48 protein-coding genes, 1 tRNA gene and 1 pseudogene (2 of these 50 cut by a window edge) are annotated in these 57,671 nt (G+C 30.8%); 31 read left to right on the forward strand and 19 right to left on the reverse strand.

The window, feature by feature from the left end:
- From polA to AC1XJX_RS03290, 16 genes and pseudogenes are all read left to right on the forward strand, one after another.
- Positions 1-1,731 carry the 3' portion of a DNA polymerase I gene (gene polA, locus AC1XJX_RS03215; RefSeq protein ID WP_482002519.1) on the forward strand. 1,119 nt of this gene lie to the left of the window's left edge, so 1,731 of the gene's 2,850 nt are visible here — the last part of the coding sequence; its start codon lies off the left edge, out of view; its stop codon occupies positions 1,729-1,731.
- Between the two features lie 28 nt (positions 1,732-1,759).
- Positions 1,760-2,121, forward strand: a pseudogene (locus tag AC1XJX_RS03220) (DUF2200 domain-containing protein).
- A 26-nt stretch (positions 2,122-2,147) separates the two neighbouring features.
- Positions 2,148-3,032 carry a hypothetical protein gene (locus tag AC1XJX_RS03225; protein WP_482002520.1) on the forward strand — a complete coding sequence of 295 codons (885 nt, stop codon included), beginning with the start codon at positions 2,148-2,150 and terminating at the stop codon, positions 3,030-3,032.
- A gap of 4 nt (positions 3,033-3,036) precedes the next feature.
- Entirely contained in the window at positions 3,037-4,047 is a 1,011-nt protein-coding gene (locus AC1XJX_RS03230) for an MBL fold metallo-hydrolase (protein ID WP_482002521.1), read from the forward strand.
- Between the two features lie 57 nt (positions 4,048-4,104).
- Positions 4,105-5,067 carry an L-threonylcarbamoyladenylate synthase gene (locus AC1XJX_RS03235; protein ID WP_482002522.1) on the forward strand — a complete coding sequence of 321 codons (963 nt, stop codon included), beginning with the start codon at positions 4,105-4,107 and terminating at the stop codon, positions 5,065-5,067.
- Positions 5,068-5,197: 130 nt separating this feature from the next.
- A complete protein-coding gene (gene rplM, locus AC1XJX_RS03240; RefSeq protein ID WP_482002523.1) occupies positions 5,198-5,653 on the forward strand; it encodes a 50S ribosomal protein L13 in 456 nt (151 codons plus the stop codon).
- Positions 5,653-6,039 (forward strand): 30S ribosomal protein S9, encoded by a 387-nt coding sequence (gene rpsI / locus AC1XJX_RS03245; RefSeq protein ID WP_482002524.1) that lies wholly within the window; start codon positions 5,653-5,655, stop codon positions 6,037-6,039. Before rplM ends, rpsI begins: the two co-directional genes overlap by 1 nt.
- A 140-nt stretch (positions 6,040-6,179) precedes the next feature.
- A complete protein-coding gene (rpsB, locus tag AC1XJX_RS03250; RefSeq protein WP_482002525.1) occupies positions 6,180-6,950 on the forward strand; it encodes a 30S ribosomal protein S2 in 771 nt (256 codons plus the stop codon).
- Positions 6,951-7,035: 85 nt separating this feature from the next.
- Complete coding sequence (gene tsf, locus AC1XJX_RS03255) at positions 7,036-8,010, forward strand: translation elongation factor Ts (protein WP_482002526.1); 975 nt, start codon at positions 7,036-7,038, stop codon at positions 8,008-8,010.
- A 142-nt stretch (positions 8,011-8,152) separates the two neighbouring features.
- Complete coding sequence (gene pyrH, locus AC1XJX_RS03260) at positions 8,153-8,860, forward strand: UMP kinase (RefSeq protein WP_482002527.1); 708 nt, start codon at positions 8,153-8,155, stop codon at positions 8,858-8,860.
- A 49-nt stretch (positions 8,861-8,909) separates the two neighbouring features.
- Positions 8,910-9,467, forward strand: coding sequence for a ribosome recycling factor (frr, locus tag AC1XJX_RS03265; protein WP_482002528.1), 558 nt, complete (start codon positions 8,910-8,912; stop codon positions 9,465-9,467).
- A gap of 50 nt (positions 9,468-9,517) precedes the next feature.
- A complete protein-coding gene (locus tag AC1XJX_RS03270; protein ID WP_482002529.1) occupies positions 9,518-10,786 on the forward strand; it encodes a hypothetical protein in 1,269 nt (422 codons plus the stop codon).
- Positions 10,787-10,833: 47 nt separating this feature from the next.
- Positions 10,834-13,221 carry an efflux RND transporter permease subunit gene (locus tag AC1XJX_RS03275; RefSeq protein WP_482002530.1) on the forward strand — a complete coding sequence of 796 codons (2,388 nt, stop codon included), beginning with the start codon at positions 10,834-10,836 and terminating at the stop codon, positions 13,219-13,221.
- A gap of 64 nt (positions 13,222-13,285) precedes the next feature.
- Positions 13,286-14,719, forward strand: a complete 1,434-nt coding sequence (asnS, locus tag AC1XJX_RS03280; protein ID WP_482002531.1) for an asparagine--tRNA ligase — start codon at positions 13,286-13,288, stop codon at positions 14,717-14,719.
- Between the two features lie 59 nt (positions 14,720-14,778).
- Positions 14,779-16,239: an RNA polymerase factor sigma-54 gene (rpoN, locus tag AC1XJX_RS03285; RefSeq protein WP_482002532.1), complete on the forward strand. Its 1,461-nt coding sequence runs from the start codon at positions 14,779-14,781 to the stop codon at positions 16,237-16,239.
- Positions 16,239-16,844, forward strand: coding sequence for a hypothetical protein (locus AC1XJX_RS03290; protein ID WP_482002533.1), 606 nt, complete (start codon positions 16,239-16,241; stop codon positions 16,842-16,844). Before rpoN ends, AC1XJX_RS03290 begins: the two co-directional genes overlap by 1 nt.
- Here AC1XJX_RS03290 and AC1XJX_RS03295 read toward each other — a convergent pair.
- From AC1XJX_RS03295 to AC1XJX_RS03330, 8 genes are all read right to left on the reverse strand, one after another.
- A complete protein-coding gene (locus AC1XJX_RS03295; protein WP_482002534.1) occupies positions 16,839-17,531 on the reverse strand; it encodes a porin family protein in 693 nt (230 codons plus the stop codon). The two genes, AC1XJX_RS03290 and AC1XJX_RS03295, sit on opposite strands and share 6 nt — an antisense overlap.
- 120 nt (positions 17,532-17,651) lie before the next feature.
- Positions 17,652-18,128 carry an ExbD/TolR family protein gene (locus AC1XJX_RS03300; RefSeq protein ID WP_482002535.1) on the reverse strand — a complete coding sequence of 159 codons (477 nt, stop codon included), beginning with the start codon at positions 18,126-18,128 and terminating at the stop codon, positions 17,652-17,654.
- A 23-nt stretch (positions 18,129-18,151) separates the two neighbouring features.
- Positions 18,152-18,739, reverse strand: coding sequence for an ExbD/TolR family protein (locus tag AC1XJX_RS03305; RefSeq protein ID WP_482002536.1), 588 nt, complete (start codon positions 18,737-18,739; stop codon positions 18,152-18,154).
- A gap of 3 nt (positions 18,740-18,742) precedes the next feature.
- The gene (locus AC1XJX_RS03310; RefSeq protein ID WP_482002537.1) at positions 18,743-19,174 is read right to left on the reverse strand and encodes a hypothetical protein; all 432 of its coding nucleotides are present in this window, start codon (positions 19,172-19,174) and stop codon (positions 18,743-18,745) included.
- Between the two features lie 24 nt (positions 19,175-19,198).
- Positions 19,199-19,966, reverse strand: a complete 768-nt coding sequence (locus AC1XJX_RS03315; protein WP_482002538.1) for a MotA/TolQ/ExbB proton channel family protein — start codon at positions 19,964-19,966, stop codon at positions 19,199-19,201.
- Between the two features lie 74 nt (positions 19,967-20,040).
- Positions 20,041-20,128: transfer RNA gene (locus AC1XJX_RS03320), tRNA-Ser, on the reverse strand.
- 75 nt (positions 20,129-20,203) lie between these two features.
- Positions 20,204-21,235 (reverse strand): asparaginase, encoded by a 1,032-nt coding sequence (locus AC1XJX_RS03325; protein WP_482002539.1) that lies wholly within the window; start codon positions 21,233-21,235, stop codon positions 20,204-20,206.
- A gap of 5 nt (positions 21,236-21,240) precedes the next feature.
- The gene (locus AC1XJX_RS03330; protein ID WP_482002540.1) at positions 21,241-22,008 is read right to left on the reverse strand and encodes a TatD family hydrolase; all 768 of its coding nucleotides are present in this window, start codon (positions 22,006-22,008) and stop codon (positions 21,241-21,243) included.
- A gap of 56 nt (positions 22,009-22,064) precedes the next feature.
- On the opposite strand from AC1XJX_RS03330, the gene AC1XJX_RS03335 reads away from it, so the two are divergent.
- Entirely contained in the window at positions 22,065-22,499 is a 435-nt protein-coding gene (locus AC1XJX_RS03335; protein ID WP_482002541.1) for a retropepsin-like aspartic protease family protein, read from the forward strand.
- Positions 22,500-22,528: 29 nt separating this feature from the next.
- Positions 22,529-23,161: a response regulator gene (locus tag AC1XJX_RS03340; protein WP_482002542.1), complete on the forward strand. Its 633-nt coding sequence runs from the start codon at positions 22,529-22,531 to the stop codon at positions 23,159-23,161.
- A 478-nt stretch (positions 23,162-23,639) separates the two neighbouring features.
- On the opposite strand, the gene odhB is transcribed toward AC1XJX_RS03340, so the two are convergent.
- The 4 genes from odhB to AC1XJX_RS03360 all read right to left on the reverse strand — a co-directional run bounded on the left by odhB (position 23,640) and on the right by AC1XJX_RS03360 (position 29,454).
- Positions 23,640-24,851 carry a 2-oxoglutarate dehydrogenase complex dihydrolipoyllysine-residue succinyltransferase gene (odhB, locus tag AC1XJX_RS03345; protein WP_482002543.1) on the reverse strand — a complete coding sequence of 404 codons (1,212 nt, stop codon included), beginning with the start codon at positions 24,849-24,851 and terminating at the stop codon, positions 23,640-23,642.
- A 30-nt stretch (positions 24,852-24,881) separates the two neighbouring features.
- Positions 24,882-27,623, reverse strand: coding sequence for a 2-oxoglutarate dehydrogenase E1 component (locus tag AC1XJX_RS03350; RefSeq protein WP_482002544.1), 2,742 nt, complete (start codon positions 27,621-27,623; stop codon positions 24,882-24,884).
- A 506-nt stretch (positions 27,624-28,129) separates the two neighbouring features.
- The gene (locus AC1XJX_RS03355; protein ID WP_482002545.1) at positions 28,130-28,480 is read right to left on the reverse strand and encodes a hypothetical protein; all 351 of its coding nucleotides are present in this window, start codon (positions 28,478-28,480) and stop codon (positions 28,130-28,132) included.
- On the reverse strand, positions 28,480-29,454 hold the full coding sequence (locus tag AC1XJX_RS03360) for a polyprenyl synthetase family protein (RefSeq protein WP_482002546.1): 975 nt from the start codon (positions 29,452-29,454) through the stop codon (positions 28,480-28,482). Before AC1XJX_RS03360 ends, AC1XJX_RS03355 begins: the two co-directional genes overlap by 1 nt.
- Before the next feature lie 124 nt (positions 29,455-29,578).
- Between AC1XJX_RS03360 and AC1XJX_RS03365 the strand changes: the two genes are divergently transcribed.
- Genes AC1XJX_RS03365 through AC1XJX_RS03380 form a run of 4 tightly spaced genes read left to right on the forward strand, consistent with a single transcriptional unit; the run spans position 29,579 to position 36,215 of the window.
- A complete protein-coding gene (locus AC1XJX_RS03365; protein ID WP_482002547.1) occupies positions 29,579-30,184 on the forward strand; it encodes a TetR/AcrR family transcriptional regulator in 606 nt (201 codons plus the stop codon).
- 2 nt (positions 30,185-30,186) lie between these two features.
- A complete protein-coding gene (locus AC1XJX_RS03370; protein WP_482002548.1) occupies positions 30,187-31,512 on the forward strand; it encodes a TolC family protein in 1,326 nt (441 codons plus the stop codon).
- Positions 31,513-31,517: 5 nt separating this feature from the next.
- Positions 31,518-32,693 (forward strand): efflux RND transporter periplasmic adaptor subunit, encoded by a 1,176-nt coding sequence (locus tag AC1XJX_RS03375; protein ID WP_482002549.1) that lies wholly within the window; start codon positions 31,518-31,520, stop codon positions 32,691-32,693.
- Positions 32,694-32,711: 18 nt separating this feature from the next.
- The gene (locus AC1XJX_RS03380) at positions 32,712-36,215 is read left to right on the forward strand and encodes an efflux RND transporter permease subunit (RefSeq protein ID WP_482002550.1); all 3,504 of its coding nucleotides are present in this window, start codon (positions 32,712-32,714) and stop codon (positions 36,213-36,215) included.
- A 74-nt stretch (positions 36,216-36,289) separates the two neighbouring features.
- On the opposite strand, the gene AC1XJX_RS03385 is transcribed toward AC1XJX_RS03380, so the two are convergent.
- From AC1XJX_RS03385 to AC1XJX_RS03395, 3 genes are all read right to left on the reverse strand, one after another.
- Entirely contained in the window at positions 36,290-38,677 is a 2,388-nt protein-coding gene (locus AC1XJX_RS03385) for a DUF2309 domain-containing protein (protein WP_482002551.1), read from the reverse strand.
- A gap of 2 nt (positions 38,678-38,679) precedes the next feature.
- On the reverse strand, positions 38,680-39,819 hold the full coding sequence (locus AC1XJX_RS03390) for a proton-conducting transporter transmembrane domain-containing protein (RefSeq protein WP_482002552.1): 1,140 nt from the start codon (positions 39,817-39,819) through the stop codon (positions 38,680-38,682).
- Between the two features lie 507 nt (positions 39,820-40,326).
- Positions 40,327-40,644, reverse strand: a complete 318-nt coding sequence (locus tag AC1XJX_RS03395) for a hypothetical protein (RefSeq protein WP_482002553.1) — start codon at positions 40,642-40,644, stop codon at positions 40,327-40,329.
- A gap of 327 nt (positions 40,645-40,971) precedes the next feature.
- Between AC1XJX_RS03395 and aspS the strand changes: the two genes are divergently transcribed.
- Genes aspS through AC1XJX_RS03410 form a run of 3 tightly spaced genes read left to right on the forward strand, consistent with a single transcriptional unit; the run spans position 40,972 to position 44,814 of the window.
- Positions 40,972-42,726, forward strand: coding sequence for an aspartate--tRNA ligase (aspS, locus tag AC1XJX_RS03400; protein WP_482002554.1), 1,755 nt, complete (start codon positions 40,972-40,974; stop codon positions 42,724-42,726).
- Between the two features lie 45 nt (positions 42,727-42,771).
- Positions 42,772-44,559: a chloride channel protein gene (locus AC1XJX_RS03405; protein WP_482002555.1), complete on the forward strand. Its 1,788-nt coding sequence runs from the start codon at positions 42,772-42,774 to the stop codon at positions 44,557-44,559.
- Positions 44,560-44,577: 18 nt separating this feature from the next.
- The gene (locus AC1XJX_RS03410) at positions 44,578-44,814 is read left to right on the forward strand and encodes a hypothetical protein (protein WP_482002556.1); all 237 of its coding nucleotides are present in this window, start codon (positions 44,578-44,580) and stop codon (positions 44,812-44,814) included.
- A 26-nt stretch (positions 44,815-44,840) separates the two neighbouring features.
- Here AC1XJX_RS03410 and AC1XJX_RS03415 read toward each other — a convergent pair whose 3' ends face one another.
- Positions 44,841-45,308, reverse strand: coding sequence for a protease complex subunit PrcB family protein (locus AC1XJX_RS03415; protein ID WP_482002557.1), 468 nt, complete (start codon positions 45,306-45,308; stop codon positions 44,841-44,843).
- 62 nt (positions 45,309-45,370) lie between these two features.
- Positions 45,371-45,820: a nucleoside deaminase gene (locus tag AC1XJX_RS03420; RefSeq protein ID WP_482002558.1), complete on the reverse strand. Its 450-nt coding sequence runs from the start codon at positions 45,818-45,820 to the stop codon at positions 45,371-45,373.
- A gap of 39 nt (positions 45,821-45,859) precedes the next feature.
- Between AC1XJX_RS03420 and dxs the strand changes: the two genes are divergently transcribed.
- Positions 45,860-47,617: a 1-deoxy-D-xylulose-5-phosphate synthase gene (dxs, locus tag AC1XJX_RS03425; protein ID WP_482002559.1), complete on the forward strand. Its 1,758-nt coding sequence runs from the start codon at positions 45,860-45,862 to the stop codon at positions 47,615-47,617.
- Between the two features lie 100 nt (positions 47,618-47,717).
- A complete protein-coding gene (locus AC1XJX_RS03430; protein WP_482002560.1) occupies positions 47,718-49,172 on the forward strand; it encodes a sensor histidine kinase in 1,455 nt (484 codons plus the stop codon).
- A 21-nt stretch (positions 49,173-49,193) separates the two neighbouring features.
- On the opposite strand, the gene dgt is transcribed toward AC1XJX_RS03430, so the two are convergent.
- Positions 49,194-50,534, reverse strand: a complete 1,341-nt coding sequence (gene dgt, locus AC1XJX_RS03435; protein ID WP_482002561.1) for a dGTP triphosphohydrolase — start codon at positions 50,532-50,534, stop codon at positions 49,194-49,196.
- Between the two features lie 160 nt (positions 50,535-50,694).
- Between dgt and AC1XJX_RS03440 the strand changes: the two genes are divergently transcribed.
- The 3 genes from AC1XJX_RS03440 (at position 50,695) to AC1XJX_RS03450 (ending at position 55,420) form a co-directional block, all read left to right on the forward strand.
- A complete protein-coding gene (locus AC1XJX_RS03440; protein ID WP_482002562.1) occupies positions 50,695-51,081 on the forward strand; it encodes a carboxypeptidase-like regulatory domain-containing protein in 387 nt (128 codons plus the stop codon).
- Positions 51,082-51,323: 242 nt separating this feature from the next.
- Complete coding sequence (locus AC1XJX_RS03445) at positions 51,324-54,134, forward strand: TonB-dependent receptor (RefSeq protein ID WP_482002563.1); 2,811 nt, start codon at positions 51,324-51,326, stop codon at positions 54,132-54,134.
- A 47-nt stretch (positions 54,135-54,181) separates the two neighbouring features.
- Positions 54,182-55,420 (forward strand): multidrug transporter, encoded by a 1,239-nt coding sequence (locus AC1XJX_RS03450; RefSeq protein WP_482002564.1) that lies wholly within the window; start codon positions 54,182-54,184, stop codon positions 55,418-55,420.
- 72 nt (positions 55,421-55,492) lie between these two features.
- Here the strand turns inward: AC1XJX_RS03450 and AC1XJX_RS03455 are convergent, their stop codons facing one another.
- Positions 55,493-55,807, reverse strand: coding sequence for a toxin-antitoxin system YwqK family antitoxin (locus tag AC1XJX_RS03455; protein WP_482002565.1), 315 nt, complete (start codon positions 55,805-55,807; stop codon positions 55,493-55,495).
- Between the two features lie 288 nt (positions 55,808-56,095).
- On the opposite strand from AC1XJX_RS03455, the gene AC1XJX_RS03460 reads away from it, so the two are divergent.
- Positions 56,096-57,671, forward strand: the 5' portion of a protein-coding gene (locus AC1XJX_RS03460) for an inorganic phosphate transporter (protein WP_482002566.1). It continues 710 nt past the right edge of the window; only the first 1,576 of its 2,286 coding nucleotides appear in the window; the start codon lies at positions 56,096-56,098; its stop codon lies beyond the right edge, outside the window.

Raw genomic sequence — 57,671 nt, forward strand, 5'->3', positions numbered from 1 at the left:
AAGCAAACTAGTGTGTGTTTTGATACGGAAACAACTGGCCTTGACCCTTTAACCGCGGAATTAGTTGGTATATCATTTTCATGGGAAGCTGGCAAAGGGTTTTACTTACCGTTTCCTGAAAACAGAGAAGAAGCTCAAGAATTGATTCAGCAATTACACCCATTTTTTGAAGCCGAAAATATTCAAAAAGTTGGACAGAATTTAAAATACGATATTAAAGTACTTAGAAAATATAATGTTAAGGTTAAAGGTGAATTGTTCGATACCATGTTGGCACATTATCTAATCAATCCAGATATGCGTCATAATATGGATATTTTAGCTGAAACTTATTTAAACTACACACCTATTTCAATAACAGAATTAATCGGGAAAAAAGGAAAAAACCAACTTTCAATGCGCGATGTTCCAATTGAAAAACAAACCGAATACGCTGTTGAAGATGCTGATATTACATTACAACTTAAAGAACATTTTGAAAAAGAATTAGGAGAGGCAAACACTCAAAAATTATTTGATGAAATCGAAATTCCTTTACTACGTGTATTAGCAGATATGGAATTGGAAGGGATTAATTTAAATGAGGATTTTTTAATGTCACTTTCTGAGCAATTAAACAACGATATCTCTTCACTTGAAGAATCAATTTTTGAAGCTGCTGGCGAGGAATTTAATATCGCATCTCCAAAACAACTTGGAGATATTTTATTTGACAAATTAAAACTAGTTGATAAACCAAAAAAAACCAAAACAGGACAGTATGCCACTTCTGAAGACATCCTAAGTTATTTGGCGAAAGATCACAACATAATCAAAAATATTTTAGAGTATAGAACACTTGCAAAACTTAAAAGCACTTATGTAGATGCTTTACCACTCCAAGTTGAACCTTCTACAGGTAGAGTGCATACAGATTATATGCAAACGGTTGCAGCAACAGGTCGTTTAAGTAGTAATAACCCAAATCTTCAAAATATCCCTATTAGAACAGAACGTGGAAAACAAGTTCGTAAAGCTTTTATTCCTAGAGATAAAAACTACACCTTATTAGCAGCGGATTACTCTCAAATAGAACTTCGTATTATTGCAGCTTTAAGCGAAGAAGAAACAATGATTGAAGCTTTTAAAAATGGTGAAGATATCCATGCTTCAACCGCTTCAAAAGTGTTTAATGTATCTTTAAATGAAGTTTCAAGAGAGCAACGTAGTAATGCCAAAACGGTAAACTTTGGTATTATTTACGGGGTTTCCGCTTTCGGATTAAGCAATCAAACAGATTTATCAAGAAGCGAAGCTAAAGAATTGATAGATACTTATTATGAAACCTATCCAAAACTTAAAAATTATATTAGCACTCAGGTAGATTTTGCTAGAGATCATGGTTATGTCCAAACTGTTTTGGGCCGTCGTCGTTATTTAAAAGATATCAATTCTCGAAATGCAGTTGTTAGAGGTGCCGCAGAACGTAACGCTGTAAATGCACCTATACAAGGTAGTGCTGCTGATATTATAAAAATTGCTATGATTAACATTCATAAAAAGTTAGAAAACAACCAATACAAAACAAAAATGCTGTTACAAGTACATGACGAATTGGTGTTTGATGTTTATAAACCTGAGCTGGAAACTATTAAAACTTTAGTGAAAACCGAAATGGAAAACGCTTATAAACTATCGGTTCCATTGGATGTAGATTTAGGTGTTGGTAATAATTGGCTAGAAGCACATTAATAATTTTTATGTTTTAGATTGATTATAAATGGCAACAACACCTAAACATGATTCTCGAATTGCTGAAATGAAATTCTCCTCTGTATATCCTCATTATGTTTCAAAAGTTGAAAAAAAGGAAGAACAAAAGAGGAATTACACCAAGTAATAGAATGGTTAACTGGATTTAACGAAATCATGCTACAAAAGTTGATTGATGAAAAAGTAACCTTTAAAACCTTTTTTGAAAAAGCCAAACTTAACCCAAAAGCTAGTCTAATACAAGGGTTAATTTGTGGTTATAGAATTGAAGATATTGAAACGCCTTTAACCAAGTAAGCAAGATATTTAGACAAACTAATAGATGAATTAGCTAAAGGAAGAAAAATGAATAAAATATTGAGAGATTAATAAAATATCAGAATCCAAAAGTAAATATGCCATATATTCTAAAAAATAATAATCTCGAAATTGAAATTGATTATCCTAATGAAAACTATAATTTTTCAAGATTTGACTGGACTGGGAAAATTACAAAAGTAAAATTTCAAGATTTACCTGTTTCAACTTTTGAAACTACCAATTGTGAAAATGAACATATTTATGGGAAAGGGTTTTATAATGAATTTGGGATTGATACTGCATTAGGCTTTGAAGATACAGACGTAGGTGGATGGTTTCATAAAATTGGTGTTGGATTGTTAAGAAAAGATGATAATGAATATCAATTTTCAAAAAAATATGATATTAAACCAGCTAAATTCGAAATTACTAACGACTCAAACAAAACAATAATGCTTTGCAACTCTGAATCTGTAAATGGTTATTCTTATTTTTTGAAAAAGGAAATCGAAATACATGAGAACAGTTTTTCAATTAAATATTTCCTTAAAAATACAGGTCAAAAAGATATTATAACTGATGAATATACTCACAATTTTATAGCATTAAATAATGATATGATTGGAACAAATTATATTTTAAAATTTCCATTTGATTTAAAAACTAAGCTTTTTAATGAAACTGTCAACACTGAACAAAAAGTTAATATCTGCAAAAATGAGTTTAGCTTTAATGATTCACCAAATGATCCATTCTTTTTTAGTAACCTTTCTGGCAATGAAAATGTAGATTCAAAATGGGAATTACTAAATATTCAAAACAACATAGGCATCAGTGAAATAGGTGATTTTAAAACAAATAAAATTAATCTTTGGGGTTGGAAACATGTTATAAGCCCTGAACTGTTTTTCAATATATTTCTCAAACGAAATCAATCAACAGAATGGACAAGAACTTACAATGTTTACAAAATAAAATAAGAAAGTGAAAACAACAGAATCTTTAGTAACAACAAAACTACCAATATACATAATTGTTTTTTTTCAATTCTTTTTTATCATTTCCTGTTCTCAAAAAAAATCTTCTGAAAATAATAATACGGTAAACTCTCCTCCCGAAATCAAAATAAAAAACACTTCTATTATAATTTTAGGAACTATACAAGATGCTGGTTCTCCTCAAATTACTTGTAGCAAAGACTGCTGTAAGCATCTATTTGAAAACCCAGATAACACCAGAAAAATTACATCATTAGGCCTTATTGATGCACAAGAAAATAAAACGTATTTGTTTGAGGCTACTCCAGATATTACATCTCAAATAAAAATGCTTACTAAATATAATAATCAACATACAAAAGAAATCGTTGATGGCATATTTTTAACCCATGCACATATTGGACATTACACTGGTTTGATGTATTTAGGCAAAGAAGCCATGGATGCTAAAAACACTCCGGTTTACGTAATGCCTAATATGAAAAATTTCTTATGTAATAATGGTCCTTGGAACCAATTAATAGAAAGAAAAAATGTGAATCTTTTTGAAATTGAACAAGAAAAACCTGTTCAATTATCTCAAAACATTAAAGTAACACCCATTTTAGTTCCACACAGAGACGAATATTCTGAAACTGTAGGCTACAAAATTACAGGACCAAACAAAAGCGCCCTTTTTATACCTGATATAGACAAATGGGATAAGTGGGCCAACAATATAATTGATGAAATAAAAAAAGTTGATTATGCTTTTTTAGATGCTACTTTTTATAGTAGCCAGGAAATAAATAATAGAGATATTAGCCAAATTCCACACCCTTTTATTATTGAAAGTTTTGAGAAGTTTAAAGGTTTAAATAATCAAGAAAAAAGTAAAATTATCTTTATCCATTTTAACCATACTAATCCTGTAATAAATATTGAAAGCAAAGAAAGCCAAGTTGTAATAGATAAAGGTTTTAAAATTGGCAAAATTAAAGACGTCTTTGAATTATAAACCATTGTAACCTTTAAATATATATTAATTAATTAATTTTGCATTCATTTTAAAATTATGAGTATTATTTCATCAGATATATCTAAAGCCGTTAACATTTTAAATAATGAAGAATTGGTTGCTATACCAACTGAAACTGTTTATGGATTAGCAGGAAATATATTTAGTGAAAAAGCTATAAATGCGATTTTTGAAACCAAAAAGAGACCATTTTTTAATCCATTAATAGTACATATATCATCCGTAAATTATTTAGAAAATATTGTTATTGATATTCCAGAAAAAGCTAAACAACTAGCCACTGCCTTTTGGCCTGGGTCTTTAACTTTAGTTTTAAAAAAACAACCTAATATTCCTGATTCAATTACTTCTGGAAAAGACACTGTGGCCGTTAGAGTGCCTAATCATACTGTAACTCTCAAGTTATTAGAATCTTTAAATTTTCCTCTAGCTGCTCCTAGCGCCAATCCATTTGGAAGTATTAGCCCTACTACCGCTAAACATGTAGAAGGCTATTTTAAAGATAACATTAAAATGATTTTGGAAGGTGGCTCATGTAAAAACGGTATTGAATCTACAATTATTGGCTTTGAAAACGAAACTCCAATTGTATATCGCTTGGGATCTATTTCTATTGAAGCTATTGAAGCTGTCGTTGGAAAAATTTCAATAAAAAACAAAAAAGAAATTCAACCAGATGCTCCAGGAATGTTAGCGCGACATTACGCTCCAAGTACCAAAACCATCTTAACTGAAAACATTAATAAAGCCATTAAAACGTATTCAGGAAAAAAAATTGGACTTATTTTATTTAATACTTCCATAGAAAATGACTCTATAAAACACATAATCGCCTTATCTAAAAACAGCGATTTAAGTGAAGCCGCTTCAAATTTATATAATGCTTTACATGAATTAGATGACCAAAATTTAGATATTATTATAGCTGAAAAGTTACCCGATTATGGCTTAGGAAAATCAATAAACGATCGTTTAAAACGTGCTACTTTTAGCAACTAGTTTTTTTTACTTCTAGCGAGCTGATTTTCAACAATAAAAAAACTTATTCTAGATTTGGTAATCCGATAGTTTATCGTAAATTTGCAAACTCTTTTTGAGAGAGGAATGTTTAATTAGAAAAAATAATAACGTGGACACATTAAGCTACAAAACCATTTCAGCAAATAAAGCTACTGTAGATAAGCAGTGGGTTTTAGTTGATGCTGATGGTCAATCATTGGGTCGTTTAGCTTCTAAAGTTGCAAAACTTTTAAGAGGAAAACACAAGCCTAGCTTCACACCACATGTTGATTGCGGCGATAACGTAATTGTTATCAATTCAGAAAAAATCAACTTAACTGGAAACAAGTGGAATGACAAAACATACATTCGTCACACAGGTTATCCAGGTGGTCAAAGAAGTTTAACTGCTACAGAATTGTTTGGGAAAGACCCATCAAGAGTAGTTGAAAAATCAGTAAAAGGAATGTTACCTAAAAACAAATTAGGTGCAGATTTATTCCGTAACCTAACAGTTGTTGTTGGTTCAGAGCATGCACATGCTGCACAAAAACCAAAAGCAATTAACTTAAACGAATTCAAATAATGGATGTAATTCACAAAATCGGCCGTAGAAAGACGGCTGTTGCTCGTGCTTATGTTTCTCCAGGAAAAGGAAACATTACAATTAATAAAAAAGACATAGCTAATTATTTTACTACAGCTACTTTACAGTACAAAGTAAAACAACCTTTGGTTATGACTAACAATGACGGCAACTTTGATATTACAGTTAATGTATATGGAGGTGGTATTACTGGTCAAGCAGAAGCTGTTCGTTTAGCCTTATCTCGTGCAATGTGCGAAGTAGATGCTGAAAACAGATTAACACTAAAACCAGAAGGTTTATTAACAAGAGATCCAAGAATGGTAGAGCGTAAGAAATTCGGACAGAAGAAAGCGCGTAAGAAATTCCAGTTCTCTAAACGTTAATACCAAATTAAAAAATAAACTAGTTATTGTTGTCCTAGTCCAAAAGACAGGATTTAGTTTAGCATCTAAATGGTTAAGGCGAATTTTTTTAACGACCACTTAATCATTGCTAATTCAACAGAACGTAAACTATTACAAAAATGGCAGTAGAAGTAAAAGAATTACTTGAAGCAGGTGTACATTTTGGACACCTTACACGTAAGTGGGACCCAAACATGGCTCCTTACGTATATATGGAGCGTAATGGCATTCATATTATAAACCTATACAAAACAGCAGTCAAAATTGAAGAAGCTGGAGCGGCACTTGCCAAAATTGCAGCATCTGGTAGAAAAATTTTATTTGTTGCAACAAAAAAACAAGCAAAAGATATTGTGGCTGAGAAAGCCGGTGCTATCAACATGCCTTACATTACTGAGCGTTGGCCAGGTGGTATGTTAACTAACTTTGTTACTATTAGAAAAGCGGTTAAAAAAATGGCTTCTATCGATAGAATGAAGAAAGATGGTACTTTCATGACACTTTCTAAAAAAGAACGTTTACAAGTTGATCGTTTAAGAGCTAAGTTAGAAAAAAACTTGGGTTCAATTAGTGACATGACACGTTTGCCTGGTGCATTATTTGTTGTTGATATTAAACGTGAGCATATCGCGATTAAAGAAGCTCAAAAATTAAACATTCCAATTTTTGCTATGGTTGATACCAACTCAGACCCACGTCAAGTTGATTATGTTATACCAGCAAATGATGACGCTTCTAAATCTATTGATAAAATTTTATCTCACGTAACTGCAGCTATCTCTGAAGGTTTATCTGAACGTAAGAATGAAAAAGAACTATCAGAAGAAAATGAAGCTCCAAAAGCTAAAAAAGCAGCTAAAAAAGTTGTTTCATCTGAAGAAGAAGAATAAAAAACATTAACAAAACATTAAAAGTCGTTTAGTTCTTTTCTCAATTGAAAATAAATTAAACGACTTTTTTTAAATTATAACAATTATGAGTACTACAGTAAATATTACAGCAGCTGAAGTAAATAAATTAAGACAAGCTACTGGCGCAGGAATGATGGACTGCAAAAAAGCTTTAGTAGAAGCTGAAGGCGATTTTGATAAAGCAATTGATGTTCTTAGAAAAAAAGGACAAAAAGTAGCAGAAAAAAGAGCTGATAGAGAATCTTCAGAAGGCGCAGCAATTTCTAAAATTAATGCAGATCAAACTGAGGGTGTAGCTATCGTTTTAGGTTGTGAAACTGATTTTGTTGGTAAAAACGAAAATTTTGTTGCTTTAGCAAACGATTTAGCAGAATTAGCCTTAAACTACAACAGTAAAGAAGAATTCTTAGCTGCTGATTTTGGAGGTATGACTGTTACGGATAAATTAGTTGAGCAAACTGGTGTAATTGGTGAGAAGCTTGATATAACTGGTTTTGAAAAACTACAAGCACCTTATGTTGGAACTTACGTACACATCAATAAAATTGCTGCTTTAGTTGGTTTATCTTCTAAATTTAATAATGCTGAAACTCTAGTTAAAGATGTAGCTATGCAAGTAGCTTCAATGGGAGCGTCTACATTATCATACAAAGATTTTGATCCAGCTTTTATTGCATCAGAAACTGAAGCAAGAATTGCTGTAATTGAAAAAGATAACGAAGAATTAGGGCGTTTAGGTAAAACTCTAAAAAATGTACCAACTTACATTTCAATGGCTCAATTAACTCCAGAAATAATTGCTAAAGCCGAGGAAGCCGCAAAAGCGGAATTAAAAGCAGAAGGTAAACCAGAGCAAATCTGGGATAGAATTTTACCCGGAAAAATGGAGCGTTTTATTTCTGATAACACTACATTAGACCAAGAAAAATGTTTATTAGACCAAAACTTCATTAAAGATGATAAAATTAACGTTGCTAAATACGTTTCATCTTATGGAGATGTTCGAATTACAGGTTTTAAACGTGTTTCTGTTGGATAACAAATAACTAGTTCCTTCTTTAGGAAAATTAAAATCATAAAACCACTACTTCTAAAAATAGAAATAGTGGTTTTTTTATGTGAGAAATCAGCGTAGGCAAATTAAGATATTGTTTATATTTGCTAAACTTTCAAATTTAACCATGAAATACAAAAGAATACTCCTTAAACTATCTGGCGAGGCTCTAATGGGCGAACGTCAATACGGTATTGACCCTGAGCGTTTAGCAGAATATGCCAAAGATGTAAAATCAATTACTGATAAAGGCGTTGAAGTAGCCATCGTTATTGGTGGCGGCAATATATTTAGAGGAGTAGCTGGTGCTAGTAAAGGTATGGACAGAGTACAAGGAGATCATATGGGTATGTTAGCTACTGTTATAAATGGGTTAGCGCTTCAGGGAGCTCTTGAAGATGCTGGAATACCAACCAGATTACAATCTGCAATAAAAATTAATGAAGTTGCAGAGCCTTTTATAAGAAGAAGAGCCATGAGACATTTAGAAAAAGGTCGCGTTGTGATTTTTGGAGGCGGTACTGGAAATCCTTATTTTACTACAGATTCTGCAGCAGTTTTAAGAGCAATTGAGATTGAAGCAGATGTTATTTTGAAAGGTACACGTGTTGATGGTATTTATAATACAGATCCAGAAAAAGATGATAAAGCCATTAAGTTTAATTTTATTTCTTTTGATGAAGTTTTAAGTAAAGGGTTAAAAGTAATGGACACCACAGCTTTTACTTTAAGTCAAGAAAACGAACTACCAATAATTGTTTTTGACATGAACAAAAAAGGAAATTTACTTAAAGTTGTTTCAGGTGAAAAGGTAGGAACAGAAGTTAATATTTAAATTTTGGCGTAATTTTTGAAAACTTTGATTCAATTAAAAAGCTTAAATAATGAACGAAGACATACAATTTATATTAGACTCTACTAAAGAGGCAATGGATAATGCAATTAAGCATTTAGAAAAACAGTTTGTAAATATTAGAGCTGGAAAAGCAAGTCCAGCTATGCTAGGGAGTGTTATGGTAGACTATTATGGCTCTCAAACACCGATTGGGCAAGTTGCTAATGTTAACACACCAGATGGTAGGACAATTACTGTACAACCTTGGGAAAAAAATATGCTTCAAGAAATTGAAAGAGGTATCGCTTATGCGAATCTCGGTTTTAATCCTATGAATAATGGAGAGGTTATTATCATTAATGTGCCTCCTTTAACTGAAGAGCGCAGAAGGGATTTGGCAAAACAAGCTAAGGCGGAAGCTGAAGAGGCTAAAATAAGCATTAGAGCTGCTCGAAAAGATGCAAATAACGATATTAAGAAAAACGATGACGTATCGGAAGATTTAAAAAAGAATGCAGAAATTGATGTACAACAAATAACAGATAAATACGTTAAAAAAGTTGATGAGCTTTTTGAAAGTAAAGAAAAAGAAATCATGACCGTATAACTTTAAAGCGACAGTTTTGTCGCTTTTTTTTAATATTAAATTTGGTTAATTTGAAACTAAAACATGTTGCCTCATTTCTTTTATTTATAAGTTCAATATATACCCATGGACAATCTTTATCAGAGAATCCTCATGAGGAACAACAAGATACTATAAAAAAAAGTGAAATTTTAAAACAACTTGGAAATGGTTTTTTCCCAACCAAATACTTCAATTTTGATTTACGTTATTTATTAAAATTTAATCAATATGAAGGAGTCAGAACAGGAGTAGGACTTGAAACTAATGATGCTTTTTCAAAAAAATATCGCATAAATAGTTATGGTGTTTATGGTTTTAGAGACCACCGTTTTAAATACAGTATTGGAGGTGGTTTTAGGATAAATGAAAGAACCAATACCTGGTTGAATTTATCTTACACTGATGATTTACAAGAAACTGGAAGTACTAAATTTTTAACTGATAAACCCTTTTTTCAATTTTTTGAGCCCCGTTTATTAAACATTGATTTGTTTCATAAACACATTACTAAATCAATTAATTTACAACATGAATTTTCTTCAAATTTATTAACTGAAACTGAACTTTCAGTTAGTAAAATAGATCCAACTTATGCTTATCGTTTTAACCTTAACGGAAATATCTATGAAAATTTTGATGTAACTACTGCAAAAATAGCTTTTCAATGGAGTCCTTTTGATGTTTTAAATACTACTGAAAACAATTCGAAAGATGATGGATACCCAAAATTTACAATTCAATACACAAAAAGTTTTAAAGATGTTTTGAATGGCGATTTTGATTATTCAAAAATTGATTTTAGAATTATTTACAAAATTGGAGATGAAAAAAATGCTTTTTCAGAAATTATAATAGTCTCTGGGATTGCAAATGGTAATACTCCATTAACTCATTTGTATCACGCTTATCCAAATAATATTACTAAAGAAAAGATTCTACAAAGGTTTTCTGTAGCTGGATTAAATAGTTTTGAAACCATGTTTTTTAACGAATTTTTTTCAGATAAGTTTACTACTTTTCAATTTAAACATTTTTTAAAACCATTTAATGTTTCTGAGCGTTATAAACCTCAACTTGTTCTTATTACACGTTATGCTATTGGTGATATGAAAAACCCTGAAAGGCATGACAATATCACATTTAGCTCTCTAAAAGAAGGGTATACAGAATCTGGTTTTGAAATAAATAAATTACTATTTGGGTTTGGTTTAAGTTTTACATACAGGTATGGCGCCTACCACTTACCAAACTTTAGCGACAATGTGGCTTTTAAGTTTACATTTAACCTCTCATTATAAGTTAATAAACTTGTTTTTTCTACCTTTGCCCAACTTTTAATCAAAGCATGTCTAAACTTTTTACAAACAACTTTTGGGATGTTATTGCTAGACTCATTTTACGCAATAAAATTATTATTCTTGTTGGTGTTATTATAGCAACCTTCCTATTTAGCCAGAAATGGGAAAACATGCGATTTACCTACACTGAAGCTAATTTATTACCAGATGATAACGAAATAAATATAACTTACAATAACTTTTTAAAAACCTTTGGAGAAGAAGGTAACTTAATAGTTTTAGGTGTTAAAGACAGTACCTTGTTTACCGTTGAAAAATTAAATGCTTGGAATAAACTTTCAGACGGTTTTAAAAAAAATGGTGCTGTTGAAACAGTTGTTTCAATAAAAGATCTTCAAAAACTAATTAAAGACAATAAAAAAGAAAGGTTTAAATTAGAACCTTTTATAAAAGATTCTATTATATCAATTAAACAAATTGAAACCCTTCAAAACGAACTTTTTGAACAATATCCGTTTTACGATAATTTCTTGTTCAATAAAGAAACAAAAACTATAAGAACAGCAATTTATATAAAAAAGGATATTGTCAACACTTCTGAAAGAAAAGACTTTGTAATAAATACTTTATTACCAACAATAAATAGTTTTGAAACCAAAAACAATTTAGATGTTAGAATATCTGGAATGCCTTATATACGAACTCTTAATTCTCAGAATATTGTTGATGAAATAGGTAAATTTATCATTGCGGCCTTATTGGTAACCTCAATTATTTTCTTTTTCTTTTTTAGATCTTTTAGAGCCACTTTTATATCACTCATTGTAGTTTGTATTGGCGTAATGTGGACCTTAGGTATTATAGGTTTATTAAATTATGAAATTACGGTTTTAACAGCCCTAATACCTCCATTAATTATAGTAATTGGGATACCAAACTGTATCTTTTTAATTAATAAATATCAACACGAAGTAAAATTACACGGTAATAAAGTAAAATCGTTACAACGTGTTATTACTAAAATTGGTAACGCAACTTTGATGACAAATGTTACAACCGCATCAGGCTTTGCTACATTTATTCTTACAGAAAGCACCTTATTAAAAGAATTTGGAATTGTAGCATCCTTAAGTATTTTAGCTATATTTATTTTATGCTTACTTATAATCCCTATCATTTACACCTTTTTACCTTATCCAAAAGACAGGCATTTAGAGCACCTTAATAAACGATGGATTGGAGGTTTTGTTGATTGGATGGAACACATGGTAAGGCAAAAACGAATTACTATTTATATAACTTCTGTGATATTATTAGTAGTTAGCATTATAGGTATATATCAAATAAAAATTTCTGGCAGTTTAATTGAAGATATGCCTCAAGATTCAGATTTTGTAAACGATATTCGTTTTTTTGAAGAGGAATTTAACGGAATCATGCCACTAGAATTTATGATTGATACCAAGCGTAAAAAAGGTGTGATGAAGCTTTATACCCTTAAACGCATGGAAGAGCTTGAAAATATGATAGTTGAAATACCAGAATTATCAAAACCTGTTTCTGTAGTAGGATTAGTAAAATACTCAAAACAAGCTTATTACAATGGTAACCCTAAATTTTATCAGTTACCTACTTCTCAAGAAAACAACTTCATATTATCATACGCAAAAAACTCTTCATCTAATGTCGATTTACTTAAAAACTTTGTAGATAGCACTGGGCAATATGCCAGAATTACAACCTTTATGAAGGATATTGGAACCGATAAAATGGAACGAATCGAAGAAAATATTCTAACTAAAATTGATAAAGTATTTCCAAAAGAACAATACAACGTAACTATGACAGGTAAAGCTTTAGTTTTCCAAAAAGGGACAAAATACCTAGTTAAAAACTTAGCAATTTCTTTATCACTAGCCATATTATTAATTGCACTATTTATGGCTTATATGTTTAGGTCTGGACGTATGATTATCGTATCCCTTATTCCAAATTTATTACCATTGCTTGTAACTGCAGGGTTAATGGGTTATTTGGGCGTTCCTATAAAGCCCTCAACTATTTTGGTGTTTAGTATAGCTTTTGGTATTTCGGTGGATGACACCATTCACTTTTTAGCAAAATACAGGCAAGAATTACAAGCGAACCATTGGAAAATTAAAACCTCTGTTTATGGTGCATTAAGAGAAACTGGAGTTAGTATGTTTTATACTTCCATAGTATTGTTTTTTGGTTTTTCAGTATTTACTATTTCTAGTTTTGGAGGGACAGTGGCTTTGGGCGCTCTAGTATCAGCAACTTTATTATTTGCAATGCTATCTAACTTATTGTTATTACCTTCTTTATTACTTTCTTTAGAGCGCAGTATTGCTAATAAAGAAGTGCTTAGAGAACCTACTATTAATATTATTCCTGAAGAAGACGAAGACAAATAATTTAGTCAAGCTGTACTTGATAGCAAGTATGCTTTTTTTATCTTTACATTAAAAATTAACTTATATGAAATCTAGAACCATTTCAGAATTATTGTCACAAGATATTGTTATACCAGAAGTAGAAATTAAAGGTTGGGTTAGAACGTTTAGAGCTAACCGTTTTATAGCGTTAAATGATGGTTCAACCATAAATAACATACAATGTGTAGTTGATTTTGAAAGGTTTGATGAAGCGCTTTTAAAACGTGTTACAACCGGCGCTGCTATTCATGTAAAAGGCGAATTAGTAGAAAGTCAAGGACAAGGTCAGAAAGTAGAAATCCAAGTAACTGATTTAATAATCTTAGGTGATTCTGATCCAGAAAGCTACCCTATTCAACCAAAAAAACATTCGTTTGAATTTTTAAGAGAGCATGCACATTTACGTACTAGAACAAATACGTTTAGTGCAGTAATGCGTTTACGCTCTGCTTTATCTTTTGCTATTCATAAATATTTTAATGATAACGGATTTTACTACATGCATGCACCAATTATTACTGGTAGTGATGCGGAAGGCGCTGGAGAAATGTTTCAAGTAACAAATCTTAATATTAAAAACACACCTAAAGATGATGCTGGTAATATTGACTATAGTAAAGATTTTTTCGGAAAAGAAACCAACTTAACAGTATCTGGGCAATTAGAAGCAGAAACCTATGCGATGTCTTTAGGAAAAGTTTACACTTTTGGACCAACTTTTAGAGCAGAAAACTCCAATACTTCTCGACATTTAGCGGAATTTTGGATGATTGAGCCTGAAGTAGCTTTTATGGATTTGGCTGGCAATATGGATTTAGCTGAAGATTTTATGAAGTCTGTACTCTCATATGTTCTTGAAAATAATAGAGAAGATTTGGACTTTTTAAACAAACGTTTACAAGACGAAGAAAAAGGAAAACCACAATTAGAACGTAGCGATATGTCTTTAATTGAAAAATTAAACTTTGTAACAAATAACAATTTTAAACGTGTAAGCTATACCGAAGCTATAGATATTTTACGTGATAGTAAACCTAACAAGAAAAAGAAATTTAAATACTTAATAAACGAATGGGGTACTGATTTACAAAGTGAGCATGAACGCTACCTTGTTGAAAAACACTTTAATTGCCCAGTAATTTTATTTGATTACCCAGCTAATATAAAAGCATTTTATATGCGTTTAAATGATGATGGTAAAACAGTTCGTGCTATGGATATTCTTTTCCCAGGTATAGGCGAAATAGTTGGAGGAGCGCAACGTGAAGAGCGTTTAGAAGTTTTAAAACAAAAAATGGCTGCCATTAATATTCCAGAAGAAGAACTATGGTGGTATTTAGATTTACGCAAATATGGGACTGCAGTCCATTCTGGTTTTGGTTTAGGCTTTGAACGTTTAGTTATGTTTGTAACAGGTATGAGTAATATTAGAGATGTTATTCCATACCCACGTACACCACAAAATGCAGAGTTTTAATATTTTTTGATACTTGGTATTAGTTTTTCTATATTTGAGTAAACACCTTAAAACCAAACATGCTTAAACAAAATTTACAATTTAAATTATCGCAAAAACTGTCTCCGCAGCAAATTCAATTAATGAAATTGATACAGTTGCCTACACAAGCTTTTGAGCAGCGTTTAAAGCAAGAATTGGAAGAAAACCCCGCGCTAGAAGGCGGCAAAGAAGACATAGAAAATGATTACGACGCTGATTTAGATAATTCAGACGACGAATATAATGATAGTGAAACTATAGGAAATGATGACATTAATGTTGACGAATATTTAAGCGATGATGAAATTCCGGATTACCGCACTCAAGCCAATAATTATAGTAGCGATGACGAGGAAAAAACAATGCCCTATGCCGCTGGAACATCTTTCACTCAATATTTAATTAGTCAATTAAACACCTATAGATTAAATGATGAAGAGCGAGAAATAGCTGAATTTTTGGTAGGTAGTATTGATGAAAGCGGGTATATCAGAAGAGAGCTGAGTGATATCATGGACGATTTAGCTTTTACTCAAAATGTTTACACTACAGAAGAAAACATTAAAAAAGTTTTAAATATTGTACATCAACTAGATCCATCAGGAGTTGGAGCACGTAACTTACAAGAGTGTTTGAGCATTCAATTACATCGAAAAGAAAAAACATCAGATACCGAGTTAGCTCTCAATATTATTGATAATGCTTTTGATCAATTCACAAAAAAACACTACAAAAAATTACTTCAAAAATTTGATGTTTCTGAAATTCAACTTAAAGCTGCTATTTCAGAAATTGAACATTTAAATCCAAAACCAGGAGGCTCTTATTCTGGTAATAATAGAATTGTTGAGCATGTGGTACCTGATTTTGCCATTAAAATTGTTGATGGAGAGTTAGAATTAACTCTTAATGGAAGAAATGCACCCGAACTTCATGTATCAAGAGAGTATAATAACATGCTTAAAGGTTATAAAGACACAAAAGATAAGTCGCAATCTCAAAAAGATGCTGTAATATTTATAAAACAAAAATTAGATTCAGCTAAATGGTTTATTGAAGCCATTAAACAACGTCAACAAACCTTATTTGTGACTATGAGTGCTATAATGCATTACCAAAGCGAGTATTTTTTAACAGGTGATGAACGTAACTTAAAACCAATGATTCTTAAAGATATAGCTGATGAAATCTCAATGGATGTATCAACAGTATCAAGAGTAGCTAACAGCAAATATGTTGATACACCTTACGGAACTAAATTAGTAAAAGAATTCTTTTCTGAATCAATGAAAAATGACCAAGGTGAAGATGTTTCAACTAAAGAAATAAAAAAAATTTTAGAAACTGTTATTGAAGAAGAAAATAAGAAAAAGCCATTAACAGATGATACTTTAGCAACTATTTTAAAAGAAAAAGGCTACCCAATTGCCAGAAGAACAGTAGCCAAATATAGAGAACAGTTAGATCTACCAGTAGCTAGATTACGTAAAAAAATATAATGGATAACCTTCTAAAAAGTATCTCATATATTTTTCATCCTCTACTAATACCACTTTTTGGGGTTATTTTTTATTTTTCAAAATCACCTCGTTTTATTCCAGAAGAAGTTATTCAAGCTAAGTTAATTTCACTTTTTATATTAACTGTATTACTCCCCATTTTACTCTTTTTTTTATTAAAAACATTAGGTAAAGTGAAGACTTTAAATCTAGAATCAACCAGTGAAAGAGTATATCCTTTAATGCTTAATTGTGTTATAATTATATTAGTATTAAAACGAATTGTAACGCTATCACAAGTTGTTGAGCTTTATTTTTTCTTTTTAGGTATACTGATATCTAATTTAACCTGCTTGATACTTGCTATTTTAAAATTTAAAGCTAGTATTCATATGATAGCAATAACAGGAATTTGCATGTTTTTTATTGCGCTAAGTATTCATTTTAGCATTAATATTAATGGAACTCTTGCTTTAATGAGCATAATAATTGGAGCTATAGCAACTTCTAGATTACATTTAAAAGCCCACACAAGTATAGAACTTTTAATAGGGATATTTGTGGGTGTAATACCTCAATTAATTTTAGTAACTTACTGGTTATAATATGTAAAACATCAAGCCTATTTTAATAGCATTCATATCTATACTATCTCCGTTTAGGTTAACGACATTTGAAAAAATAGGATTTAATCCATAATACATATAAAGATTCCAAGTATTATAACCTAAACTTAGCGTTAAACCATATTGAAAATCGTTAAAATTAGCGTGGTTATTATATTTTATGGTACCTAATTCCCCATTATACTTGGTACTATTGTTTAAAACATACCCAAGTTTAAAACCTGTGTAAATACGCCAAAAATTATAATCAGAAGGATTTGAGGTACGCCATCTAAACTCAATAGGTAATTCTATTAAATGATTAGAAAACTTGTTTTTACTATAAGTATTCGTGTCATCCAAAATTTGATAAATATAATTACCATTCATATCTTTATTAACCAATAAATTGTGGTTATAGGAATTAGAGGAATAACCTAACCCAATACCTAATGCTACATTTCTTTTTTCAGTAAGAGGCATGTCTTTAATAAAACCCAACTGAAAACCCAGTGAAAAACCACTCTGAGATATCCCGTTGGGTATATTCCCTATTAAATTGTAAGTAATTCCTAAGAAAAATTGATCTTCTTTATAAAGAGAATCAATTTCCTTCTGATTAATTTCTTGGGCTATAAAACTAATTGGAAACAGAAAAACCAAAAAAATAAAAAAAGAATGTTTCATTAAAGTATAATATGATTTATTATTAAATATAACTTAACAATAATAACTAAAATTGTAATAAAATTAAAAGGCGTTTTGATAAATCAAAACGCCTTTTAGATAAAATTAAGAATGTAAAAATTAATTTCTTCCAAAAACACTACCTTTTTTAGTAGTATAATTTATTTTTAGAGCATTGACTTTACGTAGTTCTTGCTTAATATCACCAATTAACCCCATATTTGCTTCACTATCAACTTTTAATGCTGTAGTCAAAAATGGTATTAATTCTTCTCTTTTTGAAGCGCGTTCAGCGGCAATAAAAGCTGCTATATCTTTAACATCTGCAAACTTATCGTTAAGTTGAATTTTTGCTTCTGTTCCAAATTGTTTATAATTAGAGCTTGGTTTCCCTGCATAAATATACATAACCAAATCCTTTTTATCTAGCTTCTCCACTTGGTCTGCAAATGGTAAATTATTCTCAATCATTAAGGTATTTTGCCTCATTACTGTAGCAACCATGAAGAAGAATAATAGCATAAAAACAATATCAGGTAAAGCTGCTGTATTTACTGCTGGGATTCCACCGTCTTTTTTCTTATTAAATTTACCCATGTGTAAATGTGTTAAATTTTAAATTATTGTACTTCTGAGAGTTTTTGAGGATATTCAACTTTAATTTGCTCAATTTTCTCTTTTAACTTCACTTTGTTTCCAGGCCAATTTACATCCTTATAATCTGCTTCCATCTCAGTGAAAGTTTGTCCATATAATGCTTTAGCTCTAGTATCTCTTAACTCGTTATATGCTGCTACTAATTCATTTTGTACAGCAATATAAGTTTTGTAAGTTGTTTCACGTTCGTTCTTTAAAGATATGATAGCTTTATCAGGATTATCAGAAGACGCAGCGTCTCTTGCACCTTTACAATAATCACATGACCCATCGCCACCATTATCTAAAAACTCTACGGCTGCTTTTCTTAAATCTTTGAGCTCCATTAACTCGTCTTCAACAAGTAATTGATCTTTACCATTTAATAAAACTGTAAAAATATTTTTTTGTTTGATAATAACATCTTCTTCAGATTCTTCCATCGGAGGAAGTTTTCTGTTAATACCAGAATCTGTTTCAATAGTTGTTGTTACTAAGAAAAATATTAATAGTAAAAAAGCAATATCGGCCATGGAGCCTGCATTTACTTCTGGTGCTGCTCTTTTTGCCATAATCTATTTATTAAAAAGTTTTTTTGCTCCACCATAAAGCATAGAGCCTATTGCTACTACAGTCAAGATATAAAATGCATATAATCCAGCTCCAACAGTTTTTGACGTTGATTCAGTTACATCGGTACCTTTATCAATAAATGGTTGAAGATTTAAATCTGTACCAGACGAAATGCCATATGATATAAAAATAACTGCTAAAAAGGCTCCAACTGTTCGTAAAGTCTTTTTTATGTTTCCTGCAAATAGTCCTTTAAGCACAAAAAAGAGAACTAGTAACAATACAATAGCTAATACAGCATAGGCTACATACAACATGTTACTACTCATACTTTCAGCACTCTCCTCACTACCTGCCATAATCAATAGTGCAAAAATGGCACCTATTATAGCAAGAGCAAAAGCTACTATTTTAATTATTTTATGAAAATTCATAATTCTTTTATTTAATTTATATTATTATTTTTTGTTTCTAATTAATAGATCCATTAACGTGATAGAAGCATCTTCCATATCGTTAACAATACTATCAATTTTAGCAATAATATAATTGTAAAAAATTTGAAGTATGATAGCAACAACTAAACCAAATACAGTTGTTAAAAGTGCTACTTTAATACCTCCAGCAACTAGTGATGGTTGCATATCTCCTGCTGCTTCAATTTTATCGAATGCTTGAATCATACCAATAACAGTACCCATGAAACCAAGCATAGGTGCTAGAGCAATAAATAATGAAATCCAAGAAACATTTTTCTCTAATTGCCCCATTTGAACACCTCCGTATGCTACAACAGCTTTTTCAGCAGCTTCTAAACCTTCATCTGTTCTATCTAAACCTTGATAATAAATGGAAGCGATTGGTCCTTTTGTATTTCTACAAACTTCCTTAGCAGCTTCAACACCACCAGAAGCTAGAGCATCTTCAACATCTTGTGTTAATTTTTTTGTATTAGTAGTTGAAAGGTTTAAAAATATAATTCTTTCTATTGCAATTGCTAATCCTAAAATTAAACATAACAATACAATCCCCATAAAACCAGGGCCTCCTTCAATAAAACGCTTTTTTAATTCTTGATGAAATCCAAGTTCTTCAGCAGGCGCATCGTCTTGTGTAATACTTGTTACCGTTGTTACAGCTGTACTTGTGTTTGCAATTGTTGTTGCATTAGCAGTTCCGAAAGCCATCATTCCTGTTATGGCAAGGATAGAAAATAATCTTTTCATGTTCTAGTTCTTAATTTTATTAGTTAAAGTGTTAAAGATATAAAAAAAAAGCTTTTAAAAATAAAAAATAACAGCAGAGAGGAAGGGATTCGAACCCTCGATACCCTTTTGAGGTATACACACTTTCCAGGCGTGCGCCTTCGACCGCTCGGCCACCTCTCTTTATTTTTAAATACTTTTATTTTGAGGGTCAAATAACAAAAAAATCTTTGAACACTAAAATTTTAATGGTTAATTTTAAGTGATTTCTCCTCGCAATGATGCTTCATACATGGTTTTGAACACTTTACCAGAAATATTAAGGCCTAATAAATACATCAATTTAGCTATTGCAGCCTCAGTAGTAATATCTTTTCCAGAGATTACCCCAATTTTTTTAAGCTTACTACTGGTTTCATAATTACCCATAACCACACTTCCGCCAGAACATTGGGTAATATTAATGATATAAATACCATCTGAAATTTTTTCTTGTAACATATCTATAAACCATTTTTCGGTAGTACAATTACCAGAACCGTAAGTTTCAATTATTAGTGCCTTTAGATTAGGGATATTGAAAACGCTTTCAAAAACTGCTTTATTAATTCCAGGAAAAAGTTTAATTAGTGCTATGTTATCATCTAACTTTTTATTAATAACTAATTTTTTTCTGGTATTTGGTTTAAGTAAATGCTCATTATTAATTTTAAGATATACCCCAGATTCTGCTAAATCGGGATAATTTAAAGATGCAAATGCTTGAAAATTTTCAGCATTTATTTTAGTAGTTCTATTGGCTCTGTACAATTTATATTCAAAATATAAACAAACCTCTTTAACGGCCGGTTTCCCTTTAATTTGCATGGAAGCAACCTGAACAGCTGTAATTAAATTTTCTTTTGCATCAGTTCGCAAGTCTCCAATTGGCAATTGAGAACCTGTGAATACAACTGGTTTTGCTAAATTTTCCAACATAAAACTTAATGCAGAAGCAGTGTAACTCATAGTATCGCTGCCATGTAAAATTACAAAACCATCAAAATCATTATAGTTTACCTCAATAATTTCTACCATTTGAACCCAATACTGCAGATTCATATTACTAGAATCTATTGGGTTTTTAAATGATATGGTATCAATATTGCAATCTAAAAGTTGTAATTCTGGTATTTTCTCTAAAAGAGTTTTAAAATCAAAAGCTTTGAGTACTCCTGTTTTAAATTCTTTTACCATACCAATAGTACCACCAGTGTAAATAAGTAGTATGTTAGATTTAGTTTTGCTCATGGTTATTATATATTGAAAATATCTTTTGAATTTTCTGTAGTAATTTCAGCAAGTTCTTCAATCGACATATTATATATTAAAGATAGTTTTTCTAAAACCTTCAATATATATAAACTTTCATTTCGTTTTCCTCTATATGGCACTGGTGCTAAATAAGGCGAATCGGTTTCTAAAACTATATGTTTTAAATCTAATTTTTCTAGAAACTGATCTATTTTTCCATTTTTAAATGTAACTACGCCACCAACTCCTAACTTCATATTATAAGATATAGCTTGTTGAGCTTGTTCTAAAGTTCCAGTAAAACAATGAAAAATCCCAAATAAATCATCTCCCTTTTCAGCCTCTAAAATTTGAAAAATTTCATCAAAAGCATCTCTGCAATGAATAACTATTGGTAATTTATATTTTTTAGCTAACCTAATTTGGTGTTTAAAAGCAATTTGTTGAATATTTAAAGTGGTTTTATCCCAATATAAATCAATACCAATTTCTCCTATGGCATAAAACTTTCGAGATTTTAGCATTTCCTCTACATGTTTCAACTCATAATCATAATTTTCTTTTACATGAGTTGGATGTAAACCCATCATTAAAAAGATATTATCTGGATACAGGTGCTCTAAATTAAACATTGCGTTAGTGTAAGTAGAATCAATAGCAGGTATAAAAAATCTTGAAATACCATGCTCAATTGCTCTGTTTATCGTTTCGCTTCTATCTTCTTCAAAAGCTTCACTATATAAATGTGTATGGGTATCTGTTATAATCATTTTGTAAAAATAATTGTTTTACATGATTATATTTGTTTAAAATTAAATGGACTTTCATGCTTCAAGAATTTCTCTTAGAAAAAGGTTACACTAAAATAAAATTACGATTAACTAAAACGAATCATTTTGAAATTAAAGCAACTATAAATGGCAAAAAAGGCTTATTTATTTTAGATACTGGTGCCTCCAATTCTTGTGTTGGTTTTGAAGCTATTAAAACTTTTAAATTAAAAGCTGAAGACTCCATAATTAAAGCTGCTGGTGCAGGTGCTATTGGCATGGATACTAAAACGGCTAAAAAAAATAAAGTTAAAATTGGAAAGTGGAAAAAGGATAAAGTTGTTTTGGTTTTATTTAATCTCAGCCATGTTAATGAAGCTCTAGTTAATCACAACTCACAACCTGTTGATGGGATAATTGGAGCCGATATTTTAAAAAAAGGGAAAGCCGTAATAGATTATGAAAAGAAATATTTATATTTAAAGTTATAAATTAATAGCAAAAAATTTCTTAATATTTAATGAATACCTCAATAGTAATTGCAGACGATCATCCTTTGATGTTGCGTGGACTTACTGATTTTTTAACATCTAAAGGATACAAGATTGTTGGAAGTGCTGAAGATGGAAATTCTGCTTACAACCTAATTGTAAAGCTAAACCCTAAAATTGCCATATTAGATATTAGAATGCCTCATAAAACAGGTTTAGAAATTGCTGAAGCTTGTAAAAAAAATAATTTATCAACTAAAATTATACTTATAACTTTTGATAAAGAAGAAGTATTATTTGATAAAGCTAAGGAACTAAATGTATACGGATATATTTTAAAAGAGTTTACTATTGAAGAAATTGAAACTTGCATAAAAAGTGTAGAAAAAAACACACCTTATTTTAGCGAAGAGATTGCTCATTATTTAAAGTTGAGTGATTTGGGAGAAAAACCTGATGCTTTAAATTTATTAACAAAGTCTGAATTAAGAATATTAAAACTTATTTCTGAAAATAGAACTAGTCAAAATATCTCAGAAGAATTGAATATTTCTATTCGTACAGTTGAAAAACATCGTAGTCATATAGTTGCTAAATTAGATTTAGACGATAAACCTACATCACTCACTATTTGGGCTGGATTGAATAAAGAATTTATATAAAAATACGTAGAACTACGTATTTTTTATATGAAAAACATAAATTACTTTTACCCTGCTATTAATTAGTTCTTAGGGAGAATTATAGAAGGCTCTAAATTGTTTCAATTTAGGGCTTTCGCATTTTATTTAGTTACCTCATCAATTAAAAATACGTAGAACTACGTATTTTATTTTATCTTCTTATACTATATTTTTACAAAGCTATTAATCAACTTTTTTGAGGGATAAAAAGGGAACTCTGTGAAATTAGTCACAGAGTTTCTGATTTTAGTTTTTTAATCCTTTTTTACTTTGCATGAAATGAGAATAAAAATGAAAAAATATAATAATTTAGAAAAATACTGTTTTATTGGATTAGTCTTTTTAGTTATAGCGGTAATTTTCTTGAATATATTTATCTTTTTTTTTAGTTAGTTTTAGTTAAAAAAAGGGTGATGTTTTAAAACACCACCCTTTTTTATTTTATTTAAAATCTGTTTTAAAGTTCTAAAGCTTTTTTGATATCGTTATTCATTAATAATTCTGTTGGATTTTCTATAGCTTCTTTTACAGCAACTAAAAAACCAACACTTTCTTTTCCATCAATAATTCTATGATCGTATGATAAAGCTACGTACATCATTGGATGAATTTCTACATTACCATTAACAGCTATTGGCCTTTCAATAATATTATGCATTCCTAAAATGCCACTTTGTGGTGGATTAATTATGGGAGTTGATAACATACTTCCAAATACACCTCCATTTGTAATAGTAAAGGTACCCCCTGTCATTTCGTCAATAGTAATTTGTCCATCTCTAGCTCTAAGCGCTAAGCGTTTTACTTCATTTTCAACACCTCTAAAACTTAAATTTTCAGCATTACGAATAACAGGAACCATTAATCCTTTTGGTCCAGAAACTGCGATACTAATATCACAAAAATCATATGAAATCATTTCCTTATCATCAATCATCGAGTTTACAGCAGGATACATTTTTAATGCTCTAACAACAGCCAATGTAAAGAAACTCATAAAACCTAAACCAACACCGTGCTTATTTTTAAACGTTTCTTTGTACTCATTTCTTAAATTGAAAATAGGTGTCATGTTAACTTCATTAAAAGTAGTTAACATAGCTGTAGTATTTTTAGCTTCAACTAAACGTTCTGCTACTTTACGCCGTAACATAGACATTTTACTTCTTGAAGCACCACGATTACCACCTGTTGGAGTTCCCATAGAAGGCACTGCATTTATAGCATCTTCTTTTGTAATTCTAGCGTCAATTCCAGAACCAGAAACTGTAGAGGGTTCTACTCCTTTTTCTGCTAAAATCTTTTTTGCAGCAGGACTAGCCGACCCTGTAGCATATGTTTTACTTTCAGTAACAACTAGTTTTGGAGTTTCAGCTTTAGGAGCTTCCTTTATCTTTTCTTCTTTAGGAGCGTTACTCCCTTCAGGTTTTTCAGCACTTGTATCAATTAAACATACCACAGCTCCAACAGCTACAGCATCTCCTTCTTCTGCTTTAAGCGTAATAATTCCGCTTACTTCTGCTGGAAGCTCTAGTGTCGCTTTGTCGCTATCTACTTCTGCTATAGCTTGATCCTTCTCTACATAATCACCATCTTCGACTAACCATGTTGCAATTTCTACTTCTGTAATAGACTCGCCTGGAGAAGGCACTTTCATTTCTAAAATCATTCTTTTATAATTTTAATGTATCTTAATTTTTTATTCAATATCAAAAACGGCGTTTATAACTCGCTGTTGTCTTCTTTTATCTCTTGTACTAGAACCTGGTGCTGGCACAGAGCTAAATGGCCTAGACATGACTTCTAATTTAACCAAATCCATACGTTGTAACATATGACTCCAAGCACCCATATTTTTTGGTTCTTCTTGTGCCCAAATATATTTTTCAACATTTGGATATCGATTAATAACTTCTTGAATTTTTTTAAGATGAAGTGGAAATAGCTGTTCTATTCTAACTAAAGCGACATCTTCTTTATTTAATTCTTCTCTTTGAGCTAACAAATCATAATAAAATTTACCTGTACAGAAAACTAATTTTTTAACTTCTTTAGTATTTACAGTATCGTCGATAACCTCTTGAAATTCACCATTAGCAAGTTCATTTATAGATGAAACTGCTTTTGGATGACGAAGTAAACTTTTTGGAGTAAATACAATTAGGGGTTTTCTATAATCGCGTTTCATCTGACGACGCAATAAGTGAAAGAAATTTGCTGGTGTAGAACAATCTGCTACAATCATATTATCATCTCCACATAATTGTAAATAACGCTCCATTCGTGCTGAGGAATGCTCAGAACCTTGACCTTCATACCCATGCGGTAATAAAACTACAATGCCGTTTTGAGACTTCCATTTATCTTCTGCTGCAGAAAGATATTGATCGAAAATAATTTGAGCTCCATTACTAAAATCACCAAATTGTGCTTCCCAGATGGTTAATGTATTTGGATTAGCCATCGCATATCCATAATCAAAACCAAGTACACCATATTCAGATAAAAAGGAATTATAAATATCCATTTTACCTTTATTTTCTGGATTTGTATTTAATAAATTGATGCGCTCCTCAGATATTTCATCACGCAAAATAGCGTGTCTGTGACTAAAAGTGCCGCGTTCTACATCTTGCCCAGAAATACGAATATTAAAACCTTCTTCCATTAAACTACCATAAGCTAAAGTTTCGGCCATTCCCCAATCCAATGTATCTGTTTCAAAAACCATTTTAGATCTTCCTTCTAAAATACGCTCGGCTTTGCGTAAAAATTTAACACCCTTGGGTACAGTTGAAACTATTTTAGAAATGTTTTCTAATTTTCCTTTTGAATAGGTAGTGTCATCCTTTTCAAGCATCGCTTCAATTCCTCTTCGTTGAAAATTAGTCCAACGTTCTTGCATAAACTCTCTTACTTTTGAAGATTCAGCCTCTTTAGATTTCTCATATTCTTTTTCTAAAGTCTCTCTAAAATCTTCTACAATTTTATCAGAATAAGCTTTATTAATAGTGTTTTCAGCTATCAGCTTGTCTGAATAAATTTTAAAAGGGTTTTCATGTTTCGCGATATTTTTATATAGTTTAGGCTGAGTAAAACGAGGCTCATCCCCTTCGTTATGCCCGTATTTTCTATAACCTAATAAATCAATATATACATCTTTTTTGTAACGCATTCTATATTCAAGAGCCATTTCTACGGCATGAACAACGGCTTCAGCATCATCAGAATTTACGTGTAATACAGGTGAAAGCGTTACTTTAGCTACATCTGTACAATAGGTGCTTGAACGAGCATCTAAGTAATTAGTAGTGAAACCTATTTGATTATTTACTACAATATGTATGGTACCACCTGTTTTGTATCCATTTAATTGGCTCATTTGAGCAACTTCATAGACGATACCCTGTCCCGCAATAGCTGCATCACCATGGACAATGATTGGAATAATTTTAGAATTATCACCATCATAATCACTATCAATTTTAGCTCGGGTAATACCTTCTGCAACGGATGCCACAGTTTCAAGATGAGATGGATTTGGGACTAAATTCATCTTAATTTTTTTACCATTTTGGTAGGTTTTATCAAGTGTTAATCCTAAGTGGTATTTTACATCGCCATCAATGTTTTCATCTTCAAAATCTTTTCCATCAAACTCGCTAAAAAGCTCATTCATTGGTTTTCTAAATATATTTACCAAAGTACTTAAACGACCTCGATGCGCCATCCCTAAAACGCACTCTTTAATACCATATTTCTCAACAGAATAAAAAAGAACGTTACTTATTGCAGGTATTAAAGACTCCCCTCCTTCCAAAGAAAAACGTTTTTGTCCAACGTATTTTGTTTGTAAAAAGTTTTCAAAATTAACGGCTTGATTTAATTTTGAAAGAATATATTTTTTTGTTTCTGAGGAAAAATTAGGCTGGTTATCATTTTTGTTTAATTGTTCTTGCCACCATTTAATAACCTCAGGATTACGCAAATACATATACTCAACACCAATAGAGCTACAATATATTTTTTCTAAATGTGCTATTATCTCACGTAATGTTTGAGAACCTATACCTAAAATTTCTCCTGCATTAAAAACCATATCTAAATCACTATCTGAAAGATTGAAGTTTTTTATTTCTAAAGTTGGAGAATAACTTCTTCTATCTCGAACAGGATTTGTTTTTGTAAACAAATGTCCTCGCATTCTATAACCATCAATTAACTTAACTACTTGAAATTCTTTTTGAAGATGCTCTGGCATTTGAGTTGAAACACCTTCAATAATTTCAACACTTAAACCATAATTTTCACTACCAAAATCATACCCCTGGAAAAAGGCTCTCCAACTTGGTTCTATAGAATCTGGGTTTTGTAAATATTGATCATATAAATCAGCGAAATAAGCTGTATGTGCGGCGTTTAAAAAGGAAAATTTATCCATTGTTATTTTTATACTATAACGATTTAGTCAAAATATTTTTCAAAAATACAACTTTTACTAAAATTAGATGTTTCTTTAGCTACATTTATAATGAATAATTCTGATTTTATTCGCTTTAAATCAAGAACTCTTAATTTTTTAACAAAAACTGTTTTCTATGAACTTATTTTTTTGAAAAATTAAAAAAACAGGCATTACCCTTATTATTATTTTGATGGGTTTTCTCAAAGATTTTTTTGAAAATTGAAAAGGCGATTTTTGGAAACAAATTAGATATGGTGGGGTATTGGTTTGAACTTTGGAGATGATTTTTTAGCGGAACAATTGCTCCAAGTGGCATTTATGAATTCAAAAATACTTTAGCTTTAGGTTATAGAAATGGCAATGTGACTTTTGGTATTAGATACCATGTTTTAAATGATGACCAAAAAAGTATACGCATTGACCATTGGATACCTTTTGTTCGATTTTATTTTTAGGTTTGAACCAATATAAACTTGTTAAATCTAACTGTATTTATTTCTAAACCAAACTTTTTGCCACTCACGTTTTAATATCAAAAATGAAACATCTTCTGAAAGCTTTAACAAATCTTCACCATCTAAAGCTTTAACAGCTTTTTCAGGCACATCAATAATGTAAAGTAAGTTTAAGTACTCTGTAAATTTTTCTTGAATGAGTTTATAAATTTTTTCATGGAGTATGAGTTTTAAACTAGATGGTAAAACATCTTCATGAAAATCTAAATTAATATTAGCTAAGAGTAAATCTTTATTTAATTGAAAAATTAATTTTTTATATAATTCCAGCTCATTTGCCGTTTCAACTAATTCATCAAAAGTAGCTGGCAGCTTCATTAAACAGTTCTATTCATTAAACTTTGTCCAAAATCTTTTAATAATTCCTTTTTCTTGCCAGAAATATTTAAGGGTTCTAAAACTTCAAAAGCTTTATTAGTGTAATGTAAAATAGCTGATTTGGTAGCGTCGGCAGATCCAGAAGTTTGAAATAGCTGTTTTGCAATAGTAATTTTACTTACAATTTCTTCTGGATTTATTGAAAATAATTGTTTTAAGGTTAGCCTATCAGATTCATTTGAATACTCTAAAGCTTTTAAGTATAAGTAGGTTTTTTTATTTTCAATAATATCACCACCTACTTGTTTTCCAAAAGTTTTTGGATCACCAAAAGCATCTAGATAATCATCCTGTAATTGAAAAGCTATCCCTAAGTTTCTTCCAAATTCGTATATATTATTTTGATCATCTACAGAAGCTCCAGCCACTATAGCACCCATTTTCATGGCTGCACCAACTAAAACAGCTGTTTTGTATTCAATCATTTTCAAATATTCACCAATGGTAACATCATTTCTGGCTTCAAAGTCAACATCATATTGTTGGCCTTCGCAAACCTCTAAAGCGGTTTTACTAAAGAGTTTAGCTAAAGATTGAAAAGTGTCAGGCTGATAATTCTCAAAAAGTTGATAAGCCATAATTAACATAGCATCACCAGAAAGAATTCCTGTATTAATATCCCATTTTTCATGCACGGTTTCTTGCCCTCTTCTCAGAGGTGCATCATCCATAATATCATCATGAACTAATGAAAAATTATGAAAAACCTCAATGCTTAATGCAGCTGAAAGCGCTTTTTTATAATCACAATCAAAAACCTCAGCAGCCATTAAAGTTAAAACAGGACGTAATCTTTTACCACCCAATTTTAAGATGTATTGTATAGGATTGTAAAGGTTTTTAGGTTCTTTTGTTACCGCATATTCCTCTAGATATGCAACAAAATGGTTTTGATATTCTTCAATTAAAAGCATAAAGCAAAAATAAATTAAAAACCTCAATAAAATTATCTTGAAATAAAATATGTGTTAAATAATTGTAAACTTTGGAAACTTTTTTTGTTTTTAAAGTTTCCTATTGTACATTTGCCTCCATATTATGAGAGAAAAAATTGTACATAAAGCAGCAGAATTATTCCTTAACCTAGGTTTTAAAAGTGTTACTATGGATGATATAGCTACTGAAATTGGAATATCTAAAAAAACAATTTATGCTCATTTTGAAAACAAAACAAAACTAGTTGAAGCAGTTACTTTTGAACTTTTTGAAACTATTTGTGATGGTATTGATTGTATCTGTAATGCTTCAGTTAATCCTATTGAAGAGTTGTATGATATAAAAATGTTTGTAATGCATCATTTAAAAAACGAAAAATCATCACCTCAATTTCAGCTTAAAAAATATTATCCTGAAACCTATGAAATTTTAAAAGGTAAGCAGTTTGAAAAAATGCACGAATCTGTTAAAGAGAGTCTACAAAAGGGAGTAAACACACAATTATTTCGACCTAATATCGATGTAGATTTTATCTCTAGAATGTATTTTAATGGTATGACAGGTATCAAGGACGTTTCCATATTTCCGCAAGAATTATACACCATGGAATATTTAACAGAGAGTTACTTAGAATATCATTTAAGAGCTATTGTAACAGATAAAGGATTACTAATATTAAACAAGTTTATAACGTCAAATCAATCATAAAAATGAAAAATAAATTAATACTATTTTTTAGTTTATTAATTTCTATTACGGGAATTTCCCAGGAAAGGAATCTTAGCTTTTCTTTGCAAGAAGCGATAGATTATGCGATAGAAAATAATAAAAATATTAAAAATGCTGACCTAAATATTTTAGCAGCAGAAAAACAAGTTTGGGAAACTACAGCATTAGGATTACCGCAAATAAACGGTACAATAGATTACCAAAATTATATAAAAACACCCTTTGACATATCAGCTTTAGAACCTGGAGATCCATTTCTATTTCTTTTTCCTAAACATGGTTTAACTCCAAGTATTTCATTATCTCAATTACTTTTTGATGGAGGTTATATAGTAGGTTTACAGTCTAATAAAGTGTTTTTAGAAATCTCTGAAAATGCTAGAGAAAAAACAATCAATGAAGTTGAAACTTCCGTAGTTAGTGCCTATAATAATGTTTTACTTACCAGAGAAAGCATAGAAATTACTAAAAAAAATATAGAAATTCTTCAAAATAATTTGAATGAGACTGTTAAAATATATGAAAATGGATTAGCAGAAGAAGAAGATGTTGAACAACTTCAAATTACACTTTCTAGTTTAGAAATAAACTTAAAAAACTTAGAAACACTTTTCAATATCTCAGAAGGTTATTTAAAGGTATTACTTGGTATCGATTTAAATGAACCAATTGAACTTAAAGACAATCTTGATGATTTAATACTAAAAAACATTTCATTAGAAATTATTAGTGAGGTACATCCTGTTGCTAATAATATTGATTATAAGATAGCAGCAAATGAAGTTGTAAGTACAGGTTTAGAATATAAACTTGAAAAATCTGAAAGCCTTCCAAAGCTAAATGCCTTTGTTAACTCCAGTTATTTAGGATATACTGATGAATTTTCAAACTATTTTACAAGAGAACAGGATTGGCTTTTTACAGTGGTTGGTGGTATAAGCTTGAAGTTTCCAATATTTAGTTCGTTTGGAGGTAAAGCAAAACGTCAGAAAGCAAAAATTCAATGGGACATTTCTAAAAACAATCTCAGTTTGAAAGAAAGTCAACTAGAATTAGAATTCAAAAACACTAAAAACGAATATAATCTAGCAATAGAAACCTACGCTAACAAACAAAAAAACTTAGCGCTAGCGGAGAAAATAGAAAAGAAAAACACTATTAAATTTAAAGAAGGCATAGCTGGAAGCTTTGATTTAAGGCAAGCACAATTACAATTATATTCAAGCCAACAAGAATATTTACAAGCAATGATTGATGTTATTAACAAAAAAGCTGAATTAAAAAACTTATTAAACATTCAAAACTAATAAATATGAAATACATATATACTTTATCATTAGTAACATTACTTTTAACATCTTGTAGTGGTAACAAAAAGAAATCTGTTGAAGCTATTATTGCTTCAGATGATTTGGAATTAATCAGACAAAAGAAATCTGAATTAGATATTTCTGCTCAAGAAATTTCAACGCAACTAAAACAACTAGAGGAAAAAATAAAAGATCTAGACCCACAGGAAAAAATTCCATTAATAACAACTTTTGCAACAAAAGAAGCTGTTTTTACTCACTTCGTAGAATTACAAGGTAATGTTAACACTAAACAAAATTTATTAATCTATCCAGAATTTTCTGGAGTATTATCTAATGTTTATGTAAAAGAAGGACAAAAAGTTAATAAAGGACAAGTTTTAGCAAAAATTGATGATGGTGGTTTAAACCAACAATTAGCTCAGTTAAAAATTCAAACCAATTTAGCAAAAACAACTTTTGAGCGTCAAGAACGCCTTTGGAATCAAAAAATAGGTAGCGAAATTCAATTTTTACAAGCAAAATCTAGTTACGAAGCCCAACAACAAGCCGTAAATCAACTCGAACAACAAGTAGCAAAAACTTTAGTTCGTGCACCTTTTAATGGGACCATAGATGATGTGATTACAGATCAAGGCTCTGTAGTAGGTCCGGGGCAATCACAATTATTCAGAATTGTAAACCTAGATGATATGTTTATAGAAACTGAAGTCCCAGAGCTTTATGTTTCAGACATAAAAAAAGGTAAAGAGGTACAAGTCTCGTTTCCAGTTTTAGGAAAAGAAATAAATGCAATAGTGCGTCAATCCAGTAATTTTATAAATCCTGCTAATAGAACTTTTAAAGTTGAAGTAGGCATTCCAAATAAAGATAAATCTGTAAAGCCTAACCTTACGGCAAAACTTAAAATTAATGACTACACCAATCATAACGCTATTTTAATTCCACAAAGTATTATTTCTGAAAATGCAGAAGGCCAACAATATGTGTATACAATTATTAATAAAACTGGAGATAAAGCAACTGTAAAACGTGAAATTATTGAAACAGGAAGAACACAAGGAGACTATATTGAAGTCTTATCTGGCATAAAAAATGGTGAAGAAATTATTGATGAAGGAGCTCGTAGTGTTAAAGAAGGGCAAGAAGTTAAAATTCTAATTATTGTTGCCAACTAATTTTAAACATTAAAACTAATGACTAAAAATAAAAAACAAAAACAAGTAGATAAAGAATTTGGTTTATCATCTTGGGCTATAAACAATAAAACAACGATGTATGTTTTAATAGCAGTCATACTCTTTTTAGGTGCTGGTGCTTATTTTAATATGCCTCGAGAAAATTTCCCTGAAATAAAAGAAACAAAAATTTATATAAGTTCCATTTATCCAGGAAATACAGCAGAGGATATTGAGAAACTGATTACTGACCCAATTGAAGATAAACTTAAAACAGTAAGTAATGTTGTTGAAATTACATCTACATCACAAGAAGATTACTCGATAGTAATTGTTGAATTTGATGAAAACATATCAGTTGAAGCTGCAAAACAAAAAGTAAAAGACGAAGTAGATTCTGAAACATCAGGCGAAGACTGGCCAACATTTAATGGGGCCAAAGTGGAGCCAAATGTATTCGATTTAAGCATGTCTGAAGAAATTCCAATTCTTAATATCAATATTTCTGGAGATTATCCTGTTGATAAACTTAAAGAATACGGAGAGTATCTTGAAGATCAAATAGAAAGTTTACAAGAAATTAAGCAAGTAGATATTAGAGGTGCCCAAGAAAAAGAAGTAGAAGTCGCTGTTGATATTTATAAAATGATGGCAGCTCAAGTAAGTTTTGATGATATTATTAATACGATTAGTAGAGAAAACATGACGATGTCTGCTGGTAATTTAATTACTAGTGGCCAACGCAGAACCATACGTATATTAGGCGAAATCGAAAACCCAAGCGAACTTGATAACTTTGTTGTAAAATCCGAAAGAGGTAATCCTATTTACTTAAGAGATGTAGCCAAAGTAACTTTTAAGGATGAAGACAAAACAACATATGCTAGAGAATTTGGAGAACCTGTAGTAATGCTTGATGTAAAAAAACGTGCAGGTAAAAACATGGTAGCAGCCGCAGAACAAATCCAAGAAATTGTTAAAACGGCTATTAAAAATGTGTTTCCTCCAGATTTAAAAGTTACCATTGCCAACGATCAATCTTCAAAAACTATTGGTCAGGTTGATGATTTAGTAAACAATATCATATTTGGTATAATTCTAGTAGTCACTGTTTTAATGTTCTTTTTAGGATTCAAAAACGCTTTATTTGTTGGTTTTGCTATTCCTATGTCTATGTTCATGTCTTTGATGATTTTAAATTATTTGGGCTATACAATGAATACCATGATTCTTTTCGGTTTAATCATGGGATTAGGCATGCTAGTAGATAATGGTATTGTTGTAGTAGAAAATGTATATAGACTTATGGAGGATGAAGGCATGGGTAGGATTGAAGCCGCTAAAAAAGGGATTGGAGAAATAGCATTTCCAATCATTATATCTACTGCAACAACTGTTGCTGCCTTTGTTCCTCTTGGTTTATGGCCGGGAGTTATGGGACAATTCATGATATATTTTCCAATAACACTATCTGTAGTTTTAGGCTCCTCATTATTTGTTGCCATTTTCTTTAATTCTGTAATGGTTTCTCAGTTCATGACTCTTGAAGATAAAAATATGCCTTTAAAACAGATTATTAAAATTTCAATCATAATGTCATCTATTGGTATTTTAATTTTTGCTTTTGGTGGAAATTATAGAGGCCTAGGTACTTTAATGGTGGTAACAGTTTGTTTATTATGGATTTATAGATTGTTTCTAAGAAAATGGTCAAATAATTTCCAAAATAAAACCTTACCTCGCTTGGAGAATTTTTATGAAAAATCACTAAGAACCTCATTAAGCGGAAAAAAACCTGCAATAATAACAATTGGCACAGTTGTTTTACTTATTATAGCCTTTATGGGATTCGGTGCTTCAATAGGAAGTCAACGTACCAAAGTAGAATTTTTCCCAGATAATACACCTAATCAAATTATTGTTTATATCGAATATCCTGAAGGTACCGATATTAAGAAAACTAATGCAATTACAAAAGATATTGAAAAACGGGTTTATCATATTTTAAACGACACTGCTTACATAGATGGAGAATTCAATTTTTTAACAGAAAGTGCTGTTTCACAAGTTGGAGAAGGTGCAGGAAACCCTCAAACAGATGGAGGTTCAGCTGCTGAAATGCCTCATCGAGGAAAAATTACAGCAACCATGCGTGAATATAAGTTCAGAAAAGGATCTGACAGTAATGTGCTTCTAAAAAAAATACAAGAAGCCTTAAAAGACATATACCCTGGTGTTGCCATATCTGTAGAAAAAGACGCGGTTGGTCCTCCAGCTGGTTATCCCATAAATGTTGAATTAGAAGGGGAAGATTATTCCGAGTTAATTATTACTGCTGAAAAAATGCGAGATTTTATTAACACTAAAAATATTCAAGGTATTGATGAGTTAAAGATTGATGTGAATAAATCAAAACCATCAATGCAAGTTCATGTAGATAGAAAAAAAGCAGGAGAATTAGGTGTCACTTCAGGTCAAGTTGGTCAACAATTAAGAAATTCTATATTTGGAGCTAAAGCCGGTATTTATAAAAAAGATGGTGAGGATTATGATATTTATGTTCGATTTAATGAGGAAAATAGATATAACACCAGTGCTATTTTTAATCAAAAAATAACATTTAGAGATATGGCAACTGGTCAAATAAAAGAAATTCCTGTTTCTGCAGTTGCTAAACAAAATAACAACTCTGGTTTTAGTGCAATCAAACATAAAGATGTAAAACGAGTTGTAACACTATACTCAGCATTAGCACCCGGATATACGGATGCTGGTGCAATTGTATCTCAAATTAAAAATGAGATGCAAAGCTTTACTGAAAAACCAAGTAACGTAAAAGTTGACTATACGGGACAAATAGAAGAACAAAATAAGCAAATGGCCTTTTTAATGGGTGCCTTTTTTACAGGTTTAGGTTTAATTTTCTTCATTTTAATATTCCAATTTAACTCTATTTCTAAACCAGGTATTATTATGTTAGCTATATTCTTAAGCTTAATAGGTGTATTTGGTGGTATAGTAGCAACTGGAAGTTCATTTGTAATCATGATGACTATGATGGGCATTATTTCCCTAGCAGGAATTGTAGTTAATAATGGCGTTGTACTTTTAGATTATACACAACTTTTAATTGATAGAAAAAAGGTTGATCATAACTTAGAGGATAACCAATATATTGAAAATGATGAACTTTTAGAGGCTATTGTAAAAGGTGGAAAAGCACGTTTACGTCCTGTATTATTAACTGCCATAACTACTATTTTAGGGTTAATTCCACTAGCAACAGGTTTAAATATCAACTTCTTTACATTATTTAGTGAATTTGATCCTAATATTTATATGGGTGGTGACAACGTGATTTTCTGGGGACCATTAGCTTGGACCGTAATTTACGGATTATTTGTAGCTACCTTCTTAACACTTATTGTAGTCCCCATTCTATTTTATTTAGTTACTAAATTTAAAATGTGGTTATATAGAGACAGCATAAGTATTGATAAAAAATTAGTTACTCAAGATTAAATTGTTTACTAATTAAATAAAAAAAGCCTCAACAATTGTTGAGGCTTGTCCGCTATTAATAATCCTAAAAACAACTATGCGAATTGGGCTGCATCAATTTTAATATTAACTTTTTGAGTATTCATAATTTTATGCTTATGAGCACCTTTCCAATTCAGATTTTTACCATAATTATAAACGCCATTTTTATCTAAAGGATCCATTACCATTAAATAAATCCACTCGTTATCAAGTAAATTTTTCAGATGTTCATTTCTTAAAAGGATTTCAGTTACCCTAGTTAAAGGTGCTTGTATCATAACCGATAACCTTAAAGGTTGATGGTACATTTCTGAATCTGAACTCATTAATGATTGTAATGGAAGTCCTATTTTTACATCACCTCCATTACCTTGAACCACTCCAAACTTACCAGTAACATTATGTGTTATTTTAGTGCCGCTACCAAAAACTTGGTTATCAACAGTAGAAAAATAATAGTGGTTGTTAATCCACTGAGTAACCACCATTGGTCCTTGCATAATACCTTCTAATGCTTTACCACTTTCATCCATTTCCCAATTATAAGAATGTAAAAAACAACGCCCTTCTAAGTTATTGTTTTTAGTCAACTCTCTTGGGCCAACTATAAAACCTGCATTTTTAGCTAAGCCCCATTCTGGTCTTGTTTCACCCCAATTGTAAGCCTTCTTTTGAGCCAAAGCCACACTATTTATTTCAGCTCCTAATCGTTCCTTTGTGGCTGTTTGTTGAGCTTGTAATAAATCAAATTTTAATTTTTCTAAAGCTTCCTTTTGAGTATTCGAAACCTCAGAATCAAATATTACAATTTCATCTGTTGTTGTATTGTGTTCTGCTCCAATAAAAATTGTATTCTTAGGAATTTCAATATGATGATGTTCTTTTAGAGCTTGTTTTACAGCTTTCATATTGGCTAACTTAGCTAACATTCTTGCATTATGTCTTCCTGGACTTGCAGCACATGCGCCACAATCCAAACTAGAACCAAAAGGATTGTTTACTGAGTGACTTCCATGACCTACAAACAACACTAAAGGTGCAAAATTTCTCCATCCCAATAAGTCAAAAGCAGATTTTACAATAGCAACTTTTTCTTCCAAAGGAATATTTAGATTGTTATGATTATTTGAACGGATCTTTTCAATTTGAGGCTCGCAAATAGATTCAAAATCTGGTGCATTCTTTTTATTAAGTCTATAAAAATAAGCGGGTTTCAGTGTTCTTGCTATTAAAGACATCCCATAAAAAATTCCAGAACCTTCAACATAACCAAAAGCAGAAGGTAACATATTTTTCATTCTTTTCAAAAAATAATTTTTGAACTTTTCGACTTCATTTTTTTGTTTATGAGCTTCAACTTCATTTAATTTATTCTCTTGAGCAACTTCTGTTACATGATAACTTGAGTTTAAAATTGGTGGGCAAGATTTTCGAATTAATCCATCGTTTAAATTTTCGTAATCCATTGCAATTCCAAAAAATCCAGCATAACCAAAAGTTTCGTAATTTCCTTTGTTTTCAATATTTCTTCGGATAAGTTCAGATCTGGTATCTATACAAAAAACCAATTGAGCATCTGAAATATTTGTTTGGTTTTTTAAACTGCTTGTTTCTATCTGTTTTGTTTCTAATTGGTTTACAAGCTTATTTTGCCAACTTTTTTCCCATGCTTTAAGAAAAGTAAGTTGAAGTTTAGTAATAGCCGTATTTGTTAACTCATTATCGTTTTTAGGAAAAATTTCAGCTTTTATTTTTTGGGCAACCCAAAGTCTTACCGCTAAATAATCTTGTAATGTTATAGGGTAAGCTTGTTGCCATTCAGAGTTTGAATTACTACGATAATTTATATATCCGGTCCATCCAGGTAAAGCGGCTAAATGAGCTATAAAGATTTTTGTGTAATCTGCTTTAGAATAATTTTTTAATAACTCATCCAAAGCTTCAGTACTAGTTTTTGGAATATCGTTAATATGCAGTTTTGGTATATCATTATCATAAGCTGCAAGCTTTCTCCAAGCCTTATAAAATCCTTGATTTTTATTTGGCATTTCCCATTCTGCTAATCCTTCATCTATAAAAGCAGATAACCATTTTGCCATAATTAAGTCTAATTCATGATTCTTGTTTTTATATAGACCTGTTTTGAACGATTCCATTTCATTTAAATAATACTCTGGAGATTCTGAAAGTTGATACTCTTCAAGCAACTTTAAAAGTTGATTTTTATCAATATCTCCTTTTTCCCAAGCTTGACGATAAAGAGAAGTTTCAGGAAACATCTTTGCATTAAGATGCTTTCCAGCATGTTTTATTGCTATTTCAAAAGGCATTTGTTCGTATCCTGATAAAGGATTAGAGGTTACAAAAGAATATAATGGCCATGTTTTACCTATTACTTGAGACGCCTCCTTTATACTATTTTTAATATTTAAATTAATCATAATTACTTTGATTTATACATTAAAACAGTTTTTTTACTTGGTTGAGATATGTTAAGTAATTTTACATATAACCACGGATATTTGCGATAAATTCCTAATTTCATTACGAAAAAACCTACTAAGAAAACAGCTCCAAATACTATTTGTATAGCAGATAGAGATAATGGCTCAGCCACCATTGGCATATCGCTCATTAAAACTGTTACAGCGTTATACATAAAAGCATAAGTTGCTATACCTACTAAAAATAATGCTGGTGGTAAAAATGCTTTTTGAAAAACACTCAAACTTTGTTCTTTTACAATATTATAAGTTACTTGTCCAACAGTAATTGCTACTATTAAAGTTAAAAAAACACCACTATTTAAATCTGTTCCTTTTCCTGTTAAGTAATTAAAAAGAAAAGCACCCATCAATCCAAATAAAACAACTACTAAAGCTTGCATTGGTTTTATTGTAATGTTAGGGTTTTTTTGAGGTTTTATTAATTCTATTTGTTCTCCTGAAGATAAAAATAGATATGCTTTGTAAAATCCATGAAGAATTAAATGAACCACCGCGGCATTAAAAAACCCCAGACCGCATTGCATAATCATAAAACCCATTTGAGCAATAGTAGAGCATGCTAGTTTTTGTTTTACATTTACTTGCAAAAGTTTAGTGAATTGAGCTATTACAGCTGTTAAACCTCCAATTATGAATAAAATTATTAATGTATTTGATGCAAATAAAACTGTTGAGAATAATGCCAATAAAATACCCGAGCCGTTTACAAATCCTGCATGCATTAATGCAGAAGCTGGCGTAGGCGAGGTCATGGCAGATAACAACCACCTGTGAAAAGGATAAATAGCTGACTGAATTATGGCTGCTATTATAATGGATAAAGCAGATATTAAGGTAATATGTTTTGGTAAATCATCAACTTTATCAATAATATTATTTAAGGTAAAAATATCTAGTTGAAATGCTAAAATCAATAATCCAAGGCTTAGAAAAAAAGTGCCTACAAGAAAATATTTAAAGGCAAATTTAGAAGCTTCTTGTGCTTCGCCCCATTTAGAATCTACACCAATAAGCCTTGACATAAAAAATCCCATAAAAAACCATGTGGCAATTAAAAGTGCTATATGATTAGACATTACAAATAATAATATCGACAGAGTAAAGCCTATACTTATCAATGAAAATTTAGTTTGATATTTAAACCCTTCCAAATAGTTGAAGCTATAACTTCTTATTAGAGCACTAAAAAAGCTTACTACAGTCCAAATAAGAATTGTAAATCCGTTTATTTTAATTATCCTTTCATATTCCCAACTAGGAATATTTTTAAAATTTAATATTAAAAAAATAAGATTCGCTGCAAAAAAAAGCCAAAGTATAGCTGTAATTCCCTTGCTAACAAATTTTAAATTACTATTTTTTACTGTCATCATTAAGTTTTAAAAAAATTAAGTTTATTAGAAGTTTTTCTTTGAGCTTTACAGCGCATTCTTGCAATAAATACAATTGTTAAAATAAAGCTGCATACTAATATTTTATCCAAAAAGACAGAATCTTGAATGTATGCAAATATTATAAACATCAATAGAAATAACATACCCATAATCGGCAGTACTATAGATTTTAGTGTTTGCATTTGTTTATTATTTATTGTTGTCTGCAAGAGTGATTTCTAAAACACCATTAATTTTCAAATTACTATTTAGTTTTCTTGAGTTATTTATAAACTCTTTAGCAATTTGCTTTTCTTTTTCAAGTTGTGAAATACGATTATCTAATTCGTCTGAATTGCATTTGTGATTGCCTTCCCATTGTTGAAGTCTTTGGATTTTATGAAAATTAATTTTTTCATCTATTAAAGCCATTATTACATGTGAGGCTTCTGATGGTGTAAACTCTCCTTTTACCAATTGGATTTTTTGTTTAGTTGTTTGAGATGTCATTAATTCTTGTGTTTCCATTGTAAGTTTTTTAATGAGTTAGAAAAATATTCACTGCAAATATTAAACATATTATCCATTAGAATTTATTTATATTTATTATGTAATATATAAATAATATTAATGTTTAGGTTTTTAAAATACTATAAGGAAAGTTTGAATTCAACTAGATTTCAGTATATTAATTTGGATATACAGAAACAATAAACTGAAATGATTTGTTTAAAATTGAAAATTAACCCATGAATTTTCAATATTTATATTTTAATTAATTATCCCATTAAAAAAAATAACTTATGAATTCAAACTCTATTGTATTTGATTAAATTTGCACAACAAAATTTTACTATGTACAGAAGTCATACTTGCGGAGAATTAACAGCATCACAAATAAACACAGAAGTAACCTTAGCAGGTTGGGTTCAAAAATCAAGAGATAAGGGTTTTATTGTTTGGATAGATTTACGCGACCGTTATGGTATTACCCAATTGGTTTTTGATGAAGAAAGAACATCTAAAACACTGATTGAGCAAGCACAAAACCTTGGGCGTGAATTTGTAATTCAAGTTAAAGGCGTTGTGATTGAACGTGCTTCAAAAAATCCCAATATGCCAACTGGTGATATTGAAATCCTAGTTTCAGAATTAAACATTCTTAATGAATCTCTTTTACCGCCTTTCACAATTGAGGATAAAACTGATGGTGGTGAAGATATTAGAATGAAATATAGATATTTAGATATCCGAAGAAACCCAGTGAAAAACAGTTTGATTTTTAGGCATAAAGTAACTCAAGAAGTTAGAAACTATTTATCTAAAGAGGGTTTTATAGAAGTTGAAACTCCGTATTTAATAAAATCAACTCCAGAAGGTGCTCGCGATTTTGTTGTCCCTTCTCGAATGAACGAAGGACAATTTTACGCACTACCTCAATCACCTCAAACTTTTAAGCAACTCCTTATGGTAGGTGGTATGGATAAATACTTTCAAATTGTAAAATGTTTCAGAGATGAAGATTTACGTGCTGATAGACAACCAGAGTTCACTCAAATAGACTGTGAAATGGCTTTTATTGAGCAAGAAGATATATTAAATGCTTTTGAAGGATTGACGCGTCATTTATTAAAAGAAGTAAACGGTGTTGAAATCGATAAATTTCCAAGAATGCTTTATGATGATGCCATGAAAAAATATGGTAATGATAAACCAGACATTCGTTTTGGAATGGAGTTTGGTGAACTTAATGCCGTTACACAACATAAAGATTTTGGCGTTTTTAATAGCGCAGAATTGGTAGTTGGTATTGCTGTTCCTGGGGGAAACGCTTATACCCGTAAAGAAATAGACCAATTAATTGAATGGGTAAAACGACCTCAAATTGGTGCTTTAGGAATGGTTTATTGCCGTTGTAACGAGGATGGAACTCACAAATCTTCAGTCGATAAGTTCTATGATGAAACCGATTTAGTAAAATGGGCAGAAATTACAGGTGCAAAAGCTGGTGATTTAATTTGTGTGCTTTCTGGAGCAACTCATAAAGTTAGAACACAATTAAGCGCCTTACGCATGGAATTAGCTGAGCGTTTGAGCCTAAGAAACCCCAAAGAGTTTGCACCACTTTGGGTAATGGATTTCCCACTTTTAGAATGGGATGAAGATACAGAACGTTATCATGCCATGCACCATCCATTTACATCTCCAAAGCCAGGGCAATTAGAATTATTAAAAACTAATCCTGGAAAAGTTAAAGCTAATGCATACGATTTAGTATTAAATGGCAATGAAATTGGTGGCGGATCCATACGTATTCATGACAAAGAAACTCAGTCTTTAATGTTTGATTATTTGGGATTTACACCCGAAGAAGCTAAAACTCAATTTGGATTTTTAATGGATGCCTTTCAATACGGTGCTCCACCTCATGGAGGCTTGGCTTTTGGATTGGATAGACTGGTTGCTATTTTAGGCGGGCAAGAAACAATAAGAGACTTTATTGCATTTCCAAAAAATAATTCTGGGCGTGATGTAATGATTGATGCACCTGCACCAATTGATGATAAACAACTAGAAGAATTGAGCTTAAAGCTTAATTTAAAATCATAAAAATCAAATCCTGCTCATAGCAGGATTTTTTAGTAACTTTATAATATGCCTTTTAACTTTAAAAGTCTGTTACGCAAATTTTTAATTTGGAAATATAAACATATTTCTGAAAGGAATTTTATATATGCACTCAGTATATTGGTTGGTTTTCTTGCTGGTATAGGCACTGTTACCTTAAAAAACATAACACATTATATAAGACTACTTTTTGAATTAAGCTTTTTAAAAAATTATCAAAATTCATTGTATTTTATTTTTCCAATTATTGGGCTTCTTTTAGTTTATATAATTAAGCAAGTTTGGTTAAAAAAACACATTGGACATGGTATTTCTTCAACTCTTTATGCCATTTCAAAACTAAATGGTATTATCCCAAGATACAATATTTATGCAGCCTTAATTACAGCGCCTCTAACTGTTGGGTTTGGTGGTTCTGTTGGTTTACAAGGTCCAGCTGTAAGTGTAGGATCTGCCTTAGGTTCAAATGCTGCTCGTTTGTTTCACATGAACACCAAAACGAGAATGCTTCTAATTGGTTGTGCTTCTGCCGGCGCTATGGCTTCCATGTTTAAAGCGCCAATAGCAGCCATCATTTTCGCAATAGAAATTTTTAGTTTAGATATAGCTTTTACATCATTAGTTCCCCTTTTATTAGCCTCTGTATCTGCTGTTTTAACATCATATATGTTTTTAGGAACAGAAGTGTTATTAAGGTTTGAATTAACAGATAAATTTCAAGTAAATGATATTGTATTCTATGCTATTCTTGGTATAGTTACGGGGCTTGCTTCTGTATATTTTTCCAAAGTTTTTTTTGGTATTACTAACTTTTTTAAAAAATTTGAAAGTAGAGCAAAACGCCTATTAATGGGGGGATTAGCTATAGGTACCATGTTATATTTTATACCACCACTTTACGGTGAGGGTTATGGTATTATGAATAATTTACTTAAAGGCGACCATTTAGCAGCTATTGGTTTAACTCCTTTTAACTTAGATTTATCAAACATTTGGATTGTAATTGGTTTATTATTAGGCATCGCTATTTTTAAGGCCATTGCCATGACTACTACTTTTGGAGCTGGCGGTGTTGGAGGAGTTTTTGTACCTACATTAGTGATGGGAAGCGCTATTGGCAATGCCTTTGCTAAAATAATTAATAACATTGGTTTAGATTTTCAAGTTTCTGAATCAAATTTTACACTTATCGGGATGACTGGCTTGATGGCAGGTGTTTTACATGCTCCATTAACAGCTATCTTCTTAATTGCTGAAATTACTGGCGGGTATGAATTGTTTATTCCTTTAATGATAGTTTCTGCTATATCATTCGCTATAACAAAATACTACATTTCTCATTCCATTTATACACTTAAACTTGCAGAGCGAGGAGAACTTATGACGCACGATAAAGATCAAAATGTGCTTATGGTTTTAGATATTGATAAAGTTATTGAGACCAATTTTATTGTGTTAAAACCTGATATGAATCTTGGTGATATTTTAACAAAAGCGGTAGCAAAATCTTCAAGAAACCACTTCCCTGTTGTTAACAATAATGATGAGTTTCTGGGAGTTATACGTTTAGATGATATAAGGCATATGATGTTTGATTCAGATTTATATAACAAGGTTGACGCCTCCAGTTTGATGCATGCTGATGCTGGAATTATTAATTATGACGAAGATTCTATGAACGACATCATGAATATTTTTAAATCCAGCGGTGCTTGGAATTTACCTGTTATTAAAAATGGTAAATATTACGGTTATATCTCTAAATCTAAATTGCTAACAGCGTACAGACAGCAATTAATTAATTTCACCAAATAGTTTTAAAGATCATTAATTATGAAATATGTTATATTAATATTAACCATAGCCGCATTTGTAAGCATTGCTTTAGGTTTTTATTTAGAGGTTGACTATGCTCAAAAACTAGTTGGTTTTGGAGTCTTGGGTTTATTTTTGTTAGTCTTTCCCTTATTTTCATATCACCGATGGAAAGATAAAGACGTAAAAGATTATATGCTAACTAAAGAAAATTTAGATAAAATGCGTGAAAACCAAAAAGATAAAAAGTATTAATTCAAATAACTAAAAATGAAAAGATATTAATTTGAATTAAATATCACTTTCAAGTCAGTTTTTGATATTTTAACTAAACAAAAAGGTTGCGTCATTATAGCATTTGCGATACCTTTGGGAGATAAATAAGTTGTATTTATCAAAATATTTTCAGAGTCATTAACAATATTTAAATTTAAACTATAACCTCCACTACCCCTTACCTTATCAAAAACTGCAATCACATTAAATAAAGAAAAATCTATATTGGTTTCTAAAAAACTATTAGAAACTTTATTTATAGAATCCATTTTAATTAATAAATCATTCCAATCCTTTTGGTTTGAAATAATTAAATTTTGTTCAACAATACCTTCAGAACCCGATCCATAAAGATTACCTTTAGCTATTAGAACAGATTCTACTTTCTCCATTTTTGAATGCTTTTCTTGTGCTTTACAGCTAAATAAAATTAGGAATGATAAAATAACTAATGTTGTTGTTTTTATAATCATAGAATCTTTTTTATTTGCATATATTTATCAATCTCATACTATCTTTCAGTAGTTTAAAAGAATTAATTTAAATTTCGCTTTTCAATAAAAAAACGTTTAAGGAGTGCTGAAGCTTCTTCTTCTAAAATACCTCCTCTAATAGTTGTTTTTGGATGTAATTTTGTGTTTAAATTAATACAACCTCGTTCGGTATCTCTTGCGCCATAAACAATATTAGAAATCTGACTCCAGTACAATGCACCAGCACACATTTGACAAGGTTCTAATGTTACATATAACGTACATTTTTGAAGATACTTACCTCCTAAAAAATTAGCAGCAGCAGTAATAGCTTGCATTTCGGCGTGTGCTGTAACATCGGTTAAAGTTTCTGTTAAATTATGACATCTTGCAATTATTTTATTATCAATAACTATAACTGCTCCAACAGGAATCTCTCCTTTTTCAAAAGCTAACTCAGCTTCCTGAATAGCTTTTTTCATAAAGTAAATATCATCAAAAGGTTGTATCATGATAGCAAAAATACAAATTCATTCTCGTACTTTTGCAATGTGCAAAAATCGATTTTAAATCATATAAACTCACCCAAAGAGTTACGTCTTTTAAACCAAAAAGACTTACCTCAACTTGCAAAAGAATTACGTGATTTTATAATCAATATTGTTGCTAAAAAAGAAGGACACTTAGGTGCTAGTTTAGGCGTGATTGAACTTACTATAGCATTGCATTATGTCTTTAACACACCTGAAGACCAACTCATTTGGGATGTTGGACATCAAGCTTATGCGCATAAAATTTTAACTGGTAGGAAAGAAATTTTCCATACCAACCGCCAACTTGGTGGTATTAGTGGTTTTCCAAAACGTAGTGAAAGTGAATACGATACTTTTGGTGTTGGACATGCATCAACATCTATTTCGGCTGCTTTAGGAATGGCTATTGCATCAAAATTAAAAGGAGATTTTGACAAACAACATATTGCTGTTATTGGAGACGCTAGTATTGCAGGAGGGATGGCTTTTGAGGGTTTAAACCATGCTGGGGTTACAGATGCCAATTTATTAGTTATTTTAAATGATAATGCTATTGGAATAGACCCAAGCGTTGGTGCTTTAAAAGCCTATTTAACCCATGTAAAAAACGGAACTCAAAAACGAAATAATATAATTGAAGCTTTAAATTTTGATTATTCTGGTCCAATTGACGGGCACGATATTGATAAAATTATTTTAGAACTTGAAAGACTGAAAACAGTAAAAGGCCCTAAATTTTTACATGTTATTACAACAAAAGGTAAAGGACTTAAACAAGCCGAAGAAAATCAAGTAACATATCATGCTCCTGGTAAGTTCGATTCTAAAACTGGAGATTTAATTGCTAAGTCTACCAATGAACAGCCTCCAAAATACCAAGATGTTTTTGGATATACCATACTTGAATTAGCTAAATCAAATAAAAATATCGTAGGTATAACACCTGCAATGCCTACAGGTAGTTCGTTAAAATATATGATGGATACAATGCCAGATAGAGCTTTTGACGTTGGTATTGCTGAGCAACATGCTGTAACTTTAGCTGCAGGTATGGCAACTCAAGGTTTAATACCATTTTGCAATATTTACTCTACATTTTTACAACGTGCTTACGATCAAATTATTCATGATGTAGCCTTACAAAAACTACCTGTTGTTTTTTGTTTAGACCGTGCTGGTTTAGTTGGTGAAGATGGTGCCACACACCATGGCGTTTTTGATTTAAGCTATTTAAGATGCATACCTAATCTCATCATTTTTGCACCAAGAAATGAGGTGGAATTACGTAACATCATGTACACGTCTCAAATTGGTTTAACCAATCCTATCGCGATTAGATACCCGCGGGGAAGCGGCACTACTTTAAACTGGAAACTCCCTTTTGAAAAAATAGAAATTGGAAAAGGAATACAACTTAAAAAAGGTAAAAAAATAGCTGTTTTAAGTATAGGCACGATAGCTAAAAACATAACCGAGGCTATTTTTAATTCAGATATTTCTCATTTTGATATGCGTTTTGTAAAACCATTAGATGAAAAATTACTTCATAATATTTTAAAAACTCACGATACTATTTTTACTGTTGAAGACCATAGTATTAAAGGTGGTTTTGGTAGTGCTGTATTAGAATTTGCAGCAAATCATAAATACAAAAATATGATTAAAACACTTGGTATTCCTGATGAATTTATAGACCATGGTAGTCTTGATGAACTACAAAAATCTATTGGTTTAGATATTAATGGTTTAAAAAAAACATTTAGTCTAGAGATTTAAACAAATTGAAATCAGAATCTTGGATTTATCAGAAAAAAACGATAAATTCGTTTAACTTCAATTGAAATTAATTTGATTACAATATTTTTAATAGTAGACAGTGAAATTTGATATTGATAATATAACAGATTTTATTTGGGGAATAGATCAAAATTATTGTATTCTATACATAAACAATAGTTTTCATAATCACTTTCATGATTTTTATGGTATAGATTTAAAACAAGGTGATAATATCTTAAAATTCTTACCTTTTGAAACTGCTTCTATTTGGAAAACTAGATATAACAAATCCCTTAAAGGATTGCCTCTAAGTTTCGATGAATCTTATACTTATAAAAACAATAGATTAGTCTACTTACATACCTCATTTACTCCAATATTATTCAATAATAACATAACAGGTGTAACCTGCTCTTGTAGAGATATTACAAAGAATAAACTAAATGAAATAGAATTAGAAAAATATAGTTTATTACTGAAATCCAGTTTAGAGAGTCAAAAAGACACTATTTTATTCTCAATTGATAATAATTTTAACTACTTATATTTCAATTCTGCACATATAGACGTTATGAAATATGCTTACAATGCAGATATTCGTATCGGGACTAGTGTATTAGACTATATGAGTAACAAGGAAGACAGGGATGCAGCATTAGAAAATTATACGCGAGCACTCAACGGAGAATCTCATTCTAATGTGCGTGTTTTTGGCGATCAAAATAAAGAATATTACGAGAGTTATTTTAACCCAATAAAAAACGATGCTAACCAAATAGTTGGTGTAACAGCTTTAGCCAGAAATATTACAGAACGCATACTAAAGGAAGAAGCATTAAAAAAATCTGAAAAATCTTTAAAGGAGGCCAATCTTACAAAAGACAAATTCTTTTCAATCATTGCTCATGATTTAAAAGCTCCCTTTTATTCCCTTATAGGATTTAGTGGGGTATTAATTGAAGAAATTGAAAAAAAAAATTTTGAGAATATTCATGAATATGCTAAGTATATTAAAGAGGTATCTAACCAATCTTTCTCTCTTTTAAATAATCTTCTAGAATGGTCTTTATCACAAAAAGGAAGCCTACAATTTAATCTTGAATTAATTAATCTAAACGATTTTTTAACTGATTTAATTAACTATCTGAATAACATCTCTTCAGTAAAAAAAATCACCATACATTATGATATTAAAGAAAATTTGAAGATAATGGTAGATAAAAATATGATGACCACTATCATTAGAAATCTAGTTTCCAATGGTGTTAAGTATACTCCAGAAGGAGGTCAGATTAAAATTTCAGCAGCTTCAACCCCAAAAGAAACAACAATATCTGTAACTGACACAGGTATTGGAATAAAACCAGAAAATTTAAATAAACTTTTTAAAATTGAAGAAACAATAAGCACACTAGGTACTGAAAATGAAAAGGGCACAGGACTAGGGCTAATACTTTGTTATGATTTTGTAAAAAAACACAATGGTAAAATTTGGGCTGAAAGTGAATTTGGAAATGGTAGTAAATTTTCTTTCACAATTCCTTTTATTTAAATATAGTTAAACTTCAAAACTCTAAAAATTTATCCCTTTTATCTTTTTGTAATCCAAAATAGCTTTACTATCAGAAAGCAGAGACACATAATAACAAATACTTGATAAACGGTTATATAAACTATCATCTTGATTTTTAATAGTTTTAGGCAACCCTTTTAAAATAAGCTTATCGTAATTTGAAGCAGTATTATTGTAACAATTATTTATGGCATTAGTGTAGGTTTTTAACAAAGTATTTATAACACCGTAACCTGCAATTTCTTTATCGATAACTTCTGCTGATTGGTAAATATTTTCGATACTAATTTTAATGATATCATTTATTTGGGCTTCGTATTTACTTTTATCAAGTAACGCACAATTAAAATCACCATTTAAAATAGCTTCTTCATTTTTCATAAAAATATCAACAGCTTCATCAATAAGAGTTCCTATGGCTAAAGCACGTAAATAACTTACACGGTCTTGCTTGTTTGTAAGGGCGTAATAGTTTTTAGTTTTAATTTTATCTCTTACAATGTTTATAAGGTATTCTAGAGCAAACTCTTCTTGTATTAGTCCAAGATTGATACCGTCTTCAAAATCAATGATGGTGTAACAAATATCATCAGCTGCTTCTACTAAATAAGCTAACGGATGTCTTGAAAAACTAATGTCTTTATTGCTTCGCTGAAATAAACCTAACTCGTTGGCAACATCTATAAAACCTTGTTTTTCACTTTGAAAAAATCCATATTTTTTATCGACAATATGGCTTGATGGTTTTTTAGGAAGCGACTCTTTAGGGTATTTCATAAAAGCACCAAGTGTTGCATAACTCAATCTTAAACCGCCATCGCGTCCTGCTCTACTTTCAGTTAAAATTTTAAAACCGTTAGCGTTTCCCTCAAAATCACACAAATCTTGATATTCTTTTGCCGTGAGTTGTTCTTTATATTTTTTTCCTAAACCTGTTTTGAAAAATTCTCCTATGGCTTTTTCTCCAGAATGACCAAAGGGAGGATTTCCAATATCATGAGCTAAAGCTGCTGCTGCCACAATAGCTCCAAAGTCGTTTGCTTGATAGCCGTGTATGTTTTGTAAATGAGGATATTTTTCCAGGATTCTTTTTCCTGCGAGTCTTCCTAAAGAACGCCCAACTACACTTACCTCTAAACTATGTGTTAAACGTGTATGCACAAAATCTGTTTGTGATAATGGAATAACTTGCGTTTTATCTTGAAGACTTCTAAATTCAGAAGAAAAAATAACACGATCGTAATCTACTTCAAACCCCAATCGGGTTTCGTCTTGTTCTTTTCGGATGCGTTTGTTAGTATCGCCAAAGCGCTTTAAGGATAGTAATTGTTCCCAATTCATGGTAAAAATTTATGTGTAGGCAAGATAACATTTCCTGTTAAAAATTAAATAAAAAATCCCTTAACATTAAGATAACATTTTAATCACAGTTGTTTAATCTTTTCATAACATCTTGATTATAGTAAAGCTGTTAATTTGCAGTATAATTATTATACAAATAATGAAACAAATTACATTTTTAGTTGCTTTTTATATTTCAGCATTATCTTTTGCTCAAAATACGGGCGCTGTTACTGGAAATTTATTAGATATTGAATCAAATAACGCTCCTTTAATGTTTGCTAAAGTTAGTATTAAGGAAACTGGTGCTGAAACATTATCTGATGAAAAAGGAACTTTCAAATTTATAAATTTAAAAGAAGGCACTTACACTTTAGTTTATAGTTTTACAGGTTATGAAACTAAAGAATCTCTAATTAAAGTAACAGCTTCTAAAATAACTAGTATTAATTTAAACTTAGCAGCTAGTTCGATTTCTTTAGACGATTTAATGTTAACACTTGCTAGTGTAGATAAAAAAGAAACAACTTCTATTTCAAATAAATAAGTTTAAATAAACAATTATTTAAAAAGAGCGCAACTTCATTTTTAGAAGTTGCGCTCTTTTTTTATATCAAATTAAAAAAATAGAACAACTCGTTTTTAATGTTAACTAAATGTAATCTAATAAAAAATTAACCTCCAAAAGTTAACATTAACCTAACACTTTAATTACGGTTCTTTAATCCTAAGGTAACACTTAATTCATAATGTGGTGGTTTCTTTGCAGCAAGAAATTTAAATAAACTAATGAGAAATTTTATACTATTATTTATACTGTTAACAAGTACATTTTCATTTGCTCAGAACACAGGTTCTGTTGTTGGAAAACTAACAGATAAAGAATATAATGATGAGCCGTTAGCTTTTGCTAATGTATTAATTAAAGGTACTACTAAAGGAACCACATCAGATTTTGATGGATTATACCAATTTGAGAATTTAGAACCAGGAACCATTACTTTAATTTTTAGTTTTGTTGGATACGAAACTCAAGAAATACAAGTAACTATTGTTGCTGGAAAAGTTACAGAAGTTAATGTGCCTATGGGTGCTAGTGCAGCTTCGTTGGATGAAGTTGTGATTACTACGACTACAAAAAGAGAAAGTGTAACTGCTTTGTTATTAGAACAAAAAAAAGCATCTGCTATTAAAGTAAGTATAGGCTCCGAAGAGTTATCTCAAAAAGGCGTTAGTGATGCTGCTGGAGCTGTTGCTAAAATATCCGGAGTTTCCCAACAAGAAGGTTCTAATAATGTATACGTTCGTGGTTTAGGCGATAGATATTTAAACACAACCATGAATGGTTTATCACTACCATCAAACAACATTAATAATAAAAATATAGACTTAAATCTTTTTTCTTCTGATATCATTGAGAACATTGCTGTGAGCAAAGCGTATTCCGCTAGATTTTATGGTGATTTTTCAGCTGGAAATATAGATATCACTTCAAAAGATTATACGGGTCAGGGCTTTTTTGATGTAGCTTTAAGTTCAGGTGCAAACATGAGAGCTGTCGGCAAAGATTTTTTAAGAAATGAAGGCACGGGGTATTTAGGAGATTATGCAAGATATAGCCATAACCCTTTTGCTGTTATACTTTCTCATGGTCCAGACCCAGTAGAGGGTGAAACGCCTATAAATATTGGGGTGAGTCTTTCTGGTGGAAAATCCTTTACATTTAAAGATGATTCTCGCCTAAGCTTATTCTTAACAGCGTCATTTGATAATAGCTTTGAATACAGAGATGGTGTTGTAGCTGATTACACTGCTGGTCTTAATAAATTATTTCCAGACTCAGAGGAATACAACTATTCAACCACCTCTACAGCCATGGCAACAGCCATTTACAAGATTAATAACGATAATAAATTAAAGTATACATCATTGTTTATAAATAGCTCAAAAGACCAAGTTGGTTTTTATGGTGTAGATGGTCAGGGTATATTGTTTGATTTCTCTGATGAACCAAGTGGTTTTTTCCAGAGTAACTACCAATTTAATCAAGACATTGTTTTGGTTAATCAGTTAAATGGGGAACACAAATCTGGTAAATTTGAATTGGATTGGGGATTAGGGCATAATCGTGTAATAGCAAATGAACCAGATAGAAAACGTTTTACTTTATTAAATTATGACGCTTTATTGGACAACGACCCATCTACAAGTCCAAACTTTGCCCAAAACAACAACTTCAATAACCAACGTTATTTCCAAAACATTGAAGATGAAGAATTAAACAGTAGATTGGATTTAAGTTATAAAGCCTCAGATAAATTTAAAATTATAGTTGGTTATGATGGTAAAAGTAGAGAGCGATTTTTTGATAACTCTAGATATGGTTACAAAAACATAGATACTGATGCTTACATTATTACTGATACCCGCAGTTTTAATGATTTATTTAATATTCAAAATTTTGTTGATGGTCTATACCAAACACATGTTTTCAACCCAATAAGTCCTAATAATGGTATTACACAAACAAATTTCCCTGGTAAATTAGAAAATACTTACAAAGGAATGCTTGATATTTATGCAGGATATATGTCTTTGGAAATAGGTATTGGTGAAAAATGGTTATTTGTTCCAGGTGTTAGATATGAAAGCTACAACCAACGTATAGAATATAATGCCATTAACTTACGTCCAGATGATCCTGGGTTTGCTGAAGCAAATGAAACATTTATTTTACCAAGCTTCAATGTTAAATATAGCATAAATGAAGACCAAAATTTGCGTTTAGCAGTCAGTAAAACCATTTCATTTCCTGAGTTTAAAGAAATAGCCCCTTTTGTTTACGAAGGTATTAGTTACAGAATTGGAGGTAACCAAGATTTATTGGGGACAAACACTGGAGTAAATTTAACTGACAAAGCCTATTCAGACATTTACAACTTAGATTTAAAATATGAATGGTTTATATCTAAAGGAGAAATTCTTTCTATAGGTGCCTTCGCAAAACAAATAAATGATCCTATTAACTTAGTGCTTGCAGCTGATGCTACTGGAACACAACGTTACTTTAGAACTGGTGAAAAAGCAGAAGTTTTAGGTGTTGAATTAGAAGTAAGAAAAAATTTAATTCAAGATGAGAATGATGAAACTAAACTTTCTGCTGGTTTAAATTTCACCTATATGCACACAGAACAAGATCTTTACAGCACTATAGAAGGGTCTTACGGGACATCTTTTAACAGAGCAACAGATGAACTTGAAGGTGCATCTCCAGTTATTATCAATGCAGATTTAAGTTATAAGCCAACCATTAGCGAAAACTTTAGACCCGCAGCAAACTTGGTGTTTAATTATTCATCAGATAGAATCTTTTCTTTAGGATCTGGTGATGTGGGAAACATTGTTGAAAAGGCAGTTCCTAAACTGGATTTCATATTAAAAAATAAAATTGGTGAAAATACAGAAATCAACCTAAGTGCAAAAAACTTATTAGACCCTAGTATAGAAACAGTTAGGGAAAATACAGCAGATGGCAATTTTCTTCTGTCTAGTTATAAAAGAGGAATAACTCTGGGTATACAATTCAAATATGCATTTTAATTAAAACTATATAAACAAAAAGAAACTTAAATTTAAAACAAATGAGAATGAGAAATAATTTATTACTAAGTTTAGTTGCAATTGCTATACTTTCCGTATCATGTGCAAATGACGACACCGCAGATATCATTATAAATGATAATAGCGTAACAAATATCACTGAAGGTGGTAATGGAAATCAAAATCCAGCAACTGTATTTTTATCTGGTACGTATACATCAGATTTAACTTTAGACGCAAACACTACTTATAAAGTAAACGGTTCATTAGTTATAGCCTCAGGTGCAACACTTACTATACCGGCAGGTATGACAGTTCAAGCTCTAGCAGCTGGTTCAGATGTTTACATAGCTATATCTCAAGGTGCAAAAATAGTTGCTAATGGAACAGCTGATAACCCTATTGTATTTACCTCTGATGCTTCTTCTCCACAAGCTGGAGATTGGGGTGGTTTAATCCTTTTAGGTAGAGCACCTATCAATTCTGTTTCTGGTACTGCCACTTCAACTTCTGAGATTGCTGGTTTACCTTACGGTGGCAATATAGCTGATGACGATTCTGGTTCATTGAGATATGTTAGAATAGAGTATTCTGGTGGTTCTGCAGATGGACAATCAGAAAATAATGGTTTATCCTTTTATGGTGTAGGTAACGGCACAGCTGTAGAGTATATCCAAATATATGAAGGTAAAGATGATGGTGTTGAGTTTTTTGGAGGTACTGTAAATGCAAGTTATGTATCAGTAATTAACTTACAAGATGATTCTATTGACTGGACAGAAGGATGGTCTGGAACATTAACAGACGTTTATGTGCAAGCTATTTTAAATCCAACAGCTAGCTTAAACTCTGATAAAGCTTTTGAATGCGACGGATATAATGATGATTTCGGAAATAACTCATCTCCATTATTTTTCTCAAGCCCAATTATTAATAATGTAACAATTGTTGGTGTTGGTTCATCTAATACATTCCAAGACGGTTCAACTACAAGTGCTTATGAAGCCATTCGTTTAAGAAGAGGTACTGAAGCCATTTTTACTAATGTAGTTATTTCTGGTTACGTAGAAGCTTTTGATTTAGACGGTAATGATACCACGGACCCAACTGGAGCCGCTGTAATTGCTGACAAATTACAAGTTAACAATATTACTTTTACCGATGTTACCACTAAATTGAAAAATGATACTGGTGTAACGTTTACTGAAGCTGATTTTATATCTGGTGATGGTAATGGTACAGGTACTAACTATGCTACTTGGGGAGCAGGTTGGACTAGACAATAAATTAGTTTAACATACAAAAAAACAAAAAGCATCCTAAATTAGGATGCTTTTTTTATATATCGAGTTTAACTTCTAAAGTGAAGCTACATTATTATTGTAATCTACTTCTTTTAAATTTCCATCAATAACATAAACCCATTTACCAACTTTTTTACCTTCACTATAAAATGCAGTAACTGTTTTATTTCCTTCTTTATCAAAACTTAACCATTTACCTTCCAACTTACCATCAGCAGTATAGGTCCCCATTTGACTTACTACACCATTATCATGATAATAAACAACTTCAATTAAATTAGTTTCTTTGTTAAGCTTTAAGGTTCTTTCTTTTTGAGCAAATACTAAAGTGGTAAAAAAAGCTATAAATAAGATTGCTATATTTTTCATTTTTCGTGGGGTTTAAATTAATAATTACTTTACAAACATACTATAAAATTTACGTTTAAACAACACTTACATAACATTAAATTAACATTAAATATATAAATTATTGTTTTTCAGTATTTTAACAAATAAAAAAGTATTAACATATGAATATAGATAGAATAAAAACCTCATATAAAGGGTAATTTTAGTTTGTTTTTTTTAGTATAGATTGAAAAGAACATAACATTTCCATAACATTGAGTTCGATTAAAAATTCGACATTTGTTTTTAATATATTTTAACATTTAGATGGGAGATATTTATATTTACATGCTAGTGGCGCTCGCTTTTTTAGCTGTAGCCGATTTAGTTGTTGGTGTTAGTAATGATGCTGTAAATTTTCTTAATTCTGCTATTGGTTCAAAGGCAGTTTCTTTTAAAACCATCATGATAGTTGCCAGTTTAGGTGTAGCATTAGGAGCTATGTCGTCAAGTGGTATGATGGAAGTTGCAAGAAAAGGTATTTTTAACCCTAGTGAATTTATGTTTGATGAAATCATGATCGTCTTTATGGCAGTTATGATAACAGATATATTATTATTAGATTTTTTTAATACCCTCGGGCTTCCTACCTCTACAACAGTTTCCATAGTTTTTGAACTTTTAGGAGCTTCTGTCTGTATTGCCCTTATTAAAATTGCTAATGATGACACCCAAACTTTATTAGATGTTGGTAACTATATTAATAATGAAAAAGCTATCGAAATTATTTTAGGAATCCTATTATCTGTTGTGATTGCTTTTAGTGTTGGAGCCATTATTCAATTTATTTCAAGACTATTATTATCTTTTAATTTTAATGAAAAACCAGATCTTTATGGAGCCGTATTTAGTGGTTTTGCAGTAACATCAATCATGTACTTTATTCTAATTAAAGGTATTAAAAATGCATCTTTTATGAATGAAAGTATTAAAGGTTTAATCTCAACAAATCCTCTTACTTTATTAGGTATTGGCTTTGTTTTTTTTAGTATTATATCGCTTTTATTAATCTCCTTTTTCAAAATAAATATTTACAAAATCATTATTGTAGTTGGAACATTTGCGCTAGCAGTTGCTTTTGCAGGAAACGATTTGGTTAATTTCATTGGAGTACCTATAGCCGCTTATGATGCCTTTACACACTGGTTTGAAAGCGGTATTTTGGCTACAGATTATCGAATGACAGAATTATCACAAGCAGTTCCAACAAAGCCTGTTTTATTACTTATAGCCGGACTCATTATGGTTTTAACTTTATGGTTTTCTAGTAAAGCTATTTCTGTAGTAAAAACCTCTGTAGATTTATCTCGTCAAGATGAAGGAAAAGAACGTTTTGAACCCAACTACCTCTCAAGAGGGATTGTTAGAATAAGTATTGCTGCTTCTGAAGGTTTTAACAACCTAATTCCTAAATCAGTTAATCAATATATAGACAAACAGTTTGTTAAACCTTCCGTTTCAAAAGCCATAAAATCTGAAGATTTACCTGCTTTTGATTTAGTAAGAGCTGCTGTAAACCTTATGGTAGCGAGTGTATTAATATCGTTAGCAACTTCTATGAAGTTACCATTATCTACAACCTACGTAACTTTTATGGTAGCAATGGGTACCTCATTAGCAGATCGTGCTTGGGGAAGCGAAAGCGCCGTTTACAGAGTTGCAGGTGTTTTAAATGTTATAGGTGGATGGTTCTTTACCGCTTTAAGCGCTTTTGCAGCTGCAGCTGTAATGGCTTTAATTTTATTTTACGGAAGAGGTATTGCCTTAACAATATTACTAAGTTTGGCTATTATGTTACTTGTTAGAAACTATTTAAATCACAGAAAAAAAGCTAAAGAACTAC

The organism is Flaviramulus sp., assembly GCF_982512915.1.

Bases quoted from the DNA above. Each gene is read 5' to 3' on its own strand.
- AC1XJX_RS03450 (WP_482002564.1), top strand. From the start codon at position 54,182: ATGAGAAATAATTTATTACTAAGTTTAGTTGCAATTGCTATACTTTCC.
- dgt (WP_482002561.1), bottom strand. From the start codon at position 50,534: ATGAATTGGGAACAATTACTATCCTTAAAGCGCTTTGGCGATACTAAC.
- AC1XJX_RS03440 (WP_482002562.1), top strand. From the start codon at position 50,695: ATGAAACAAATTACATTTTTAGTTGCTTTTTATATTTCAGCATTATCT.
- AC1XJX_RS03420 (WP_482002558.1), bottom strand. From the start codon at position 45,820: ATGATACAACCTTTTGATGATATTTACTTTATGAAAAAAGCTATTCAG.
- AC1XJX_RS03300 (WP_482002535.1), bottom strand. From the start codon at position 18,128: ATGGGTAAATTTAATAAGAAAAAAGACGGTGGAATCCCAGCAGTAAAT.
- aspS (WP_482002554.1), top strand. From the start codon at position 40,972: ATGTACAGAAGTCATACTTGCGGAGAATTAACAGCATCACAAATAAAC.
- AC1XJX_RS03410 (WP_482002556.1), top strand. From the start codon at position 44,578: ATGAAATATGTTATATTAATATTAACCATAGCCGCATTTGTAAGCATT.
- AC1XJX_RS03275 (WP_482002530.1), top strand. From the start codon at position 10,834: ATGTCTAAACTTTTTACAAACAACTTTTGGGATGTTATTGCTAGACTC.
- AC1XJX_RS03370 (WP_482002548.1), top strand. From the start codon at position 30,187: ATGAAAAATAAATTAATACTATTTTTTAGTTTATTAATTTCTATTACG.
- AC1XJX_RS03385 (WP_482002551.1), bottom strand. From the start codon at position 38,677: ATGATTAATTTAAATATTAAAAATAGTATAAAGGAGGCGTCTCAAGTA.
- AC1XJX_RS03325 (WP_482002539.1), bottom strand. From the start codon at position 21,235: ATGAGCAAAACTAAATCTAACATACTACTTATTTACACTGGTGGTACT.
- tsf (WP_482002526.1), top strand. From the start codon at position 7,036: ATGAGTACTACAGTAAATATTACAGCAGCTGAAGTAAATAAATTAAGA.
- AC1XJX_RS03355 (WP_482002545.1), bottom strand. From the start codon at position 28,480: ATGAAGCTGCCAGCTACTTTTGATGAATTAGTTGAAACGGCAAATGAG.
- AC1XJX_RS03290 (WP_482002533.1), top strand. From the start codon at position 16,239: ATGGATAACCTTCTAAAAAGTATCTCATATATTTTTCATCCTCTACTA.
- odhB (WP_482002543.1), bottom strand. From the start codon at position 24,851: ATGATTTTAGAAATGAAAGTGCCTTCTCCAGGCGAGTCTATTACAGAA.
- AC1XJX_RS03415 (WP_482002557.1), bottom strand. From the start codon at position 45,308: ATGATTATAAAAACAACAACATTAGTTATTTTATCATTCCTAATTTTA.
- AC1XJX_RS03295 (WP_482002534.1), bottom strand. From the start codon at position 17,531: ATGAAACATTCTTTTTTTATTTTTTTGGTTTTTCTGTTTCCAATTAGT.
- AC1XJX_RS03340 (WP_482002542.1), top strand. From the start codon at position 22,529: ATGAATACCTCAATAGTAATTGCAGACGATCATCCTTTGATGTTGCGT.
- AC1XJX_RS03365 (WP_482002547.1), top strand. From the start codon at position 29,579: ATGAGAGAAAAAATTGTACATAAAGCAGCAGAATTATTCCTTAACCTA.
- AC1XJX_RS03455 (WP_482002565.1), bottom strand. From the start codon at position 55,807: ATGAAAAATATAGCAATCTTATTTATAGCTTTTTTTACCACTTTAGTA.
- AC1XJX_RS03395 (WP_482002553.1), bottom strand. From the start codon at position 40,644: ATGGAAACACAAGAATTAATGACATCTCAAACAACTAAACAAAAAATC.
- asnS (WP_482002531.1), top strand. From the start codon at position 13,286: ATGAAATCTAGAACCATTTCAGAATTATTGTCACAAGATATTGTTATA.
- AC1XJX_RS03315 (WP_482002538.1), bottom strand. From the start codon at position 19,966: ATGAAAAGATTATTTTCTATCCTTGCCATAACAGGAATGATGGCTTTC.
- AC1XJX_RS03390 (WP_482002552.1), bottom strand. From the start codon at position 39,819: ATGTCTAATCATATAGCACTTTTAATTGCCACATGGTTTTTTATGGGA.
- AC1XJX_RS03360 (WP_482002546.1), bottom strand. From the start codon at position 29,454: ATGCTTTTAATTGAAGAATATCAAAACCATTTTGTTGCATATCTAGAG.
- AC1XJX_RS03445 (WP_482002563.1), top strand. From the start codon at position 51,324: ATGAGAAATTTTATACTATTATTTATACTGTTAACAAGTACATTTTCA.
- AC1XJX_RS03335 (WP_482002541.1), top strand. From the start codon at position 22,065: ATGCTTCAAGAATTTCTCTTAGAAAAAGGTTACACTAAAATAAAATTA.
- rpoN (WP_482002532.1), top strand. From the start codon at position 14,779: ATGCTTAAACAAAATTTACAATTTAAATTATCGCAAAAACTGTCTCCG.
- rpsB (WP_482002525.1), top strand. From the start codon at position 6,180: ATGGCAGTAGAAGTAAAAGAATTACTTGAAGCAGGTGTACATTTTGGA.
- AC1XJX_RS03405 (WP_482002555.1), top strand. From the start codon at position 42,772: ATGCCTTTTAACTTTAAAAGTCTGTTACGCAAATTTTTAATTTGGAAA.
- AC1XJX_RS03350 (WP_482002544.1), bottom strand. From the start codon at position 27,623: ATGGATAAATTTTCCTTTTTAAACGCCGCACATACAGCTTATTTCGCT.
- AC1XJX_RS03310 (WP_482002537.1), bottom strand. From the start codon at position 19,174: ATGAATTTTCATAAAATAATTAAAATAGTAGCTTTTGCTCTTGCTATA.
- AC1XJX_RS03305 (WP_482002536.1), bottom strand. From the start codon at position 18,739: ATGGCAAAAAGAGCAGCACCAGAAGTAAATGCAGGCTCCATGGCCGAT.
- rpsI (WP_482002524.1), top strand. From the start codon at position 5,653: ATGGATGTAATTCACAAAATCGGCCGTAGAAAGACGGCTGTTGCTCGT.
- AC1XJX_RS03225 (WP_482002520.1), top strand. From the start codon at position 2,148: ATGCCATATATTCTAAAAAATAATAATCTCGAAATTGAAATTGATTAT.
- AC1XJX_RS03375 (WP_482002549.1), top strand. From the start codon at position 31,518: ATGAAATACATATATACTTTATCATTAGTAACATTACTTTTAACATCT.
- frr (WP_482002528.1), top strand. From the start codon at position 8,910: ATGAACGAAGACATACAATTTATATTAGACTCTACTAAAGAGGCAATG.
- AC1XJX_RS03330 (WP_482002540.1), bottom strand. From the start codon at position 22,008: ATGATTATAACAGATACCCATACACATTTATATAGTGAAGCTTTTGAA.
- pyrH (WP_482002527.1), top strand. From the start codon at position 8,153: ATGAAATACAAAAGAATACTCCTTAAACTATCTGGCGAGGCTCTAATG.
- AC1XJX_RS03235 (WP_482002522.1), top strand. From the start codon at position 4,105: ATGAGTATTATTTCATCAGATATATCTAAAGCCGTTAACATTTTAAAT.
- AC1XJX_RS03380 (WP_482002550.1), top strand. From the start codon at position 32,712: ATGACTAAAAATAAAAAACAAAAACAAGTAGATAAAGAATTTGGTTTA.